This window comes from Streptococcus mitis, assembly GCF_946190275.1.
Classification (GTDB): Bacteria; Bacillota; Bacilli; order Lactobacillales; family Streptococcaceae; genus Streptococcus; species Streptococcus mitis_DC.
This window is the reverse complement of record NZ_CAMHZQ010000012.1, coordinates 1-53,277: the sequence shown is the minus strand read 5'-3', so window position 1 is coordinate 53,277 and position 53,277 is coordinate 1. Positions and strand designations below refer to the sequence as shown.

The 53,277-nt window shown below is 38.8% G+C and carries 75 protein-coding genes, 1 other RNA gene and 2 pseudogenes (1 of these 78 only partly in view); 16 read left to right on the top strand and 62 right to left on the bottom strand.

What is annotated here, in order from left to right:
- From N8M20_RS07260 to N8M20_RS07135, 27 genes are all read right to left on the bottom strand, one after another.
- Positions 1 to 708, bottom strand: the 5' portion of a protein-coding gene (locus tag N8M20_RS07260) for a phage portal protein (protein WP_261079583.1). 441 nt of this gene lie to the left of the window's left edge; 708 of the gene's 1,149 nt are visible here — the first part of the coding sequence; the start codon lies at positions 706 to 708; its stop codon lies beyond the left edge, outside the window.
- 60 nt (positions 709 to 768) lie between these two features.
- The gene (locus N8M20_RS07255; RefSeq protein WP_261079582.1) at positions 769 to 2,409 is read right to left on the bottom strand and encodes a terminase TerL endonuclease subunit; all 1,641 of its coding nucleotides are present in this window, start codon (positions 2,407 to 2,409) and stop codon (positions 769 to 771) included.
- Positions 2,406 to 2,744, bottom strand: a complete 339-nt coding sequence (locus tag N8M20_RS07250; protein WP_153223734.1) for a hypothetical protein — start codon at positions 2,742 to 2,744, stop codon at positions 2,406 to 2,408. Before N8M20_RS07250 ends, N8M20_RS07255 begins: the two co-directional genes overlap by 4 nt.
- A 119-nt stretch (positions 2,745 to 2,863) precedes the next feature.
- On the bottom strand, positions 2,864 to 3,160 hold the full coding sequence (locus N8M20_RS07245; RefSeq protein ID WP_000573817.1) for an HNH endonuclease: 297 nt from the start codon (positions 3,158 to 3,160) through the stop codon (positions 2,864 to 2,866).
- Positions 3,157 to 3,363 carry a hypothetical protein gene (locus N8M20_RS07240; protein ID WP_050266326.1) on the bottom strand — a complete coding sequence of 69 codons (207 nt, stop codon included), beginning with the start codon at positions 3,361 to 3,363 and terminating at the stop codon, positions 3,157 to 3,159. Before N8M20_RS07240 ends, N8M20_RS07245 begins: the two co-directional genes overlap by 4 nt.
- A 165-nt stretch (positions 3,364 to 3,528) precedes the next feature.
- Entirely contained in the window at positions 3,529 to 4,095 is a 567-nt protein-coding gene (locus tag N8M20_RS07235; RefSeq protein WP_006154871.1) for a tyrosine-type recombinase/integrase, read from the bottom strand.
- A gap of 85 nt (positions 4,096 to 4,180) precedes the next feature.
- Entirely contained in the window at positions 4,181 to 4,606 is a 426-nt protein-coding gene (locus tag N8M20_RS07230; protein ID WP_261079580.1) for a DUF1492 domain-containing protein, read from the bottom strand.
- Positions 4,607 to 4,646: 40 nt separating this feature from the next.
- Positions 4,647 to 5,510 (bottom strand): SPFH domain-containing protein, encoded by an 864-nt coding sequence (locus tag N8M20_RS07225; protein ID WP_261079579.1) that lies wholly within the window; start codon positions 5,508 to 5,510, stop codon positions 4,647 to 4,649.
- A 170-nt stretch (positions 5,511 to 5,680) separates the two neighbouring features.
- Positions 5,681 to 5,917: a DUF3310 domain-containing protein gene (locus tag N8M20_RS07220; RefSeq protein WP_261079578.1), complete on the bottom strand. Its 237-nt coding sequence runs from the start codon at positions 5,915 to 5,917 to the stop codon at positions 5,681 to 5,683.
- Positions 5,914 to 6,309: a YopX family protein gene (locus N8M20_RS07215; protein WP_261079577.1), complete on the bottom strand. Its 396-nt coding sequence runs from the start codon at positions 6,307 to 6,309 to the stop codon at positions 5,914 to 5,916. Before N8M20_RS07215 ends, N8M20_RS07220 begins: the two co-directional genes overlap by 4 nt.
- On the bottom strand, positions 6,306 to 6,791 hold the full coding sequence (locus N8M20_RS07210) for a MazG-like family protein (protein ID WP_261079576.1): 486 nt from the start codon (positions 6,789 to 6,791) through the stop codon (positions 6,306 to 6,308). The genes N8M20_RS07215 and N8M20_RS07210 overlap by 4 nt, the downstream gene beginning before the upstream one ends.
- A gap of 11 nt (positions 6,792 to 6,802) precedes the next feature.
- Positions 6,803 to 7,339, bottom strand: coding sequence for a restriction endonuclease subunit S (locus tag N8M20_RS07205; RefSeq protein WP_261079575.1), 537 nt, complete (start codon positions 7,337 to 7,339; stop codon positions 6,803 to 6,805).
- The gene (locus tag N8M20_RS07200) at positions 7,336 to 8,253 is read right to left on the bottom strand and encodes an N-6 DNA methylase (protein ID WP_261079574.1); all 918 of its coding nucleotides are present in this window, start codon (positions 8,251 to 8,253) and stop codon (positions 7,336 to 7,338) included. The genes N8M20_RS07205 and N8M20_RS07200 overlap by 4 nt, the downstream gene beginning before the upstream one ends.
- Positions 8,250 to 8,510: a DUF1372 family protein gene (locus N8M20_RS07195; RefSeq protein ID WP_050242943.1), complete on the bottom strand. Its 261-nt coding sequence runs from the start codon at positions 8,508 to 8,510 to the stop codon at positions 8,250 to 8,252. Before N8M20_RS07195 ends, N8M20_RS07200 begins: the two co-directional genes overlap by 4 nt.
- A complete protein-coding gene (locus N8M20_RS07190; RefSeq protein WP_261079572.1) occupies positions 8,507 to 9,103 on the bottom strand; it encodes a hypothetical protein in 597 nt (198 codons plus the stop codon). Before N8M20_RS07190 ends, N8M20_RS07195 begins: the two co-directional genes overlap by 4 nt.
- Positions 9,104 to 9,296: 193 nt before the next feature.
- Entirely contained in the window at positions 9,297 to 9,794 is a 498-nt protein-coding gene (locus N8M20_RS07185; RefSeq protein WP_261079571.1) for a DUF1642 domain-containing protein, read from the bottom strand.
- Entirely contained in the window at positions 9,787 to 9,975 is a 189-nt protein-coding gene (locus tag N8M20_RS07180; RefSeq protein WP_261079570.1) for a hypothetical protein, read from the bottom strand. Before N8M20_RS07180 ends, N8M20_RS07185 begins: the two co-directional genes overlap by 8 nt.
- Entirely contained in the window at positions 9,962 to 10,129 is a 168-nt protein-coding gene (locus tag N8M20_RS07175; RefSeq protein WP_261079569.1) for a hypothetical protein, read from the bottom strand. Before N8M20_RS07175 ends, N8M20_RS07180 begins: the two co-directional genes overlap by 14 nt.
- A gap of 15 nt (positions 10,130 to 10,144) precedes the next feature.
- On the bottom strand, positions 10,145 to 10,540 hold the full coding sequence (gene ssb / locus N8M20_RS07170) for a single-stranded DNA-binding protein (protein WP_000609557.1): 396 nt from the start codon (positions 10,538 to 10,540) through the stop codon (positions 10,145 to 10,147).
- Between the two features lie 86 nt (positions 10,541 to 10,626).
- On the bottom strand, positions 10,627 to 10,854 hold the full coding sequence (locus N8M20_RS07165) for a hypothetical protein (protein WP_050079585.1): 228 nt from the start codon (positions 10,852 to 10,854) through the stop codon (positions 10,627 to 10,629).
- A complete protein-coding gene (locus tag N8M20_RS10575; RefSeq protein WP_314726184.1) occupies positions 10,854 to 11,048 on the bottom strand; it encodes a hypothetical protein in 195 nt (64 codons plus the stop codon). Before N8M20_RS10575 ends, N8M20_RS07165 begins: the two co-directional genes overlap by 1 nt.
- Positions 11,048 to 11,923, bottom strand: coding sequence for a phage replisome organizer N-terminal domain-containing protein (locus N8M20_RS07160; RefSeq protein ID WP_261079567.1), 876 nt, complete (start codon positions 11,921 to 11,923; stop codon positions 11,048 to 11,050). Before N8M20_RS07160 ends, N8M20_RS10575 begins: the two co-directional genes overlap by 1 nt.
- On the bottom strand, positions 11,914 to 12,213 hold the full coding sequence (locus tag N8M20_RS07155) for a hypothetical protein (RefSeq protein WP_261079566.1): 300 nt from the start codon (positions 12,211 to 12,213) through the stop codon (positions 11,914 to 11,916). The genes N8M20_RS07160 and N8M20_RS07155 overlap by 10 nt, the downstream gene beginning before the upstream one ends.
- Positions 12,214 to 12,225: 12 nt before the next feature.
- A complete protein-coding gene (locus N8M20_RS07150) occupies positions 12,226 to 12,540 on the bottom strand; it encodes a hypothetical protein (RefSeq protein ID WP_261079565.1) in 315 nt (104 codons plus the stop codon).
- A gap of 13 nt (positions 12,541 to 12,553) precedes the next feature.
- A complete protein-coding gene (locus N8M20_RS07145; protein ID WP_261044731.1) occupies positions 12,554 to 12,844 on the bottom strand; it encodes a hypothetical protein in 291 nt (96 codons plus the stop codon).
- A gap of 14 nt (positions 12,845 to 12,858) precedes the next feature.
- Entirely contained in the window at positions 12,859 to 13,656 is a 798-nt protein-coding gene (locus tag N8M20_RS07140) for a ParB N-terminal domain-containing protein (RefSeq protein ID WP_261079564.1), read from the bottom strand.
- Between the two features lie 69 nt (positions 13,657 to 13,725).
- A complete protein-coding gene (locus tag N8M20_RS07135) occupies positions 13,726 to 13,869 on the bottom strand; it encodes a hypothetical protein (RefSeq protein WP_167747524.1) in 144 nt (47 codons plus the stop codon).
- A gap of 117 nt (positions 13,870 to 13,986) precedes the next feature.
- Here N8M20_RS07135 and N8M20_RS07130 point away from each other — a divergent pair, with 117 nt between their 5' ends.
- Complete coding sequence (locus tag N8M20_RS07130; protein ID WP_261079562.1) at positions 13,987 to 14,457, top strand: hypothetical protein; 471 nt, start codon at positions 13,987 to 13,989, stop codon at positions 14,455 to 14,457.
- On the opposite strand, the gene N8M20_RS07125 is transcribed toward N8M20_RS07130, so the two are convergent.
- From N8M20_RS07125 to N8M20_RS07115, 3 genes are read right to left on the bottom strand one after another with little or no spacing between them, the layout of a single operon-like run.
- Positions 14,440 to 14,610 carry a hypothetical protein gene (locus N8M20_RS07125; protein WP_261079561.1) on the bottom strand — a complete coding sequence of 57 codons (171 nt, stop codon included), beginning with the start codon at positions 14,608 to 14,610 and terminating at the stop codon, positions 14,440 to 14,442. The two genes, N8M20_RS07130 and N8M20_RS07125, sit on opposite strands and share 18 nt — an antisense overlap.
- A 5-nt stretch (positions 14,611 to 14,615) precedes the next feature.
- Positions 14,616 to 14,768 (bottom strand): hypothetical protein, encoded by a 153-nt coding sequence (locus N8M20_RS07120; RefSeq protein WP_261079560.1) that lies wholly within the window; start codon positions 14,766 to 14,768, stop codon positions 14,616 to 14,618.
- Positions 14,769 to 14,782: 14 nt separating this feature from the next.
- The gene (locus N8M20_RS07115) at positions 14,783 to 15,496 is read right to left on the bottom strand and encodes an ORF6C domain-containing protein (RefSeq protein WP_220074088.1); all 714 of its coding nucleotides are present in this window, start codon (positions 15,494 to 15,496) and stop codon (positions 14,783 to 14,785) included.
- Positions 15,497 to 15,546: 50 nt separating this feature from the next.
- Between N8M20_RS07115 and N8M20_RS07110 the strand changes: the two genes are divergently transcribed.
- Positions 15,547 to 15,927: a DUF2513 domain-containing protein gene (locus N8M20_RS07110; RefSeq protein ID WP_261079559.1), complete on the top strand. Its 381-nt coding sequence runs from the start codon at positions 15,547 to 15,549 to the stop codon at positions 15,925 to 15,927.
- Here the strand turns inward: N8M20_RS07110 and N8M20_RS07105 are convergent.
- A complete protein-coding gene (locus N8M20_RS07105) occupies positions 15,901 to 16,041 on the bottom strand; it encodes a hypothetical protein (protein ID WP_261079557.1) in 141 nt (46 codons plus the stop codon). The two genes, N8M20_RS07110 and N8M20_RS07105, sit on opposite strands and share 27 nt — an antisense overlap.
- A 13-nt stretch (positions 16,042 to 16,054) precedes the next feature.
- Positions 16,055 to 16,780, bottom strand: a complete 726-nt coding sequence (locus tag N8M20_RS07100; protein ID WP_261079556.1) for a phage antirepressor KilAC domain-containing protein — start codon at positions 16,778 to 16,780, stop codon at positions 16,055 to 16,057.
- A gap of 51 nt (positions 16,781 to 16,831) precedes the next feature.
- Between N8M20_RS07100 and N8M20_RS07095 the strand changes: the two genes are divergently transcribed.
- Positions 16,832 to 17,227 (top strand): DUF2513 domain-containing protein, encoded by a 396-nt coding sequence (locus N8M20_RS07095; RefSeq protein WP_261079555.1) that lies wholly within the window; start codon positions 16,832 to 16,834, stop codon positions 17,225 to 17,227.
- Here N8M20_RS07095 and N8M20_RS07090 read toward each other — a convergent pair.
- The 4 genes from N8M20_RS07090 to N8M20_RS07075 form a co-directional block, all read right to left on the bottom strand.
- Positions 17,216 to 17,476, bottom strand: coding sequence for a hypothetical protein (locus tag N8M20_RS07090; RefSeq protein ID WP_049543938.1), 261 nt, complete (start codon positions 17,474 to 17,476; stop codon positions 17,216 to 17,218). The genes N8M20_RS07095 and N8M20_RS07090 overlap by 12 nt on opposite strands.
- Positions 17,477 to 17,485: 9 nt before the next feature.
- Entirely contained in the window at positions 17,486 to 17,683 is a 198-nt protein-coding gene (locus tag N8M20_RS07085) for a hypothetical protein (protein WP_001865136.1), read from the bottom strand.
- A 74-nt stretch (positions 17,684 to 17,757) separates the two neighbouring features.
- Positions 17,758 to 17,946: a helix-turn-helix transcriptional regulator gene (locus N8M20_RS07080; RefSeq protein ID WP_023940067.1), complete on the bottom strand. Its 189-nt coding sequence runs from the start codon at positions 17,944 to 17,946 to the stop codon at positions 17,758 to 17,760.
- A 4-nt stretch (positions 17,947 to 17,950) separates the two neighbouring features.
- Complete coding sequence (locus N8M20_RS07075) at positions 17,951 to 18,097, bottom strand: hypothetical protein (protein WP_261079554.1); 147 nt, start codon at positions 18,095 to 18,097, stop codon at positions 17,951 to 17,953.
- A gap of 674 nt (positions 18,098 to 18,771) precedes the next feature.
- Here N8M20_RS07075 and N8M20_RS07070 point away from each other — a divergent pair.
- The 4 genes from N8M20_RS07070 (at position 18,772) to N8M20_RS07055 (ending at position 22,339) form a co-directional block, all read left to right on the top strand.
- Entirely contained in the window at positions 18,772 to 19,557 is a 786-nt protein-coding gene (locus tag N8M20_RS07070) for a helix-turn-helix domain-containing protein (protein WP_261079553.1), read from the top strand.
- A gap of 13 nt (positions 19,558 to 19,570) precedes the next feature.
- Complete coding sequence (locus tag N8M20_RS07065) at positions 19,571 to 19,750, top strand: hypothetical protein (RefSeq protein ID WP_261079552.1); 180 nt, start codon at positions 19,571 to 19,573, stop codon at positions 19,748 to 19,750.
- A 153-nt stretch (positions 19,751 to 19,903) separates the two neighbouring features.
- The gene (locus N8M20_RS07060) at positions 19,904 to 20,935 is read left to right on the top strand and encodes an Abi family protein (protein WP_261064920.1); all 1,032 of its coding nucleotides are present in this window, start codon (positions 19,904 to 19,906) and stop codon (positions 20,933 to 20,935) included.
- 321 nt (positions 20,936 to 21,256) lie between these two features.
- Positions 21,257 to 22,339 carry a tyrosine-type recombinase/integrase gene (locus N8M20_RS07055; RefSeq protein WP_261079550.1) on the top strand — a complete coding sequence of 361 codons (1,083 nt, stop codon included), beginning with the start codon at positions 21,257 to 21,259 and terminating at the stop codon, positions 22,337 to 22,339.
- A gap of 132 nt (positions 22,340 to 22,471) precedes the next feature.
- Here the strand turns inward: N8M20_RS07055 and ssrA are convergent.
- From ssrA to N8M20_RS07035, 4 genes are all read right to left on the bottom strand, one after another.
- Positions 22,472 to 22,819: a transfer-messenger RNA gene (gene ssrA / locus N8M20_RS07050) on the bottom strand.
- A gap of 61 nt (positions 22,820 to 22,880) precedes the next feature.
- Positions 22,881 to 23,516, bottom strand: a complete 636-nt coding sequence (locus tag N8M20_RS07045; RefSeq protein ID WP_261079549.1) for an SGNH/GDSL hydrolase family protein — start codon at positions 23,514 to 23,516, stop codon at positions 22,881 to 22,883.
- 1 nt (position 23,517) lies between these two features.
- Positions 23,518 to 24,345 (bottom strand): HAD family hydrolase, encoded by an 828-nt coding sequence (locus N8M20_RS07040; protein WP_261079548.1) that lies wholly within the window; start codon positions 24,343 to 24,345, stop codon positions 23,518 to 23,520.
- Between the two features lie 21 nt (positions 24,346 to 24,366).
- Entirely contained in the window at positions 24,367 to 25,686 is a 1,320-nt protein-coding gene (locus tag N8M20_RS07035) for a CapA family protein (RefSeq protein WP_314726183.1), read from the bottom strand.
- A gap of 371 nt (positions 25,687 to 26,057) precedes the next feature.
- Here N8M20_RS07035 and def point away from each other — a divergent pair, with 371 nt between their 5' ends.
- Both def and rlmB read left to right on the top strand, forming a co-directional pair.
- Positions 26,058 to 26,669 carry a peptide deformylase gene (gene def, locus N8M20_RS07030; protein WP_049500103.1) on the top strand — a complete coding sequence of 204 codons (612 nt, stop codon included), beginning with the start codon at positions 26,058 to 26,060 and terminating at the stop codon, positions 26,667 to 26,669.
- 44 nt (positions 26,670 to 26,713) lie between these two features.
- The gene (gene rlmB, locus N8M20_RS07025; protein WP_000855742.1) at positions 26,714 to 27,442 is read left to right on the top strand and encodes a 23S rRNA (guanosine(2251)-2'-O)-methyltransferase RlmB; all 729 of its coding nucleotides are present in this window, start codon (positions 26,714 to 26,716) and stop codon (positions 27,440 to 27,442) included.
- Between the two features lie 192 nt (positions 27,443 to 27,634).
- On the opposite strand, the gene trxB is transcribed toward rlmB, so the two are convergent.
- The 7 genes from trxB to N8M20_RS06990 form a co-directional block, all read right to left on the bottom strand.
- Positions 27,635 to 28,546, bottom strand: coding sequence for a thioredoxin-disulfide reductase (gene trxB, locus N8M20_RS07020; RefSeq protein WP_261079547.1), 912 nt, complete (start codon positions 28,544 to 28,546; stop codon positions 27,635 to 27,637).
- A gap of 65 nt (positions 28,547 to 28,611) precedes the next feature.
- Entirely contained in the window at positions 28,612 to 28,836 is a 225-nt protein-coding gene (locus N8M20_RS07015) for a DUF4059 family protein (protein ID WP_000926599.1), read from the bottom strand.
- A gap of 77 nt (positions 28,837 to 28,913) precedes the next feature.
- Positions 28,914 to 29,657 carry an amino acid ABC transporter ATP-binding protein gene (locus N8M20_RS07010; RefSeq protein WP_261079546.1) on the bottom strand — a complete coding sequence of 248 codons (744 nt, stop codon included), beginning with the start codon at positions 29,655 to 29,657 and terminating at the stop codon, positions 28,914 to 28,916.
- The gene (locus N8M20_RS07005) at positions 29,657 to 30,457 is read right to left on the bottom strand and encodes an amino acid ABC transporter permease (protein WP_001103449.1); all 801 of its coding nucleotides are present in this window, start codon (positions 30,455 to 30,457) and stop codon (positions 29,657 to 29,659) included. Before N8M20_RS07005 ends, N8M20_RS07010 begins: the two co-directional genes overlap by 1 nt.
- A 157-nt stretch (positions 30,458 to 30,614) precedes the next feature.
- The gene (locus tag N8M20_RS07000; protein WP_000889092.1) at positions 30,615 to 30,971 is read right to left on the bottom strand and encodes an arsenate reductase family protein; all 357 of its coding nucleotides are present in this window, start codon (positions 30,969 to 30,971) and stop codon (positions 30,615 to 30,617) included.
- A gap of 12 nt (positions 30,972 to 30,983) precedes the next feature.
- On the bottom strand, positions 30,984 to 31,493 hold the full coding sequence (locus N8M20_RS06995; RefSeq protein WP_261079545.1) for a methylated-DNA--[protein]-cysteine S-methyltransferase: 510 nt from the start codon (positions 31,491 to 31,493) through the stop codon (positions 30,984 to 30,986).
- Positions 31,493 to 31,987, bottom strand: coding sequence for a GNAT family N-acetyltransferase (locus tag N8M20_RS06990; protein WP_054393146.1), 495 nt, complete (start codon positions 31,985 to 31,987; stop codon positions 31,493 to 31,495). Before N8M20_RS06990 ends, N8M20_RS06995 begins: the two co-directional genes overlap by 1 nt.
- A 134-nt stretch (positions 31,988 to 32,121) precedes the next feature.
- On the opposite strand from N8M20_RS06990, the gene N8M20_RS06985 reads away from it, so the two are divergent.
- Both N8M20_RS06985 and trhA read left to right on the top strand, forming a co-directional pair.
- Complete coding sequence (locus N8M20_RS06985; RefSeq protein WP_261079544.1) at positions 32,122 to 32,565, top strand: DUF1836 domain-containing protein; 444 nt, start codon at positions 32,122 to 32,124, stop codon at positions 32,563 to 32,565.
- Positions 32,565 to 33,212, top strand: a complete 648-nt coding sequence (gene trhA / locus N8M20_RS06980) for a PAQR family membrane homeostasis protein TrhA (protein ID WP_049509562.1) — start codon at positions 32,565 to 32,567, stop codon at positions 33,210 to 33,212. The genes N8M20_RS06985 and trhA overlap by 1 nt, the downstream gene beginning before the upstream one ends.
- Before the next feature lie 19 nt (positions 33,213 to 33,231).
- Here the strand turns inward: trhA and pdxT are convergent, their stop codons facing one another.
- The 7 genes and pseudogenes from pdxT to N8M20_RS06945 all read right to left on the bottom strand — a co-directional run bounded on the left by pdxT (position 33,232) and on the right by N8M20_RS06945 (position 38,303).
- Entirely contained in the window at positions 33,232 to 33,813 is a 582-nt protein-coding gene (gene pdxT / locus N8M20_RS06975; protein WP_261079542.1) for a pyridoxal 5'-phosphate synthase glutaminase subunit PdxT, read from the bottom strand.
- Positions 33,814 to 34,689, bottom strand: coding sequence for a pyridoxal 5'-phosphate synthase lyase subunit PdxS (gene pdxS, locus N8M20_RS06970; RefSeq protein WP_261079541.1), 876 nt, complete (start codon positions 34,687 to 34,689; stop codon positions 33,814 to 33,816).
- 244 nt (positions 34,690 to 34,933) lie between these two features.
- Positions 34,934 to 35,448, bottom strand: a pseudogene (gene tnpA / locus N8M20_RS06965) (IS200/IS605 family transposase).
- Between the two features lie 175 nt (positions 35,449 to 35,623).
- Positions 35,624 to 36,352 (bottom strand): ABC transporter permease, encoded by a 729-nt coding sequence (locus N8M20_RS06960; RefSeq protein ID WP_203212799.1) that lies wholly within the window; start codon positions 36,350 to 36,352, stop codon positions 35,624 to 35,626.
- Positions 36,349 to 37,098: an ABC transporter permease gene (locus N8M20_RS06955; RefSeq protein WP_261079540.1), complete on the bottom strand. Its 750-nt coding sequence runs from the start codon at positions 37,096 to 37,098 to the stop codon at positions 36,349 to 36,351. The genes N8M20_RS06960 and N8M20_RS06955 overlap by 4 nt, the downstream gene beginning before the upstream one ends.
- Positions 37,099 to 37,103: 5 nt before the next feature.
- Entirely contained in the window at positions 37,104 to 38,015 is a 912-nt protein-coding gene (locus tag N8M20_RS06950; RefSeq protein ID WP_261079539.1) for an ABC transporter ATP-binding protein, read from the bottom strand.
- A 153-nt stretch (positions 38,016 to 38,168) separates the two neighbouring features.
- Positions 38,169 to 38,303: a type A2 lanthipeptide gene (locus N8M20_RS06945; RefSeq protein ID WP_261079538.1), complete on the bottom strand. Its 135-nt coding sequence runs from the start codon at positions 38,301 to 38,303 to the stop codon at positions 38,169 to 38,171.
- Between the two features lie 180 nt (positions 38,304 to 38,483).
- On the opposite strand from N8M20_RS06945, the gene N8M20_RS06940 reads away from it, so the two are divergent.
- On the top strand, positions 38,484 to 39,182 hold the full coding sequence (locus tag N8M20_RS06940) for a response regulator transcription factor (protein ID WP_049542668.1): 699 nt from the start codon (positions 38,484 to 38,486) through the stop codon (positions 39,180 to 39,182).
- Between the two features lie 2 nt (positions 39,183 to 39,184).
- Entirely contained in the window at positions 39,185 to 40,588 is a 1,404-nt protein-coding gene (locus N8M20_RS06935; protein WP_261079537.1) for a sensor histidine kinase, read from the top strand.
- 227 nt (positions 40,589 to 40,815) lie between these two features.
- On the opposite strand, the pseudogene tnpA (N8M20_RS06930) reads toward N8M20_RS06935, so the two are convergent.
- Both tnpA (N8M20_RS06930) and nox read right to left on the bottom strand, forming a co-directional pair.
- Positions 40,816 to 41,202 (bottom strand): annotated as a pseudogene (gene tnpA / locus N8M20_RS06930) (IS200/IS605 family transposase); the annotation flags it as partial.
- 198 nt (positions 41,203 to 41,400) lie between these two features.
- Entirely contained in the window at positions 41,401 to 42,780 is a 1,380-nt protein-coding gene (gene nox / locus N8M20_RS06925; protein WP_261079536.1) for a H2O-forming NADH oxidase, read from the bottom strand.
- A 306-nt stretch (positions 42,781 to 43,086) separates the two neighbouring features.
- Between nox and N8M20_RS06920 the strand changes: the two genes are divergently transcribed.
- From N8M20_RS06920 to N8M20_RS06910, 3 genes are read left to right on the top strand one after another with little or no spacing between them, the layout of a single operon-like run.
- Positions 43,087 to 44,010: an FAD:protein FMN transferase gene (locus tag N8M20_RS06920; RefSeq protein WP_261079535.1), complete on the top strand. Its 924-nt coding sequence runs from the start codon at positions 43,087 to 43,089 to the stop codon at positions 44,008 to 44,010.
- A 59-nt stretch (positions 44,011 to 44,069) separates the two neighbouring features.
- Positions 44,070 to 44,675 carry an NADPH-dependent FMN reductase gene (locus N8M20_RS06915; RefSeq protein ID WP_261079534.1) on the top strand — a complete coding sequence of 202 codons (606 nt, stop codon included), beginning with the start codon at positions 44,070 to 44,072 and terminating at the stop codon, positions 44,673 to 44,675.
- Between the two features lie 18 nt (positions 44,676 to 44,693).
- Positions 44,694 to 45,938: an NAD(P)H-dependent oxidoreductase gene (locus tag N8M20_RS06910; protein ID WP_261079533.1), complete on the top strand. Its 1,245-nt coding sequence runs from the start codon at positions 44,694 to 44,696 to the stop codon at positions 45,936 to 45,938.
- A 116-nt stretch (positions 45,939 to 46,054) separates the two neighbouring features.
- Here N8M20_RS06910 and N8M20_RS06905 read toward each other — a convergent pair whose 3' ends face one another.
- From N8M20_RS06905 to pgdA, 6 genes are all read right to left on the bottom strand, one after another.
- Entirely contained in the window at positions 46,055 to 46,312 is a 258-nt protein-coding gene (locus N8M20_RS06905; RefSeq protein ID WP_000371280.1) for a DUF896 family protein, read from the bottom strand.
- 41 nt (positions 46,313 to 46,353) lie between these two features.
- Complete coding sequence (glyS, locus tag N8M20_RS06900) at positions 46,354 to 48,390, bottom strand: glycine--tRNA ligase subunit beta (RefSeq protein ID WP_261079532.1); 2,037 nt, start codon at positions 48,388 to 48,390, stop codon at positions 46,354 to 46,356.
- A 259-nt stretch (positions 48,391 to 48,649) separates the two neighbouring features.
- Positions 48,650 to 49,567: a glycine--tRNA ligase subunit alpha gene (gene glyQ / locus N8M20_RS06895; RefSeq protein ID WP_000038733.1), complete on the bottom strand. Its 918-nt coding sequence runs from the start codon at positions 49,565 to 49,567 to the stop codon at positions 48,650 to 48,652.
- 199 nt (positions 49,568 to 49,766) lie between these two features.
- Positions 49,767 to 50,528: an elongation factor Tu gene (locus N8M20_RS06890; RefSeq protein WP_261079531.1), complete on the bottom strand. Its 762-nt coding sequence runs from the start codon at positions 50,526 to 50,528 to the stop codon at positions 49,767 to 49,769.
- A gap of 272 nt (positions 50,529 to 50,800) precedes the next feature.
- Positions 50,801 to 51,643: an aldo/keto reductase gene (locus N8M20_RS06885; RefSeq protein WP_261079530.1), complete on the bottom strand. Its 843-nt coding sequence runs from the start codon at positions 51,641 to 51,643 to the stop codon at positions 50,801 to 50,803.
- 76 nt (positions 51,644 to 51,719) lie between these two features.
- Positions 51,720 to 53,111 carry a peptidoglycan-N-acetylglucosamine deacetylase PgdA gene (gene pgdA, locus N8M20_RS06880; protein WP_261079529.1) on the bottom strand — a complete coding sequence of 464 codons (1,392 nt, stop codon included), beginning with the start codon at positions 53,109 to 53,111 and terminating at the stop codon, positions 51,720 to 51,722.
- Positions 53,112 to 53,277 lie beyond the last annotated feature (166 nt).

The window sequence follows — 53,277 nt, the reverse complement described above, 5'->3', positions numbered from 1 at the left end:
AGTTCCTACTGTATTGGTCAACTCCGAATACTCCACACCGTCCATTGTCGGTACAATCGCAACTGTCTTAGACGTAAAGGACTTAAAAAGATTGTCCGCATATCTCTGCAGTTTCTTTCTCTTGTCATCGTCAAAGGTTCCATTCGCTTTTGTAGCTAGAACCCCACGGATCTGATTATTTCTAGCTAAGGATTCCACCAGACGAGTATGCAGTTTTTCGTAATCAGAAAACAAGTCTGATATATATTCTTGCAAGCGATTGTTATTATACTGGAGAAAGATGACATCACTCATAGCAAACTTCCTCTGAAATGTATAATCCCTGACAGACACCATCTCAAAGGTGTCATCATACAGAGCATAACGCCTACGAGTAAAAGCGTCAGCTACCAGTAACTGCTTATCATCAGACAAAACAATGAGTACTTCATTTTTCGTCAATAAGCGATAAATGACCTTCTGCCAGAACTCTGAGGCCGACTCATTCTTATTGGGACGCACATTTAAAATATAATCCCAGTCTGACACCACATGATGATTTTCCACCATATACCGAAATTCCGACTTCGCAAAAATACGAGCCACAAACTCCGCCGACTTATCAATCGCTAAACTCTTCAACTGCAAGCGCCCCAATATTCGTTCCAACTCCTCAAAGTCAAAACCAACATCAGGCACCTCTCGCTTAAATAAATTCAGCAACCCCATTTTTTCCCCTCCTTCCTATCCAATTACCAACCTACCACCCCAAATTGAACTATATTTTTATCAAAACTCCCAATCCTCTAACATATCTAGGAATTCCCCAACGTTCGACTCATGTACAAGCTCACGCTTGTAGAGAGCAGCTATCAAGGCATGGAAGCCATCCGTCTTTCTTCGCACAGGTTCTTTCTTCAAGAAACGCTTATTACCATCCTTATCCTCTTTGATGTAGGTATTATCCGTATACCAAATCATGGAATTATCATTCTCAAAGACAAACCGCTCATTAGCAAATCCATCCTCAATGATTGGCGCAACCTTGGATTGAATCGCCCCAGGATTCCGCAAGAACTCATATTCAAAACCAGCCTCTTCCAAAAGTGGTTTTAACAAGTCCATTCTAAAACCATCGGCGCATACAAGCTCAATCTGATAAAACTTACTCCATTCCTCCAGCTTCGCAACCAACAACCGCGGATCAATGCTAGGACCGTCTACAATCGTAAATAGACCTTTGTCTGCCCACTCCTGAATAGGAGCCTTGATTTTAAAAGCCCTCAAAAAATCTTTCCGAGCAAATGAATGTTGTTTCCAGATAAAGTCATCACCATTTTTAAACAACAAACCGACACTTGCAAAATCTCGAATACTCGCATAGTCAAAGCCTGCGACACAAGATCTACCCAACAAGTCAAGTCCAGGCGAACGCAAACAAGCAAGTAATTTTTCGCGAGAAGTCACATCTTTCTCAAGATCCGCTTCAGGAAGGTTCATCCGTTTTGTCATAAATTCCTGACGGCCAGATGGTTCCAGCTCAAGGTCGTCATAGTCAGCCTTAGTTCGAGCAAGCAGCCTTTTAGCATAAGGAGTACTTTCATCCAACATCGGATTTGCCTTTGACCAGTTCTTCATATCATCCACTTCATCCGCACTGTCTAGCTTGCAGATGAAAGGGAATAGCCTGAAATCATCAACCTCTCCATTCAAGATTTGCATAGACTTCTCTATCAGCTTGTCGTAAAATCCCTCGCGCACATATCCATTCGTCCCGTTGTAGAATGTTCGAGCATGAGCAATCTTACCAAGACCAGACCTTTGAACCTTCACAGCCTTGTCATCTTCAAACTGATGAATCTCATCAAACTCAAGACAACCATCCCGAGCGGAGTCCATAGTCTTCGGATTGTTAGTCCGAAAAGAAAAGACCGAGTTGTTTGCTCGACCTGTGATAGACATTTTAGTTAGATAGAAATGGTCCTCAAGACCACGCCTTTGAATAGTCTCATAGACTTCCTCAAAGGAAACCTTCCCCTGTTTCTCAGAGTTAGCAGTGATGGTCACATCATAATCTCTGATTGGATAAATTGGACTGATAAAGAACGAGGATCGAGCAGACATAAAACCATTCTTACCACCCCCACGAGCGAGTGTGTACAGATACTCGTCAAAGTGTGGTTCCCCGTCCTCCTTCCGAAAAAGAAAAATGAACGGAGTCAAGAAAAGCTGATACTTGGCCAGAGGGAAAAAATTCTTTTCAGCAAACCGAATGAACTTGTCAATTAAGTCATTATCAAAATACAAATCATCACGAGGATAGATTTTCTCCTTGATGATTTTAAACAGCAACTTCCTTTCCTTGTTGACGACAATATCTCCACACTCGGCCATTTTGATGTAGTCATCAACCAGCGGATGAGAAATCATAACAGATCAGATCCAGACGTAGCTTTCTCAACAGGCGAGTTTTCCACCTCAAAATCAAACGATCGCTCAATAGCCAAAAGCTGATTACTTGTTGTGTTGATCTCCTTGATGAGAGAATTTGCTTTTTGGAATCTTTGTTGCCCATTGTGAACAGTGATGACCAATCCGTCTTCATGAAGTTTAGCTTTTAGCTCGTACAGCAATCTGACAAGATAAAGATAACGATTCACTTTTTCGTACTGGATCGCATCCTTTTTTCTAGGACTGAAATAGCCGATTTTGGAAAGTAGCTGATTTTCTAATTCTTTTATATTTTTTTCCGAGTATTCTTCCATTACCCCCCACCCCCTTTAATTTTTTGTTAAAAATTTGGACAGTCGAGTGCAGACCGCTTACCGACATCTTTGAAAATTTCCGATTTTTTTGACCGGGGGGGTGTTTAAGGTTCATTCACCTAACCCCACCATTCATCTTTTCGGAAATTTCTGTCATTCTTATCAAAACGATCATGCCTTTTATTATGACATGCCTTGCACAATGTTCGTAGGTTATCGATATCAAGCGCGAACTCTGGATAGAACTCTAGCTCCTTGATATGGTCAACTTCTAAATTAGTAGTCGTGACCTTGCCTTCATCCCTGCACCATACACATTCGTAATGATCTCGTTTAAGTGCTTGCCTTCTTATCGTTCTCCATTCACTGGAATTGTAAAATTGGTTTCGTTCTTCTCGAGTTGAAACTTCAATCATTTGATTATTGATGTTGATACTTTAAGCTCAAATTTATTTAGCTTGTCAATGCAATTGTTCAAGTGTTTGATTGCTTCACAACATTCTTGAGTTAACTCTTTTAATTCTGAGCAATTTTCGATTTCGACTCCAGCTACAATTTTTCCTAATGGTTTCTGTTTAGTCGTTCTTTTATTAAAAAGTCTTTTAATAATACCTTTCATAACTGTTCAATCTCCTTTGTTTTTACTCTCTCAATTCCTTATTTTACATATTCTAGTGAACTCGCTACATGAGTTTTAACTCAGCTTTATCAAGCGTTTATCTTGCATGCGCGAAATGAAATCATCATAACCTTAAAACAATGAATTGATGTTAAAATAAAAAAATTAAAAGCCCTGAAATTTCGTCATGGCTCTGTCTTGTGAATCTTGATTTTTGCCGATATACCGAAGTGAAATACTCTGGCTTGAGTGATTCAGTAGGTCCATTATCAGAGCGACATCCTTGGTTTGTTCGTACATGAATAAGCCAAAGGTTTTTCTCATCGAGTGAGTCGCTATATTTTCTAGACCAACTTCTTCAGCGGCTTTCTTGATGATTTTATAAGCTGTGTTAGGTTTTATGTGCTGGTGCTTTCCGTTTCGGCTTGGAAAGAGGAAGTCTTCATCTTTCTTGTCTTTGATGTACTGTCGCATAGCATTCTTGAATTTCTTTGGCATCTTTCGTTTGGTTGGCTTGTCTGTCTTTTCATCAACAATCTGGACATGCCAGCCTTTAACGTGCTTTACTTTCAGTTTAACAATATCGCCAATACGAAAACCCAGATTAACACCAGACAAAAAGAGCATGAGGTTACGTTGTCTATCTGACTCTTTGACTGCGCTATGCAATGTCAGCCATTCAATCATAAGCTGAACATCATCTCTATTTCGGATTGGTTCAACAACTACCACATATCCTCACCTCCTTTTAATGCAAAAAAAGCAGAGGTTTCCTCTCTGCTATTCTTCATGATACTAATTTACCACATTAAAATTATCATTTGCTATCATTCTTATCATACATTTTAGATAATTTTAGTAACGCTTTATGTTTTGCTCGCTGGATGGTGGCAGGGCTACAATTTAGTTTGATTTGAACTTCTTTCCAAGATAGCCCGTCAATATACAATAATCGCATCACGATGTTTTCCACTGGATCATCGAGCGACTCAATCGCTTGAACGAGTTCGTCACGTTCGTGGTACATTTGTTTGATTTCTTCATACAGCTGATCTGACTTGTCAATGATCAACACATTCAATTCTTCAGTTTGATTCTTGTTACTTTTTGATTTCGGCATACTGTCGAACTGTTGCCCTCGTAAAATACCTGATTTTAAATTGATTATTTCCTGGTGCTTTGACTTTGCTTTGATGTCAATATAAGGCAAAGCCTTCAGCCTTTTTTTGATGTCTATTGCCAAACCTTACCTCCTGATGTGTTTTTACGCAATTGATAATATTTTAATCATGATTAGTAATCACACTACCTGCGCCGTTGACAGTGACCCAGCCATGCTTCTCTCTGGCTTCTGCTTCTTTCATCCGGATAAGATTATCTGTGATTGAGTCTGACTTCGCTTTGTTGGCCTTGGCTTCACCTTCTGCTTTGATGATACCTGCGTCTGCTTCTGCTTGAGCTTGAACTTTCTTGGTATCGGCTTCAACTTTAGCTTTTTCCTGCTCCTGTTTAGCTGTATCTATTTCCTTTTGTTTGACCGATTCATTTTTGATTGCTGCTTCAATCTCATCTCCTGCATCTTGGTCTGTGATGGTAAAGGATACAAACTCCAAATCGTAAGACTCAAATTTTTCTTTGAGAGCCTTGTCAATCATTTCATAAACTTCTGTACGCTTATTACCGAGGATATCGTAAATATCGTAATTTCCTGTTACAGATTCAATAGCACGCTGAACAGCAGGAGATACTACACTATTATTCACGTTTTCTAAATCTGTGTAATTAGAGAAGACCGTCATAGCCTTTTCCTTATTGACACGATATTTCACATCAATATTGGTATTCAACCATTGACCATCTTTTGTCTGAGTCGTGATTTTCTCCATTGTTTTTGTTTGAACAGAAGTGGAGAGAGTGTAAACCTTGTCGATAAATGGCATTTTTAGATGATATCCTGTTTGCAGGGTATTTTCTTGAACACCTCCAATTGCGCTAACCTTAACTCCAACCGTATTAGCTGGGATACGCTTCACGGCCGTGAGACGAAAAATTCCAAGTGAAGTAATAGCTGCAACTGTAATGATACCGCCTTTAGCAAGTTTTGTAAGTGTCGTTTTTCCTGTTTCATGATTGTATTGTGTAAACATTGTTTTTACTCCTTTTTTAAATTATTTTCCCATCAAAAACTAGTGTTATTGTTCCTGTTCCGTTCTTGTTGTCTGAAACTAGAGCACGACAATCTTCGCCAAGCTCAACTCCCACTATAGTGATACTACATCGAGACTTGTTGACTTGAATGATTGTGCCAGTTGATGTCTCAATTCTCATGTTCCATCTCCTCGATAAGCCAGTCAAGGTTCTTGCGTGCTTTCTTCAGGTCTTCAAGACCGTTTTTCTTCGGGTGTCGTAGTATGTACTTCAAACTGTTACCCATGTAGAACCCTTTCAGTTCCTCGTCTGTCATGAAGTTCCTTAAAACATCGATAGATTCCATGCCAAATCTTCCTTGGTAGTGGCTTGGTTTGTTGATGTTGTCAATTATTTCTGGGTTCATTTCTTATCCTCCAAAAGCTCTGGGTTTTCGTAGATATTACCGATGATTTCACATTTCATGTAAGCTAAATAAAGAGGTTTCCATTCTGTGTTTCGCTTTTGTAACTCATCTACAAATCTGTAAATAAAACTTGCATAAGATCCATGCCATCTTACAAGCGCTTTTCTGCCTTTGTAATCAAGGATATCCCCCTCAAAGATTTCCTTACCGTTCTTGTCCTTGAGTCCTGTTGATTGCATAAGTGTGATTTCATCAAACTCTACTGACATTTCTGTATATCTTTCAGTATCTCCCTGCTGATAGATATCTACGAACTTGCTATCGAACGAAATATTAGTAACGTCACACATCCATTTTAACGACTTCATCCACACTCTAAATTTCGGTGTCATGCTAAATCCTCCTCTTTAACAAAACTGCCATCAATCCAACGACCTTTTCGATCTTTGATTTCTTGGTAAGCCAGTTCAAAACATTCTTCGAAGTTATATCCGAGTGCGGTGCTTAGCGATTTTAACCAGATTACTGCATGTATCAGACTTAATTTACGAAAATCTTTAGAAAATGAGTCTCGGTAAATCTGAAAATCGCTTATATTTCTACTTAAATTACTAAAACATGTCATTACATCTCTATCATTTTCTGATGTTTTAAAAATCTCCTGCACATCCTCTTTTATCAGCAACGACAAACCGACAATCACGACTGCGCAATCTCCGATACTGTCCTTGGTCAGCTTCTCATTCTTCTTAAGATAGCCTGCACATAACTCACCGAACTCTTCACTAAGTTTTAATGACTGCTTATCCAGTCGTCCACCGTTCTCAAGGTCACGGTCTATAAACCATTGTTTGACTTTTTCTATTGTGTTCATAGTAATACCTCTTATTCTCTTTCTAAAGCCGTTCCGATTTTCTCTCTATAGTAACTCAAAACCTTGCTTTGGTTTATTTTTGTTTGTGTGATATTGTCTATAAAAAATTCCAAATCTGCACTCATTTCATCTAACAACTTAACAACCTTTAACTGATATCCCATATCAGGGACGTCAATCTTTATCTTGGACAATCTAGCTAATGATAAGCCTGGTTGATTATCTCCGTCTGCACAACGTTCTATTTCTTCCCGTTTCATCAGCAACCAATGAAATAGATATCGCTTATCTATCATTTCTTTCGGCTCAACTCTGAAGCTGTCTCCATCTATCCAAAATGGATCTCGATGGAAATAAACAGCACCAACTGTACCCTTACGAGTCAAGCGGATTGTGTCGCTCTCACAATTGAATTTATCTGTCGTGCCTTTTGTATTTTTCCCAGCTCCATAAATATAATATACACCTTCGCTAACTTTACCACGCTTGCCTGGAATTAAGTCACAAACTTCTAGAAATCCGTGCGTTGTTATCTTATCTGGTTTCATTCTAATCCTACTGCGAAATTATAAGCTAGTAAATAATCGTCTAAGACCTTGTGGCATTTCGTTATGAAAGCTTTTAAATCAATATCTGCATTAAAAAACTGAATCAACATCAATTGACTAGCTAAATGTTTTTCAAGGTGGTCGATTGCCATTTTGTCTAGTTCCACATTTACTTGGTCAATGTCTATTTCTTCCTTCTCTACAGGCTTGCTTGGCGCAACCCATCTAAAATCCGAATCCAATGTATCAGATTCTTGGTATTCAATCTTTTGGGTCTTACAGTCATATATCTCTTTTGAAATCTCAGGACTATTTTTCTCTTTGTCAATGACTAAAAAAATCACGTTGATAGATGTATCTTCAAATCCATTTTGAATCTCATTCAATTCAACAAGGTTATTCCCTACCAGCTCTCTCATTTTCTTTTCAGACTGACGGTAAGCAATACCAGGGAACATGATATAAAATCCGTATCGTTTCGTGTAAGTCATCGACTTCAACAGAAAAATATCATCAACAACACCAGATTTTTTCCACGGATATAATTCTTTAATAGCCTGTTGATCTTCTTCTGGTAAATCTTTCAATTTCAGAGAATAAGGTGGATTCATTGCAATTGCATCCACTTGTATGTCTGATTGATACGTAAAGAAACTCTGATTATGTACGACAGCGTGAGGGAAGTTTGTCTTTAATGCTTCACAACTTTCCTGCTGAATTTCTACCGCATGAAAATCCGTCATACTAATAAATTGTTCCAGCTGTCCAGACCCTGCTGCACCGTCAAATACAGATATATTTTCACCGCAATACTGCTTTACTTTGTTTGCCAAGTATTCACGCAACGGCTTACCTGTCACATACTCAGCAAATTTTTTGGCTTTCTCACGGTTATTATGCTCCACGAACGTCATAACATCACCTCATCCCCAACTTTCACTTTCTCATACACGTCCTTCGTAACCACGAACACCCCGTAATCACGAATCGTAAGCGTGTATAGTTTTCCATGTCGTCCTTTCTCGACGACCTTACCGAATATCTCTGCTCCTGCATTATCTGCCTTGTAAATAACCATCGGCTTCTTTTCTTCCAAATCTCGAATCCTGTCCATCTGCCAGATGTTTAGTCCAGCAGATAGCAAAATCCATATTGCGATAAATCTTTTCAATCTGTGACCTCCTCAACAGTGAATTTAATTCGATGACTTCCAATGTTGAAGAAATTATCAACACCTATTTTATTTTCACTTGATACAATTTTCATTGCAGCTTCCATCACTTTTTTGCCAAATAAAAATTGATTTTCATAAAAGCGTTTTTGGACTTCATCTAATTTTTGGTAAGGCGATACATAGTTTTGTTCAACCGCCATTTCTTCTTCAAATCTCCTCTTTTCATCATCAGGAGAAAGGGAATGATTGTAGATTTCTGGAAAGTTAAGCTCTTTTAACTTTTCTAACCCTCTCATCATCTCTGCATAAGCATTTCTTTCTTTTGCGTGTTTCTTATAATTTACAACGCCTGGTTGTTGTTTAGCCAAAAATTTAATCTCTGCATTGGAAAGCTTGTACTTAATACACATCTGGACATCTATCCAAAAAACATCTGCGTCTCCTCTATGCCAATTAAAATCATTTCTTTCTAAATCTAATATCAAGTCAACGACTTCTTGGCCACGACTGCTTTCTATCAATTCGTTGTCAACAGGCTTAGTTGCCATAACCTCGGCAATCCAACCTAGCCAAACACTGTCTTCCATCATTCCAGCTCCTCTTCATCGTACGGTATGTCTCCATTTGATAAGTACTTAGATTCAATCATCAAGAAATCATTGACGCATTGATGACTACAGAAACAATTTTCAACATCGTTAAATAATGCTAGAATAACATGATTCTCTTGCACTACCAGAAACTCGTCTTCGATTTCTTTACAACAATTCGAACACTCATAACTCATACCTCCACCTCCTCAATCTCAATACCTGGACAATCGAATACCCAGCCGAAGCCTGCTTCTTCTAATCGCTTTCTAGTAAAGCTTTCAAGATCGCCATACACCATTTCAAAATCAAGATGATCGCCACCCTGTCTGTACACAGTTTTCAACGACTGTCCATTGCGCAATATCACTTCATACCGCTTCTCTTCATCGACCTCGTATCCATCCAGCCATGCACGGGCGAAGAGATCTCTGTTGGATTTCTTGTTGTACCATTCTGTGAATTCCTTAGTTCCGTTACCCCAAGTGTATTGAAGCGCATCTTCTAGTTCTGGACTTTCTTCTCTTGCTCGTTCAATCACATCCGCCACAAACTGCGGTACTTTAACTGGTTGCGGTTCGTCTAGCAACTTTATCAATTCCAACGTTGACCATTTATCAATCATAGGTCTAAGACCTCTGCAATTAGCTGGTAATTCCTCCACCGCTTTAATCAATTCCTGCTTATTCATCTTCCAACTCCTTTATTCTTTTCTTCCAGTTTTTCACTTTCTTTTTAAGCAAGTCTCTTTCCTCGGATCTGCTAAAAGCAAGCGGTTTAACACACGGCTCAGATAGTTCAACTATCCTTGCCTCCGTCTGCTTGATTGTGCGTTTCAGTCCGTCGATTACTACCTGTTTATCGTACTTCATCTTCTAAAAATCTTTCAATAGCTTCTCTGTAGGAGGCTTCCACCAGACCGTCTAAGTCGTTCAGAGCTTCGATATAATCTGGACGACCTCGCCCATACTGCTCTTTCAAAAATTCAACAAAGAGATGAATTTCCTGATAGGTTACTCCAACCATATTTCTTACCTCACACTAAAACGGAAAATCATCTTCTTCAAGGGCATATCCTGGCATTTGTTCCTCAATGTTCGAACGGTTAGCTGTATCATCACGCTTTTCAAGTCGCTCAAAACCATCTGCGACCACCTCAGTCAGATAAACCCTGCGCCCCTCCTGATTCTCATAGTTCCTTGTCTGGATGCGACCCGTCACACCTACCAGATTGCCCTTCTTGCACCATTCTGCGAATAGCTCCGCCTGCTTGCGCCACATCATACAGTTGATGAAGTCCGCCTCTCGCTCTCCGTTTGCTCCCTTGAAATTCCGATTGACCGCCAGAGTAAAGGTAGCAACCGCCACATTCGACGGCGTATATTTTAATTCAGGGTCTTTCGTCAAGCGCCCTACCAATGTAACGTTATTGATCATCTTTCTTCTCCTTTCTTGCTGCACGTTCTCCGATTAAGTAACCGAGAAATAGCCACAAAATAGCCATGCCAAATTCTTTAATAAGTTCAATCATTTTCTTCTCCTCCTGAAAAAGTTGCTAAATAGTAACAATCCTTAGCACCATAGTCAAACCGTGTCGTCCGCTGACCAATGTGCTTCTGAAACCTTGGGTGAGTGATAGCCGAGAAAGCCCATTGGTGGTCTTCCATCTGCTCAATGAGATCATCGACATTGTCAAACCTCCCAAGGAAAAACTTGCAGTGCCCGTTATAGACGAAGTAAAGCTCTAACATCACTCCACCTCAATTGGGTAAAAGTTCCCAAAGGAACCCCTCAATGCCTTGCCGACCTGTACGGCGGCCGCCCGAGAAACGAACCGCATGGCTTTCTTCTCCTCAGAACATGAAATGTCCAAGCCAGTCACACCGATAACTGCGGACATCAGAAAGGGCTTATCCTCTCTTGTCCCATGCTTTAAAATAAACATCAGCCACCTCCGTTCTCAAGCCTTTCAAGTAATTCACGTTTCCGTTTTTCAAGCTCTTCCTTGACCTCCTCGCTCGTGGTATTCACATAGTTAGGTTGTGACCATTCAGGAACATTTGATTTTTGATTCCCTGACTGATCCTTGATTTTACTTTCTTTGTACGCTCGCTCACGTTCAACGACTGCTGCAATCGTCAAAACTCCATCGTTTTTCCAATTCGTCAAAATTGCTTTTATATAACTAAAATTTCTTTTACCATTGTCAGCAGCAAGACCAATTGCTTTCAGGACAACTTTCGCTTCCATGCCGTCCAAGGTGATGAACTCTTTCAAGATTTCAAATTGAGTTCCATCTAACGGAGCAATACGAGATTGATATTCTTCCACGATGAGTTCGACTGGGTTTTTATCTGTATCTTTATCTTTATCTATCTCTTTATCTATATCTTTATCTATATCTATATCTCCGTTGCAAGTTGTTGCAATGGTGTTGCAATGCAACCCCCTCAACTCTCTATGTTTGCGACTTCTACGAGTGCTCGCCGTTTCACTCCCAACCATCTCAGGAACCTGTTCTAAGAAATAATCTTTGTCATTTTTTCTAGTCAGCAATCCTTTACTTTCTAAAAAAATCAAGGTAATTTTAATATCTTCAACGTTTTCATCAATAACAAGAGCAATTTCCTCGGCTAAATTATCAGCCAAATCATCGTAGTAAATATGCCCTCCGTCTTCCAAGCTAATTAACATCATTTTGAGATAAATGATGGTATGTGTATCTCCACCAGCAATTTTGCGAAGTAGTTTCATTTCCTTTGACTTGAAGAAGTCCTGAGCAAGCTGGATCCAGAAATACCGCTTGTTTTTTAACGCCATAATCTCACACCCCACTTCCTACGGTTCGCACGGTACTTCATCCGCATATCTTCATAGATGTGCATACCCTCTAGTGCCATTTTCTCAACCTTTAACAGCTTATTTTCAGAGACCACATCACGATAGTCCTTGGCTAGTTTTTCATAGTCGGCTAGGTATTCTTTGATAAGTGAAATTTTCCTGTTCTCGTCCTCTAAATATAGTTCAAAATCAGACTTTTCTTCATCAGACGATAATATTTCTTTATTCACTCGCTCATGCCATAATAGCCATTCAATCAATTCTTCCATTCCCTGACCTCCTCACTTCAAGACGTGCATTTTAGGCTCTGGCAATGCTAAAGGCTCAGGACGCAAGCCTACAGGCGGTTCGTTGTCATAGGTGAAGCCAGGAAATGGACGACGGATATTCTTGCAAATCTCTTGCCATTTGTCCTCTCTACCACGTTCGAATGCATGATTGTAACCTTGAATAATCATAGACGCAAATTCTTGCTCTTCTCGTCTCTCTTCTTCCTCTCGTTGTTCCTGCAATTTGATGTAACGGCAAGCCCCTGCAAATCCAAGCAGCAAGGCTCCAACCCCCATCAGCTGGTCTAAAATCGGTGGTTCAAACATTTTTCTATCTCCTTTATTTTGCTAACTGACTTTGAAAGCGAAGTACATCGTTCATGTCATATAAATATTTACCGCCTTTAGCATTTTGCTGGTAGCGAAATTTCCCTGCGTCTCTGAAATCTTCAATTTTCTTACGACCCCAACCTGTCTCTGCCTGAACCTCTTTGATAGGCGCCCAGTGAGTTCTCCTTGAACTTCGTCTCTCTGCTTCTTGTATAGATTGAAGAACAAGTTCAATAATTCTTTCTGAAGCTTTTTCAACTGCTGCTTCAACCAATTCATTCAAATCGACTGCCATTGGCATTTTCCTCTCTTTTTTTAATTATCTTCATCCTGTTTAGGCAAACTAGGAATTGTTAACGACCCTTTTCTGTTGATGAAGTATTGAATTAAAGAAGGGTGATCATCACTCCATCTTCCGTTATACGTTTCTAAAAAAGTTAATAACAATTTTTTCTTTGAAAATCCTTCAATAGTTTCTGACATCAAATCCGACTTTTTCAATTGCGTCAACATTCTATTTTCATCAAAAACAGATGTCGTATACAAAGTCCATAAAACAGATTGTAGAAATGGTTTGTTAGGAAGTTTTGTTTCGTTTAAAACTCGTTCGTAGAACTTACAAAACTCTCTTAACTGTTTTTCGTTTGAAAATACATAATTGCCTTGTTTTAATTTTTTGATGATTGGTGTAGCTGTACCATCCCGTCTTCCTGAACCAGCTATGATTACCATCCTGTCACTAAGCAATTCGTTCTCGTCTAAAAATTTAGCTAATTTAATAAACTCAGGGTCTCCTTCTAAAGAGAAAGAATACACATAATCTTGTAATGCCCAATTGACGGCCGATGTATTCATCGAAATTACCGTCTTAAAATTAGCCGTAGGGTCAACTATGAATCGCACTGGTTTTCTATGCTTTCTCAAGTAATACAGACGATGTTGCCCGTCAATAACTTCCATCTTCCCATTTACTAAAATTGGTTGACGTTGACCTTCTGATAAAAGTTCTTCTTCAAGTTTAGGATTTTCAGTGATTTTTCTATTGCTGATTTTTCTAAACATATCGTAATCTGTGGTTGTTAAAATTTTATTTGAATTTGAAGTAGTGTTCATGTTATAATCCTCTTGTAAATATTTTTTAATATGCGCCTGATTTCCGTCAGGTGCTTTTTTGCGTTGTTGTCAAACTGTCTTACTTTCCATAGCCCTGAGTTCAATCTCATGGCTGACTTGTCTAAATAGCTTCTCACATGCTATTTTAGCTTCTCTGTACGTTGTAGATTCGCTGATGAAGTAATCAGCAAGTTCAATGATTTTATCTTCCATCAATACTTCCTATATCAGTCTCAAGACTGATGTGATTCCTTTCCAAATTGCTATAATATTCTTAACTAGGACCTCTCGCGTTTTAGTCAAAAATTCAATAGAAATGAGGAGAAGAGAATGAATCTCAATCAAATTCGTATTTTAGAAGCTTGTCATAAATTTTTAATTGGTCTTACGGAATTTAAGGATGAATTACAAAATGATTCCCTCGTCTACCGATTCCAAGATAAAAATATTACCTTTGTAACCTATCAAGAATACAGGAATTTATCATTTATCGATTTCAAATTAAAACATGATTATCTAGATGATTCTATAACCTATTTAGATGATAGAGAAGAATTGATAAGTGTATTCCCAAGTGAGCACGAACTAAGAGCTTTGAACAGAATGTCCGATTTAGAACAAGCTCGTATTCAGATTTTTAAACTACTATCACAAGCTAATCTTGAAATACTAACTGAAAAAAATTCAAATGCAAAAAAAGATTATTTTGGTTACCAGTTCCGTAATCTCGAAACAAAAGAATCATATCCAATTTATTTGTTTCCAGAAAATGCTAATTTTGAACTAGTTGCCATCATTTGATAGGATATCTGCTTCAAAACGAAACCAATTCAGCTTATGAGCAAGTTCTTCAAGCTCATGAGCTTTTTCATTAAACATTTTGACAAGATCGTTAAATTGATCCATATTCGTAACATTTACTTTCACTTCAAGGTTCATTGAATTTTTAGCCATTCTTCTTACCTACTTTCTTTATCTAAAATTTTTCCAAATATATTTTTCGCTTGTATATTTCCAGTATTAATCTTATTGATATTCAATACCAACTCAGGGTCTGCCTTTACAAAGGTGGACTCTTTTTTCCCACTATACGGATATCGTCTTGGTCTCATTTTCCTACTCCTCCCTACGCTTGACTAAAAGCGTTCAGTTCCATAATCTTCATCTTGGTATTTGTGCTTGGCTCCCACGTCATCCAATAAGCAAGAGCAGCTTCTGCAAACTTCTTCGGTAGCAAGTCATAGCGACTGATATTGAAATGATCCTTGAAATCAATCTCAGCTTGTCTAAATACTGACTGAGCGAAAGTCTTGTCCGCATAAGCTGGACTATCAATACCTCCCAAGCAAGCCACAACCCTAGCCTTGCGCTTCTTCAGGAGCGATTGAGCATAGCTTGGATGAATCGGTTGCTCACTCTTCAAATAGTCAATATCTTCCAGCATGGTAGCCTGTTGCTCACGCAATTTCTTTTGACCAGTAAACAGAGCGATGAAGGCATCCTCGTCCAAATCCTCACGGATAAATCCGCCCTGCTTACGAATAGCTGGCAAGACTTCTGATGTCACCCAGCGCTTGAACTCTTTGGCTTGAGGCAACTTGCTGGATAAGATAAGAGAGTAGAGACCAGATTCGTTGATGATGATAGTGTTTTGTGTTCTACCTAAATTGTCGGTGAGTCCGTATTTCACGGAGTCATCTTCATCAACGTGCCGAGAAATTGCGTCCAGTGGTTTAGCATATCCTAAGATATCTGCAACATCCTTCCCAACGAACCAAGGCTCGTCATCAATTGTCAAAGTACGGACTTCCTGCCCGTGAAAGTTAAAAATTTCGTTCATAAAGTTCCTTTCTAAATTTGGTATAATAAAAATAAAACGAGGTAATTCTGATGAAATTAAATCCTGATTGTATTCGTGATATCCTTTTTGTTGTTGAAGAGTATTCAACATACTCCAATGATGTCTCAGAGGATAAACTATATGAAAAACTTATTCCAAAATATTCACAAGAAGAAATCCTCTACCATGTCAGACAATGCGAATATAGTGGCTTATTTCTCAATGTACAACATTATTTTGGTGGTTTCTCAATTCAAGATTTATCTCCTTATGGTCATCAGTTCATAAATGACATTCGTCAAGATACCAATTGGAATCGAACAAAGGATATAGCAAAGAATGTTGGTTCTTTTTCACTGGATGTCCTTAAAGATATTTCATCACAAGTTATTACCAACCTCATTTCAAATCAGCTTGACAACAAGTTTTAAGAAGATAGTAGCATGGTTGCTTTCAACCGTGCTTTTTGTTTTGATTGCTTGCACACCTTCTAATTTCTGGTTATTCAAATAAATACCATCTTCTCTTATTTTGAATTCATTCATTCCATACTCCTTTCTAACCTGTTAGACATTTCTGATTAAGGAACTTGTTGATAAAGTACTGTTGTCCTTTGCCTGTGACCTTAGTTGTTGTGTTGACAGTGGTGTGACCGTCAGCATGGTTGATATTTGTCTTTTTCAACTCAAACAGACCTAACTGCATGCTTTTCTGTGTTGGTTGGTTCCAATACTCTCCACGGCGACTAATTAGGTAGCCGTTAGAGCGTAACCACTGGAAGAGCTTGTTTTGACCAATGTCAATCCCATTCTGTTTCAGAATTTTAGCTAGTTCACCGATTAGACAAGATGACTTACTAGCGCTCACTGCATCTGCAAATAGCACCTTAGGACGGTCAGCCTCAATCTGAGCCTCTAGCTTGTGGACTTTCTGATCAGCCATGAGTAAAGCTCTTGCCATGATTTTCTCAGGGCTGTTAAAGTCTTTCTCTACTTGTATAAAGTATTGTCGGATCTCTGCTCCTCTAATCGTCCTAGACATCATCGCCAACTGCTTAGCCATATCCAAAGTTAGAGCATAATCTTGTAGAGGTTTGATAGCTCCGTTATTTACAACCGTACCCGTTTGGACACTTGTAAAATCTTCATTCTCTATAAATAATTTAGAGTTTGCCTCAAACCAAGCGCTAAATCTTTTCTTGACCTCTAGCGTCTGATGTAATTGCCTAGCTGATACAATCGGCTCGTGATTGTCATTAAGTGTAACGTTGATAAGTTCGTTCATAATGTTCCTTTCTAAATTTGATATAATATAAATAAAACTCGGAGGTGTAACATGAAATTTGAACCAGAACTAGTAAGAGATATTTTGCTAGATATTGAAGAATTACATCAATATCCAGAACCGTTTATTTTCTCTAGTAACTCGAAGTTTAAAAGAGCTAACAAGTATGAGACAAATACTATTGTTTATCACTGTAAGTTACTATCAGAAGCTGGTTTTATAAATTGGTCTCCGACCTTTGACGGTTCAAATTCTTTGTATATTGCTTTTGTTCATGGCATGACTTACCAAGGACATCAGTTTCTTGATTCAGTGAGGAGTCCTAAAGTTTGGAGAGAAACCAAGAGTGTCGCTGAAAAAGTAGGTGTGTTTTCTCTAAATTTCCTATCTCAAACCGCCTCACAAATCATTACTAATCTTGTAACAAACCCAGAGCTATTTAAGTAAAGTATTTTGAAATGATTGCTTAACAGTTGCTTCGTGTAGCTGTTCACGAGCATCTATATAGTCAATTTGGATGAGAGATTCTGGGATTTCCCCTCCCTTAGTCCCCCAAATGATTTTGATAGATTTAAGGCCGATACCCTCAGCTCGGAAATCAATTCCATTCAAAATAACGTGTGGAACACTAGAATCACTACTAATCTTGATTTCTAAATCTTGGATTGGTAATGATTTTTTTGATAAATTGCTCATCTTCCCCTCCTACTCCAGCACCTTACTGCCGACTACCAATCGTTTAACGACAACGTCCATCTCCTTAAATTCGGCATTCTCTGCACAGTAGCGGACGCTCTCGCTAATGATGTGACAAATAGATACACCGTACTCGTTCGCTAACTCCGTAGCAATATCCCAGGCATCTTTGTCAATCCGTGTTACTTTTTGCGCTGCGTTGTTCATACTATTTCCTCCTCGCTTATTTTCAATCATTCTTTTTTAATCCAAAACTTTGTTTAATTTGTTAAACATTCACTTTAAAAAAAATCTTTCACTTGTTTATTAAAAACTAATGCTAATTTTTGAAGTGTTCGAATTTTTACTGTTGACGACTGACCTGATTCAATCAAGTGTATTGTTGTTCGAGAAACATTTGACTTCTCTGCAAGTTCCTCTTGAGACATTTTCTCTTTTTCACGCCATTTTCTTAAACGTTCTCCTTGCACGTACTCACCCCCTTGTCTTACTTTCCATAGCCCTGAGTTCAATCTCATGGCTGACTTGTTTCAATAGCTTCTCACACGCTATCTTAGCTTCTCTGTACGTTGTGTTTTCACTGATAAAGTAATCAGCAAGTTCGATGATTTTATCTTCCATGATTTTCTCCAAAAATCGGTCTTAAGACCGATGTACCTCCTTCAAAAACAGTATATATTTATATTATCCTTAACAAGAAAGGAGCTGATGCAAATTGGCAAAATTTTTGAAGGGGACTGTGTCTCAGTAAACTTCTGGATTCATTTGTAGGTTTACCTTTTGCCTACCGCACCTGGCTAGCAGGGTTCAATAGGGAGAGTTAGCCTTCCCGAAACGTCTTGGCTAGACACTAAAAGCCGTGGAAGGCTAGACTCTAAAATCGAGAATCAGAGTTTATTTCAACTACAGTGCTGGGGACGATACCAGCGAAGTGTTGTTGACTACTGCTATTAGTTTGAGCAGAACAATTTCCGTAGCGTACTTCAGATAGCAGCTGGAGTACGTTTTTTGATATATGCATTTTATTTTAGTCTCACATTATTTCTCCTTCCTACTCCTTACTTTTTTATCACATCGGTACTTCACTATCTGACGAATAGTGAAAGATACAATCACAAATCCTGCTAGGATTATCAAACCAACATTTTCATCCATTGCCTTACCTCCTTTTCTTTAAGCTCGATTATAGTTTAACACGTTAAACATAAAATGTCGAGCGTGTTAAACAAAAAATATTTACTTTTTTTATTTAAAGATGTATAATAGATTAAACAATATATAGAAAGGGGTTTTAAATGAAGTTAGGAGAATTACTCAAATCATATAGAACAGAGCATAAATTATCGATGGATGCTTTTTGTGAATTATCTGATTTAACAAAAGGATATATTTCTATGCTTGAAAAAAATGAACATCCGAAATCAAAAAAACCCATTGTCCCATCTTATGACACAATAGAAAAAATCGCTAAAGGGATGCAAATTTCTACAGATGATTTAATTAATATGCTAGATGATGAACAAGAAATTCAAATCAACGCTACTCCAGCTGTTCTTTCAAAATCCCAAATCCAATCCATCTACGACCAACTTGAACCTAATGGACAAAGAAAAGTTATCACATACGCTGAAAAATTACGAGATGAGCAAGAGAAGCGAAGAAAAGCGAAGATAAACGAAGTGTCGGAGAAAGTTGTTCAACTCTATGGTTACGACTACTACGACCACGCTGCTTCTGTAGGTACTGGGCAATATTTGAATGATGTACGAGTGGAGCGGATTGAGTTGCCAGTAGATATCGATGCTGACTTTGTTATTCCAATCAAGGGGGACTCCATGGAGCCTGACTATCAAGATGGAGACCTGGTATTCATTCAGACCAGCGTGGACTTGAATGACGGAGTAATCGGAGTTTTCAACTACAATGGAGAGGCGTATATCAAGCAGCTTGTCATTGACAAAGAACAGGCATACCTACATAGCCTAAACCCAGCTTACAAAGATATGCCAATCACACCAGAGACCGACTTCCGAATTATCGGTGAAGTCGTGGATTTGTATAGAGAGGGACAATATGAGTAGTGAAAGCAGACCAATGGAAGTGATTAAACACAACCTAGATTGTCAATGTCATAGACGAAGAGAGTGGATTAGAGTCAATGATAAGTGGCATGCTATCGAGTTTTCGGTAGACGATCCAAACGAACCTCCTATGACTGAAGAAGAAAAAGCCAACGTAGCCTTAATTATTCAACAACACTTATCGAAAGAATAAAACCAACTATTTCCATTTTGGAAATAGTTGCTTGACAAAAATAACAAAAGACTCTATAATGTATTTATACGAATTGGTCCGGATGCCCGATGCATCCTACCGAAAGAGTCTCAATACATTATTGAGGCTCTTTCGTGCTTTATAGGAGAAAAAATGAAACCTTTTTCCGATTTTAATAAACAAATTAAAATATTAGAAAATAGAAACTTAACTATTTTAGATAGAAAAGCAGCTAACTTTGCTCTCAGAAACTACGGTTATTACGAAATAGTAAATGGATACAAGATTTTTTTACTTGATTCATCCAAAAAAGTTGAAACATTTTTAGAAAAGGAAACATTTGAACACCTTGTTTCACTTTATAATCTTGACAAACAAATCAGAAGTTTGGTCATGCAAGCGACTTTGGAAGTAGAGTTATCTCTAAGAACAGCCCTAGCTTATACTCTAGCAGAAGATTTTGGTATTTTAGAATCAGATTATCTGGATAGAAAAAATTACAATAAAGGGAAATTTCAACGTAAACACAAAAAATATCAAAGAGATTTTCTTCTGGATATGCTTAAAGACATCGCAGCCAATAGACCTGTAGAGCCTTTAAACTCTTATCGAATCAAACATAAGCACATACCTCCGTGGATACTTTTTAAAGAAACAACACTAGGAAATATCACCAATTTTATTAAAATCCTAAAAGGTCCACAAAAAGACAAGATTATTTCTCTTTGTACAGGTCTTTCTAGCTCTCAACTAACACCAGCAGATAAAACTTTATTTATAGAAATACTAGATTTAATATTAGCATTCAGAAATCGTGCTGCTCATGGCGGACGCATGTTTAATTATAAAGCAAGTACGAGTCTAAGTTACCACAAAAAGTTTCATAACCAAATAAAGATAACACCGGCTGATTACCGAAATGGTAAAGGGCAAAGAGATTTATATACTTTCTTCCATTCTTTAGCTTTATTTGATAACAAAGAAGGCTTTAACTTATTAGAACTATGTCTCTATTCTATAAAGGAGCATGACGCATCATACCCCTCAGATTGGCTAGTTTTAGCCAGCGAAATGGGATATCCAAAAGATGTTCTAAAAACAGATTTACAAAGGCATCGTAATTTCCACAAAAATTACCGTTGGAGATACCTGTGGCATGCTATAAAAAATATATTTAAAAAATAGAAAATAAAAAAATCCCCACAATCTCCAACGGCAAACTTTCAGTGTGAGGATTCAACTTTCCATTTTTGACAAAATGATATATATTTGATAATATATAGTTACTAACCTAGGAGAAATCCTAGTGCAAATAATCTGGTTGGCACAAGCTGCCACGCAGAAACGGTAACTATAATTTAGTTACCGTTTTTTGTTGAATTTAAACAAAAAAATCCCCACACTCTCCATCGCCAAACTTTGAGTGTGAGGATATCCAGTATAGTAAAAGGCATTAAAAAGCCCTTTTTACTATACCCATTTTATCAAGAAATGAGGTAAAAATCAATGGAAATAAAGTCTTATAAAAAGAAAAACGGAGAGACAGCTTATGGTTTCATAGTCTATCTTGGAAAAGAAAATGGAAAAAGTAAGTACGCTCGCAAAAAAGGGTTTGCTACAAAAGCAAAAGCAAGGGCAGCACTACTCCAACTTCAAGAAGATATAGAGAATGGAGAACAGAGCAGGAAAGAAATCACGGTTGAAGAGATTGCTAAAAAATGGCTTAAAGATTATTCTGAAACAGTACAAGAAAGTACCTACATCAAGACTTCTAGGAATTTCAAGAATCACATCTATCCAGTTTTAGGCAATAGGAAAATAGCTAGTATCACTCCTCTTCAAATGCAAGAGCAGGCCAATGAATGGTCTAGAAAATTAGTCTATGGTCGTAAGTTAAAAGGATTGATGAATAATGTTTTTAAGTACGCAATCAGGCATGGCTACATTGAAACCAATCCAGTTGATAGCGTGATTACCTCGACAAGAAAGAAATCAGATGGCAAAAGCGACTTTTACAACAAAGATGAACTTCAAAAGTTCTTGAAACTTGTCTCCAAAACAAAGGATCTAGAGAAGATAACTCTATTCCGTCTTCTGGCCTTTACAGGGGCACGAAAAGGGGAGATTTTAGCCCTTGAATGGAAAGACTGGACAGATAACACTCTGGACATAAATAAGGCCATTACAAGAGGTTTTGCAGGCGAAGAAATAGGTAATACTAAAACGGTCAGCAGTAAGCGACTGATTAGTTTGGACAAGAAAACAAAAAGCATTTTGAAAAAATGGAAAAAGCAAAATCCAAACACTAAATACATTTTTGAAAATGAATTTAAAAAGCCAATTCCAAGCACTCTTCCCAGAAAGTGGCTTATCAAAATTGTGGAAGGTAGCGACCTACGTCCAATTAAAATTCATGGATTCAGACATACACATGCCAGCCTTTGTTTTGACGCTGGTATGACTTTGAAGCAAGTCCAACATCGGTTAGGACATTCCGACTTGAAGACGACCATGAACGTTTATACTCACATAACTAAGCAAGCAAAGGACGACATCGGAGAACGCTTTGCGAAGTACATAGATTTCTAGGATACGACAAAAATGTTGTATCCTTTGTTGTATCCTTTTTCCGCAAAAGAATACCAAGGAATACCAAAGACAAAAATAAAAAACGTTGATTTAACAACGTTTTACCAAGGAATGCGAAAGAATGCAAAGGAATAATGGAGCCGGTGGGAGTCGAACCCACGTCCAAACACCTGCCAACATATTTGTCTACAACCATAGGTTATGTATTATTTTGACAGTCCCTCGACACATAACTCAAGCCTAGAAACTGCGAGTCTATCAATCTCTTATCAAGCCGCTAGACAAGACTTAATCGTATCTCGCTAATAATAAGACCTGTCATTGAACACGAGCAATCCAAATCGGGTCACGCCTGCTGGTTTTTAGGCAGCTAGAGCGTAAGAAGTGTTATTTTTTGCAGTTATATTTAACTGAGCGTTTACGTCGCCACACGAGTCGCAAAATATGCCTCATAATGCCTGTCGAATCCGTAACGACCCCAAAAGACAGTAAAACCATTATACCCTATCTAACACAAAAATGCAAAAAGGAAATCAACTAACTACAAAAGATAGTCTTTCAAAGCTTTGGTCAAAACCTGATAACCAGTAACACTAAGGTGCAACCCATCAGTTGTATAATCTTTTTTGAGTTGGCCTGCCTGGTCTGTCAAACTATCAAAAACTGGCACAAATTCTACCTGCATATAGGCAGAAGCAAGATCTTGATAGGCTTGATTCCACTCCTGAATTTTTTCATTCGTGCGGATATAGACTGTCTGCTTGTACTCCTCTCCCTCATTGACTGGCAAAATGGAAAGCAATTTCATCTCTGTCAATGGATAATTGCGAGCAATGGATTGTATGATAGCTTCGAGATTATTGAGAGTCTCATTCACAGGCACATCTTTTCCGATATCATTTGTCCCAATCAATAGGACAATTTTATCTACTGCTCCACCGTACAGATGCGCATCTAGATTCTCTAGTAACAGTCCTGTCTGATAGCCACGAATTCCTCGATTGACAATTGTCTTTGAAGTCCCAAATAATTCCTGTAGAGGATAATATTCGACAATGGAATCCCCAATAAAAAGAATGTCTGGCTCTACAACAGAAACCTGATTTAAGTGACGATACTTGGTTTGGATTTTTTCTTGTTCCTTTAGTAACCAATTTTCTAATAACTGTACTGCCACTTCATTCTCCTTTTTCTAACCAGTTTTCCAAGACTTGATAAACTCCGCCTTGGCTGTTGGCTGGCGCTAGAGCAGTCGCCACAGCTTTGGCTTTATCATCAGCATTTTCCATCGCATAGGCAATCCCAGCCATTTCAAGCATTTCAACATCATTTTCACTATCGCCAAAAGCCATGATTTGTTGGGCTTTCAAGTCCCAGCGCTTGAGTAATTCTTCCAAGCCCCATGCTTTATGAATTCCAGCTTGGAGGATATCAATGCAACCATAGCCACTCGATACAGCCCGAACTCGGCCATCAAAGAGGTCATTGATTTCTTCCAAGACCGAACTCAAACGTTCCTCACCAACAACCATACTCATCTTGAGCACACCACCAAAGAGGTCAGAGGTTAATTCATCCACAAACTGCATCCGTTGGTAGAATTTTTCAATCATTTCTGGAGTCATAAAACTTTCAAGGTCTGTAAAAATCGTACCTTCTTTGACGAAACCACCCTTCATAGCCGTCACAACAAACTGATCCTGACACGCTCGACCCTTGAAATGAGCCAAAGCCTTATCGACAATGGCATCATCCCAAGTCTGAGCCTGAATCAGTTCATTATTTTCAAAAATACGAGCACCATTGGCAACAACCAGAACCACTCGATCGACCAAGTGCTCCAGTAGTTGCCTCATGCGGTGAATTTCATTGCCCGTCGCGATGACAAAACGAATGCCCCTTTGATCCAACTGATCTAAAATCTTTTCCAAACGTGGGAGATCCAGCTGGCCTCTAGCATCCAGCAAGGTTCCATCCATATCTGTCGCAATTACCTTAATCGTCATTTACTTCCCTCTGGATTCAAACTAATCCCACTTCAATCCCACATGTTCGTTCATTTCTTTGTAGGCTGTATCAATTCGTTCCTTAGTCGCTTCATCTAATTGGTCACGATGACTGCCACCCTCTATAAAATCTTCCAAGATATAGGTTTGATAATGATATAAAGGATAGCCTTCTGGTGAAAAGGTTCCCTTTGGTGTTCGATTGACCCAAGTAGGATGAGCTTTAGCTGTTCCGATAGTTGTTTTTCCATCCTTCTTCTTAATGGTCACGTCCATGAGAACGCCACGTTCAGTCCACTTAGCATTTTCTTCATCTCCCATAGATTCAATCCGTTGATTGGAAATGAAGTTCCCCATTGAATAAATAATGAGTTTCTTATCCCCATCTTTTTCAACCGTTTCAGATGGTTCCACAACGTGAGGATGCCCTCCAAAGATGATATCCGCCCCCCAATCAATCATCTTGTGATAAAGAGCTTTTTGTTCTTCAGTTGGTTCCAATCGATACTCAACACCCATCTGAGGCATGATAATGGTGATATCTGCTTCCTTTTCCGCCCGTTCAATTTCAGCCTTCATCTTATCTTCGTTTAAATCTGAAAGATAACGATTATAGTCTTCCTGAGAAATATACTGCTCAATGCCATTGAATCCATAGGAATAGGCTAACAGTGCAACCTTGATACCATTCACTTCCTTAATGACCAGCGGAGCCTGATCACGTGGCTCGTGCGTATAAACTCCGATTGGAGTGATTCCAGCTTTCTCAATAATATCGGCTGTTGAAATAACTCCCTCAATTTGCGAATCCAAAATATGATTATGAGCTAAATCCAGCACATGATAACCTGCATCCTTAATGGCATCCATAACTTCAGCAGGAGCATTAAAGAGAGGATAACCTGCTAAATAATGATCCTTATTAATGGTTCCTTCAAAGTCACCAATAGCTAAGTCTGCTTGCTTAAGCCAAGGAGTCACATACTCAAAATTCTCATGAAAGTCATAGGTACCGTCTTCTTTTTTAGCTGAAAAGAAAAGTCCATCGTGGTAGAGCAAATCCCCGTGGGCCATAATTCTGGCAGTTTTTTCCTCTTCCTGCTCCTGAGACTTTTGCTTAGTCCCCTCTTTAGAAATAGTATCTCGTTTTTGACTGGTTAAAGGGATTCCTTGGAAACTTTCAAACAACAAGACCAAGCCCATTGATAAAGCAACTGCTAGCAAGAGTATCGCCACAAATCCTTTATTGCTCCACCTGCGATAACTCCTAAAAAAGTTTACAAAACCCCTCATAAAACGAAAAACTGGTCCACGTTTATGTCTATCTTGTCTTCTTTGCATCTTCATTCTCCCTACTTTCTTATGCAAGCCTTTTCTTTTTATTATATCACAGATAAGTATTTCTTTCACAATTGATACTCTTCGAAAATCAAATTTAAACCACGTCAGCGTCGCCTTACCGTGTATATGTAACTGACTTCGTCAGTTCTATCCACAACCTCAAAACAGTGTTTTGAGCTGACTTCGTCAGTTCTATCTACAACCTCAAAGCAGTGCTTTGAGCAACCTGCGACTAGCTTCCTAGTTTGCTCTTTGATTTTCATTGAGTATGAATTGAACTTCCTATCTATTTTCTATAAATCCTAAAGACTGTAATACTTTCAATCCTTGTCATTTTGTGTTATCATGTAGAGGTAATGAAAGGAGAGAAAATGTCTGCTATAGAACGTATTACAAAAGCTGCTCACTTAATTGATATGAAAGATATTATCCGCGAGGGGAATCCGACTCTACGTGCGGTTGCTGAGGAAGTCACTTTCCCCTTATCTGATCAGGAAATCATCCTTGGTGAAAAGATGATGCAATTCCTCAAACATTCCCAAGATCCTGTCATGGCTGAAAAGATGGGACTCCGTGGTGGGGTTGGACTTGCTGCCCCTCAATTAGATATCTCAAAACGCATTATCGCTGTTTTGGTACCAAATATTGTTGAAGAAGGTGAAACTCCGCAGGAAGCCTACGATTTGCAAGCTATTATGTACAATCCAAAAATCGTCTCTCACTCTGTTCAAGACGCTGCTCTTGGCGAAGGAGAAGGTTGCCTGTCTGTTGACCGCAACGTGCCTGGCTATGTTGTTCGTCATGCCCGCGTTACTGTTGACTACTTTGACAAAGATGGAGAAAAACACCGCATCAAACTCAAAGGCTACAACTCAATTGTTGTTCAGCATGAAATTGACCACATCAACGGAATCATGTTTTACGATCGTATCAATGAAAAAGACCCATTTGCAGTTAAAGATGGTTTACTAATTCTTGAATAAAGAAAATCCCGTTGCAAGACGGGGTTTTGTGTTATAATAGAGGCATGAAAACAAATGATATTGTCTATGGCGTCCACGCCGTTACCGAAGCCCTCCTTGCAAACACAGGGAACAAACTTTACCTCCAAGAAGATCTCCGAGGTAAGAATGTTGAAAAAGTCAAGGAACTGGCTACAGAAAAGAAGGTGTCCATTTCTTGGACCTCAAAAAAATCCCTCTCTGAGATGACTGAAGGTGCTGTCCACCAAGGTTTTGTTCTACGAGTGTCTGAATTTGCCTATAGCGAGTTAGATCACATCCTTGCAAAAACGCGTCAAGAAGAAAATCCACTTCTGTTGATTCTGGATGGCCTAACTGACCCTCACAACTTAGGCTCCATCTTAAGAACCGCTGATGCGACCAACGTTTCAGGTGTCATTATTCCCAAACACCGTGCTGTCGGAGTTACTCCTGTCGTTGCTAAAACGGCCACAGGTGCTATTGAGCATGTTCCAATCGCTCGAGTGACCAATCTAAGTCAAACTCTAGACAAACTCAAGGATGAAGGCTTCTGGACCTTTGGAACGGATATGAACGGTACTCCTTGCCATAAGTGGAATACAAAAGGGAAAATTGCCCTCATCATCGGAAATGAAGGAAAAGGCATCTCTAGCAACATCAAAAAACAGGTTGATGAAATGATTACCATTCCTATGAATGGACATGTTCAAAGTCTCAATGCCAGTGTTGCTGCAGCTATTCTCATGTACGAAGTTTTTCGAAATAGACTATAAAAAAGTTTCCAGTCATCTGATTAGAAACTTTTTTATGATTATACTCAATGAAAATCAAAGAGCAAACTAAGAAGCTAGCTGTAGACAGCTCAAAGCACTGCTTTGAGGTTGTAGATAAGACTGACGAAGTCAATAACCATATATCTACGGAAAAGCGAAGCTGACGTGGTTTGAAGAGATTTTCGAAGTGTATTAACTATGTTCTGTGACAAATTTATAGGCTTCTTGACCAGCGATAGCGCCATCTCCAACTGCTGTTGTTACTTGGCGAAGGTCTTTCAAACGAACATCTCCAACTGCAAAGATACCGTCAACTGCAGTTTTCATGTGATTATCTGTCACAACCCAGCCTGCTTGGTCTTGAATATTCAATTCTTTAACAAAATCGCTAACAGGGTCCAAACCAACATAGATAAAGACGCCACCGAAGGCTTGCTCTGTCACTTGACCTGTTTTCACATTTTCAAATACGACAGATTCTACTCTGTTTTCACCCTTGATTTCCTTGACTACAGAATCCCAGATAAAGCTGATTTTCTCATTCGCAAAGGCGCGGTCTTGTAAAACTTTTTGAGCACGAAGTTGGTCACGACGGTGAACAATGGTAACAGTCTTAGCAAAACGAGTCAAGAAGAGGGCTTCTTCAACAGCTGAATCTCCACCACCAACTACCAACAAATCTTGGTCACGGAAGAAAGCACCATCACACACGGCACAGTAAGAAACACCACGACTGTTCAGTTCTTCTTCTCCAGGTACTCCCAAAGGACGGTGTTTAGAGCCAGTCGCTACGATAACGGTACGAGTTTCATATGTTTGGTCATCAGTCATCACTTTCTTAAAATCACCATGGTCTTCGACATTTTCAACATAACCATAAATGTGCTCAACACCAAGATTTTCAAGTGGTTCAAACATCTTTTCAGCCAATTCTGGCCCACTAATATTAGCATATCCTGGGTAATTTTCAATATCAGATGTATTATTCATCTGACCACCTGGCAGACCGCCTTCAATCAAGGCTACTTTCAAATTGCTTCGAGCAGCATACAAGGCCGCAGTCATCCCTGCAGGTCCAGCACCGATAATAATAGTATCGTACATATAGTTTCCTTCTTTCTTGTTGTAACTATCTTTATTCTAACTCTTTCTTGTCAATCATGCAAGGATTATGCCTTGAAAACAAGAATTAAACTCATAACCGCAAAGGATAATACTGGAACAACCAAGACACCAATCATAATCATATCATAGAGATGGGCTTGGCGAGCCTTGGCTGTCTTATCAACTCCCGACATGGCTCTCAGTCCAATCCAAATCCCTAAAAAAATCAGGACGAGGATGGTGGTCAAGATCAAACTCTCGAAATATAAAGAAAATAGTTGCAGTAGCATGATTTCTCTCATTTCTATCTTTTTTAAAGAGTAAACTCAGTTAGTCCAGCTAACTGAGTTTTCCTTTAACTATTATATCAAATATAAGTCCGTTTGTAACTAGCAAAGAATTCTTTTGTCCGCTCTTCTTTAGGATGGTGGATAATCTCATCCGGTGTTCCAGACTCAATGATTTTCCCCTTATCTAAGAAGAGAATCTTATCAGCTACTTGGGCTACAAAGGACATGTCATGACTGACCAAAATCATGGTTTGACCTGACTTAGCAGCATCTGCAATAGACTTTTCTACTTCACCGACCAATTCTGGGTCAAGAGCTGAAGTTGGTTCGTCTAAGAGCAAGACATCTGGTTTCATAGCAAGCGCACGAGCTAGGGCAACCCGTTGCTTTTGTCCACCTGATAAATGGCGAGGGTAATGATTTTCACGTTCAGAAAGCCCAACCTTAGCCAACTCTTCCTTGGCAATCTTAGTCGCTTCTTGGTCAGATAATTTCTTGACAACAACCAAGCCTTCTTTTACATTATCAAGTGCTGTTCGGCGTTCAAACAAATTAAACTGCTGAAAAACCATAGACAACTTACGACGAAGGGCAAGGATTTCTTCTTGAGTGATTTTAGAAAAATCAACTGAGAAATCATCAATCTGAATAGAGCCACTGTCAGGTGTTTCAAGATAATTGAGACTACGAAGAAAGGTTGATTTTCCAGCTCCTGAAGAACCAATCAAGGCTACGACTTCTCCTTTTTGGATATCCAAGTCCAGATGATCCAAGACAGTCTGTCCTGAAAAGGATTTGCTTAAATTCGAAATCTTAATCATTAACGAAGGTCTCCTTTCACATCTGTTTGCACTGTATCAGGTGCAGAAATAGCCATTTTTCTCTCGATGAAACGACCAAGACTTTCAATACCGATATTTACTACCCAATAAACAAGGGCAACGGAAATAAAGCGTTCAAAATAGCGGTAATCGGCACCACCCAAAATCTGAGCTTGGGCAAAGACTTCCACAACACCCGCACTGAAGGCTAGAGAAGTTCCTTTGGTCAAGCCGATGAGGGAATTGATTAAGGTTGGAGTCGCCACAACTGCTGCATTTGGAATAATCACTCGTCGATAAACTTGTGCTCGGGTCATACCTAAACTGCGTGCCGCCTCAATCTCACCAGGATTGACTGAGAGAATAGCTGCACGAATGGTTTCACTGGCATAAGCCGCTTCATTAAAAGCAAAGGCAACAATCGCAAAAGCAGCGGCTGGAATGGCATTGATATTGAGACCAGTACCCCATTGCTGATTGAGGGCTTTCAAAGCCAAAGGAATTCCGTAATAGGTTAGCATGAGTTGCACCAAAATCGGTGTCCCCTTTAAGAAACTAACAAAGAAAGCCTGCAAGGGATATAAAATTTTGACACGATTGATTTTCACAATAGCAAAAAGAAGGGCCAAAACCAAGCCAAAAAGAGCACCACCAATTGTCAACATAATCGTTGTTGGAAGTTGTTGGACAATTCTCGGAATTCCATCAAAGACCGAACGTAGGCTAAACAGCTTGCCATCCGGAATCAATTGCATCAAGTTTTGGTACCAATCTGATGCTAAAATCGTTGTAACATTCATAAAAACATCCTCTCCTGATAATGATTCATTCTACCATACTTCTGCCGTCAATGAAATTATTTGCTACGGTCAGATACAGACTTTATCTACCTACTAGTTTATCATACTTTGAAACAGGGAGGTTATATATTTTATCTATCAAAGAGATAGATAAAAACTATTTCAATCCCAATTCTTCATAAGGTTTTCGATAACCGATTTGCTTAACAGTTCCATTTTCTACTAAAATGGGTCGTTTTAACAACATTCCGTCGCTTGCTAGCAACTCAGCTGCTTCTTGGTTTGACAGACTTCCTACCTTATCTTTCAGCCCCAATTCACGGTATTTGATTCCACTGGTGTTAAAAAATTGCTTCAACTCGAAACCTGAGGTTTCTAGCCAGTTTAAAATGACTTCTTGGCTAGGTGTTTCTTCGACGATATGAACGGCTTTATAGTCCACACCGAGTTGGTTTAATTCTTGTTTTGCTTTTTTACAAGTTGAACATTTTGGATATTCGATAAATTCTAACATGTCTTTCACTTTCTATTTTATATCTTTAAAATCTGCGCCTTCATGCTCCAAGAGCCAAGCTTTCTTTTCCACTCCTGCAGCATACCCTGTCAGACGCTTGCCTGCACCTAGCACACGATGACAAGGTACTAGGATAGACCAAGGATTGCGCCCCACTGCTCCACCAATTGCTTGAGCAGAAGCCACTTGCAGGTCTTGGGCTATTTGTCCATAGGTCACTGTCTGACCATAAGGAATTTCCTGTAAATAGGACCAAACTCTCTTTTCAAAATCTGTTCCGATTGGAGCCAAGGGCAAGTTGGATAAATCCTGAGGCTTGCCTTTAAAGTAAGCATCTAAGCAAGCAATAACTGGGTCTAAAATGGGATGACTAACAACTTCTTCTATTGTTTCATCTCCTAGTTCCCTCTCAAAATGCTTCTGCTCCTGCACCCAAATTCCATACAAATATTGCTCGTCGGCAACCAAAGACAAGGTTCCTATTGGCGAAAAGTAGAGCATTTTTACGTACATCTTTTGCATTATTTCTTCAATTTTTGATAGGCCAAGCGTTCGCCATCAACTGGAACCTTACCAACCTGTTTAAATCCGAGTTTTTCAAAAATATGTTGCATAGCCTTGTTTTCAGCATGCGTATCTGAGCGAAAATCTAGGTAGTCAAAACCTTCAATTAAGCCCTCTAGGAAAGTCTGAGCAACCCCCTGTCCCTGGACATCTGCTGCCACAGCAATACGGTGAAAGACTAGGTACTCTGACTCTCCAGCTTGCCAGTTGCCTTCATAAATGGCTTCATAGGCTGCCTCTGGACTCTTGGTCACAGCAGCATAGGCTAATAGTTCTCCCTCTTCCAAGGCTACATAGGCTTGACCTGAGATAATATCCTCAATAATAATATCAGCATTTGGATAACCATTTTGCCACTGGTCACTACCAGCATCCGCTAAACATTTTTTAGCATCTTCCATCACCTGCATGATGGCATCTACTTCATTTGGAAAAGCTAAACGAATCTCCATCTTTTCTCCTCATTTCTGACTAGTTTCTCCCATCATAGCATAATTTAAGTCTTTCTACAAGCAGTTAAAACTTGACTTTCTGTTTTTATTATTTTATAATCTAGTTATTAAAACTATATAAAAAGGAGTTGGAAATGAAAACTACCTTTTCCTACCCAAAATGGGCAGAAATTCCAAACATTGACCTCTATCTGGACCAGGTTTTGCTCTATGTCAATCAGGTCTGCGCCCCTATCTCTCCTGTTAAAGACAAGGGCCTGACAGCATCTATGGTCAACAATTATGTCAAACATGGTTACCTGACAAAACCTGATAAGAAAAAATACCAACGCCAACAAATTGCCCGTTTGATTGCTATCACAACCCTCAAGTCTGTATTTTCTATTCAAGAAATAGCTCAGACACTTAATACTCTACAAACTCAAGCAAGTTCTGACCAACTCTACGATGCTTTTGTGGACTACATGAACCAAGGAATTGATCCAACTAACCCCATTATCCAAACCAGCTGCCAAACCGTTAAACTCTATCATCAAACTCTAGCCTTAATCCATCATACTCAAGAGGAGGAAATCTAATGAATACAAGCCTAAAGCTCAGCAAACAACTCAGTTTTGGAGAGGAGATTGCTAATAGCGTGACCCATGCTGTGGGTGCCGTCATCATGCTCATCTTACTCCCCATTTCATCCACCTATAGTTATGAGGCACACGGATTTTTATCATCTATCGGCGTTTCCATTTTCGTTATTAGTCTCTTTCTCATGTTTCTATCATCCACCATTTATCACTCTATGGCCTATGGTTCAACCCACAAATATGTCTTGAGAATTATTGACCATTCTATGATTTATGTTGCCATTGCTGGCTCTTATACACCTGTCGTACTGACTTTGATGAATAACTGGTTTGGCTATCTGATTATTGCTATCCAATGGGGAACGACCATCTTTGGTATTCTCTATAAAATCTTTGCTAAAAAAGTCAATGAGAAATTTAGCCTTGCCCTTTACCTGATTATGGGCTGGTTGGTTCTAGCTATCATTCCTGCCATTATCAGTCAAACGACGCCAATTTTCTGGAGTCTCATGGTAACTGGTGGACTCTCTTATACAGTTGGGGCTGGATTTTATGCCAAGAAAAAACCTTATTTCCACATGATTTGGCATCTCTTTATCCTAGCTGCGTCCGCACTCCAATACATCGCCATTGTTTATTACATGTAAAAAGTTGAGAAATTCAATCTCAACTTTTTTCTTTACACATATTGATAAAGTACTGGTGCAAGCTTACATCATCAGTCAATTCAGGATGAAAAGAAGTTACCAACATATTTTTTTCTTGGGCTGCAACGATTTGATTATCAACTCTTGCTAGAATTTCTACATCCTCTCCAACACTACTGATAATTGGACCACGGATAAAGGTCATTGGAATCTGACCAACTCCCTTACATTCTGCTTCCGTGTAGAAACTTCCTAATTGGCGCCCATAGGCATTTCGCTCGACCACCATATCCATAGTTCCTAGATGATGCTCGTCCTGAGAAGTAATTTCCTTAGCCAGCAAAATTAAACCCGCGCAAGTTCCAAAGGCTGGCAAACCAGATAGAATGGCTTCTCGAATAGGAAGCAGCATATTTTGGTCTCGTAAGAGCTTGCCCATGGTTGTAGACTCCCCACCCGGCAAAATCAAACCCGACAAATCACTCTGATGTTGCTGAAAATCATCTAGATTTCTGATTTCAACACTCTCGACACCTAATTGATCTAGCACTTTTGCATGTTCTGCAAAGGCACCTTGCAAGGCCAATATTCCAATTTTCATCTATTTTCCTCGCTCAGCCATGAGAATTTGAATTTCATTTTCATTGATACCAACCATGGCTTCTCCTAAATCTTCAGAAATTTGAGCTAGAATTTGAGGATTACGGAAGTTAGTCACAGCCTTAACAATAGCACTCGCTCGTTTAACAGGATCTCCTGACTTAAAAATACCTGAACCGACAAAGACTCCCTCTGCCCCTAATTGCATCATCAGCGCAGCATCTGCTGGTGTTGCAACGCCTCCAGCCGCGAAGTTTACAACAGGCAATTTCCCATGTTCATGAACATATTGAACCAATTCTACAGGGACTTGCAAGTCCTTGGCAGCAACATAGAGCTCGTCTTCACGTAGGTTTTGAATACGGCGAATTTCCTGATTCATCATGCGCATATGACGAACGGCTTGGACGATATCTCCTGTACCTGGTTCTCCTTTTGTACGAATCATGGAAGCACCTTCAGCGATACGACGTAAGGCTTCACCCAAGTCCTTGGCACCACAAACAAAAGGAACTTGAAATTCTTTCTTGTCCACATGGAAACGGTCGTCAGCTGGCGATAGAACTTCACTCTCATCGATATAGTCAATCTCAATAGCCTCTAAAATCTGAGCCTCAACAAAATGCCCGATTCTGACCTTGGCCATTACTGGAATACTAACTGCTTCTTGGATTTCCTTAATCATCTTTGGATCGCTCATGCGGGAAACACCACCAGCCGCACGAATATCAGCTGGAATCCGCTCCAAGGCCATAACAGCTGCCGCACCAGCAGCCTCTGCAATACGGGCTTGTTTAGGGTTCTGAACGTCCATGATAACCCCACCTTTGAGCATCTGTGCCAAGTTTTTATTTAATTCATAACGATTTTCAGTCATTTCTTTTTCCTCATCATTTATATTGGTAGCTACCATTTCATTTTAAGTTAGATTAGAATGAATCACAAGATAAAAAAAAGATAATTGTATGGGTACAAAGCAATCATGACCACCCGTTTGACGGGTGGTTTGTCCCAGGGCTATAAGCCCAAATTACCAGCCAGCGCCTAAAGACGCTGGCTTTCACGTTGTTCAAGCCTTATTGCTCTTGACTCGTCACTTGCCTCTCAAATAGGCTTTAGTATTACTTACCACTATCCCTAAAGGGATCCTCATATTCTTTTACACTCAATTTACCTAGTGCTATATCATGCTTTACTCGTTCTCAAATTTTCATACTCGTGAAGAAATCATCCACTGGATAATTTCTTTAATCTTGGATATATTTCTTAATCGTGGCTTCATTAAGCCCTACTGTACTTACATAATAACCTTTCTCCCAGAAATGCCGATTTCCAAACTTGTACTTGAGATTGGCGTGTTTGTCAAACATCATGCGTGCACTTTTTCCTTTTAAATAACCCATGAAACTCGAAACACTTATCCTGGGTGGAATACTTACTAACATGTGTACATGGTCTGGCATTAAGTGACCCTCGATAATTTCAACTCCTTTATAACTACACAAACGATGAAATATTTCGCCTAAACTACTTCGATATTGATTATAGATGACTTTTCGTCTATACTTAGGGGTGAACACAATGTGATAGAACAGTGCCACTTTGTGTGCGATAAACTATGAGCCTTTTGTGCCATATTTTTCTCCTTTCGCTTTACAATTGGCTTGAACACCTTTATTGTATCGCGTTTGGAGTTTTTTTGTATAACCTTCGACGCGCACCCGCATAGCGGGTGGTTTTTTTGTCTCGCACCTAACGGAGCGAGACGGACTGAAAGTCACATAATAAAAAGACTCCGAAGAGTCTTCGCATTACTTATGCAATTCTTTATTACTCAATGTATGAAAAATCCCCCACAGAAGAATATTTACAATGATAAACAGCACTATTTCCACTAAATTAAAGTCTATCAAATTCCGTGACCGCATTGCCACCATAGCTTGGGAGTAGGGATAGATTAAAGATAATTTATCTGATACAAAAATCATCATAAATCCTACGAAAGTACCAATAGCACCAATTCCCACAGATTTACTGAAAACACGAGTTTTAGCTGTCACAAAAAACTGTACTGCCATCATACTAATTGTTCCAAAAATCCCCAATAAATCCCACTTGAGGTAGGTGAACAAATTAGAAATTTCTAAATGAGCTAGGTGAGCACTGACATAAAAAATACCAAACAAGAACAACTGTAAAACAGCAATAAACAAGATAATTACTATTTCTTTTGCCAACAATAATTTCCCAAGACTGACATTATTAGCTCTGAGAAATTCAATATTTTTTCTGTCAAACTCTTTTCCTAACATCATGGCTACATAAAGGCTAACCAAAATCGGAAAGAAAAGCTGGCTATAATAGAAGGTCAATTGTCCCCATAAAACAGGCACTTTTTCAATTTCTGCAACCATAGAATAAGCTGAACCAAAGTAAATCCCAAGACCAATCAGGCTACAAAAAGCTAAGAAGCAAATACCAATCATCAACATGGAAAATTTTTTGGTTTTCCGCCATTCTACTGATAGATAAGACATCATAGCTTGCCTCCTTTCTTTTCAACCAGATAGAGAGATAAGAAGAGATAGATTAGGGCTATTGGCAAATATGTAAAGAGTTTAAATCCTAGGTTTGTCGCCAAAACATAACTCACTTGACTGGCAACTTGCTGGTAATCCACCAGAGACATATATCCTATACCACCAAAAGGGAAAATTAGCTGTAGAAAAGCTGGTGCATGACCAAATCCAACACCAAGAAATCCTCCGAAAATCCCTAATGCCAGTATCAATGCCTGCTTCTTCAGTAAAAACTGCAAAGTCAAAAACAGACAGGTTAAGACAAAAGAGGCTAGCAAGAAAATGACGATTTGCCAGAGGATTAGGCTAACAGGCATTTCTAGACCTGATAAGATTGCAATTAACTGGGCTACTACTCCCTCCAAAAAAGCGAGGAAGGTCAAAATGAACATGGTCAGGCCAAGCTTACTCAGAAAGATATGCCGTACATTTTCACCATTTGCCAAAAGCAGTTTGAAAGTGTTGCCCTCCTTCTCGTTCTTGACAATCCGCGATACAAAGAGAGAAATCACAATAGGGAGAATCAAGCCATTTACTTCTTTTATCATATAGAAAATTAGGCTAATCTGGTGCATGTCTGGATTACTTAGGTAGCGTGTAGCGGCTGTAATTGCCCAAGCAAATCCGACTCCCATAACTAGTATGCTAATGAGGAAGGATTTGGTTCGTTTTGCCTTGAGCAATTCAATAGACAAATTATTCAACATAAGACTCACTCCTTGGTTAAGTTGAGGAAGATAGATTCCAAGGTTTCTTGTTCTTGCTTCACTTCATAAATTGGAACTTTCTCGACTATTAAATCTCGTAACAAACTAGAAATCTGCTGATCGGCAAGGTTAGTCAGCTTGAGTTTATCCTCTTGTATATCCAACATCTTGCACGGATAACCAAATAACACTTGGCTAATGACTTCACGTCGACCTCTAAAATCCCCACGCACTTCCAGCCATTTATTGGACTGAATTTTACGAATTTCTCCCTCGTAAACCAGTTGACCATGATTGATAATCCCCACACGGTCAGCGATATGCTCTACTTCTGAAAGGATATGGGTAGAGATGAAGACAGTAATGCCCTGTTCTTTTGCCAACTTGATAATCAGTTCCCGAATTTCATGAATCCCTGCTGGATCTAGCCCGTTTGTTGGCTCATCCAGTATCAACAAACGCGGTTTCTTGACTAAGGCAAAGGCTAAAGCCAAGCGCTGTTTCATACCCAAAGAATAATCTTTAACCAATTTTTTCTTGTTTTTAGGTTGATCTAACCCCACAATTTTCAAGGTTTCCTGAATATTTTTCTTATCAAATCCAAGGATTTTTTGGAAGACTAAGAGATTTTCATAGCCTGTCAAATTAGGATAATAAGACGGTTCTTCAATCATAGAGCCAATCTGATTAAGATACTGCTTGTCCGTACCTATAGATTGACCGAACACTTCAATCTCCCCAGCTGTACGAGAAATCAAAGACAAAATCATCTTCATGGTGGTTGTTTTACCAGCTCCATTTGGACCTAGAAAACCATAAATCTCACCTTGTTGAACTGATAAGGAACTAAGGTTAACTACCTGAGTGTCCTTAAATGCCTTTTGTAAGTTTTTTATCTGTAAAACATTACTAATCATTATGAACTTCCTCCTTTAAGCCAAATAATTTTCTATAATTTTGATTTCTATAAATCAAATTATCATGAGTATCTTTGATAACGTCTCCACTACTCTTATCAACAAAAATGATAGAATCAACATAATTCACAATATCTAATTGGTGACTCACTATTACCATTGTTTTGTCTGAATAAAATGAATTATTCCACTACCAGCACCAAGAACGTTATCAAGTTCTTCAAGAGTTAATTCTTGAATAGAATTCATTACTTCAATCTCAACGAGATTCATTTGTTGTTTAGCCATTTGGAAATACCTCACTGATTAAAATTTATTTGAGAAGTATCTCTATCTAGGTTATGTCTTTATTATAGACATGCTAGATTAATTTTAAACTAAGCTAACCTTAATTTTACATTAAGATTAAAGTATTTTACCTTTTTTCACTCTTTTAAATGGTATAATATAGATAAGCGAGGTAAGATTATGAATTTCGAACAACAACTCCTGAATAAGCACATCCTTATTATTGATGACGATAAAATTTTAAACTCTTCCATAAGAGATATTCTCACTGCATACGGATTTTCCAATCTAACATCAGCCTATGATATAGAATCTAGTTTAGACATGATTGAAACAGAGCAGTTCGACCTTTTCCTTTTGGACATTATGCTCCCCGATGGTGATGGCTACACATTAGCAAAACATATCCGAAAAAAAGGCGATACTCCTATCCTCTTTCTGACTGCCAAAAATAATCCTGAAGATGAGGTAGCTGGTTTCAATGCTGGTGGTGATGATTATGTCATGAAACCCTTCATTCCAAAAAATCTTATCTATCGTATTATGGCTCTGCTCCGGAGAAGCTATAAATCAGAACAGGAAGCAATACAGATTGGACAGACTTTGGTGAGTTTTCGGAATGCAACAGTACAAAAAAATGGAGCAGAAATTTCTATTACACCAATTGAAATTCAGATTTTGAAAAAACTTTACGATAATAAAAATTACATCGTTTCAACTGAATCTCTCTGTGATACGATTTGGGGAGTGGATAGCTTTGGTTATGAAAACTCTTTGACTGTACATATTCGGAAAATTCGAGAAAAAATAGAAGAAAATCCTTCAAAACCTCAATATTTAAAGACAGCTAAAGGGCTGGGATATAAATTGTTATCATGATTATGAACCAAACCAAAATTTTAAGGTATTCACTAAAGAAATTTATCTTTTTTTCCATCATTATCTTTATTACCAATATTATTTTAATTGCCAGTTTTGTTTTTTACATTAGGGAAAAGCAAACTGCTACTGAGACTGTGAAAATAATTTCTGAACACATTACCATCACAAAAAATAACGTCCACATACCTAAAAATGATATCTCTAGTCTAAAAGAACAAAAGTTATGGCTCATGGTATTGGATAAGCAGACTGGAAAACAAGTGTACGAACAGTATAAACCTACAGAAGTTCCTTCGCAATTTGACTATGGGGACATTTTACAGTTTTCTCGCTATTATCTTTCAGATTATCCTGTTTTTAGTCAGATAAAAGGTGGCTACATCATTGTTGTTGGTTTTCCAAAAGATAAAATTGCTCGTTATAGTTATAATTACTTAGATATAGATAGTATTCGCCTGATTCCACTAGTAGCATTTGGAGTATTGCTTTTCAACTGCCTTTATTTCGCTTTTCTTTACTACTATGGTGTGACGCATATCAATCGTAAAATTGCGCCTCTTATAACTGCTATTCAGAATCTCCCAGATGGTTTGAAAAATCCAATAAATTCTATATCAGAACTAGAATATCTTACAACTGCAATTAATCAAACCGATACTCTACTCAAAGAGAATGAAGTCTTTAAAGAGCAATGGATTTCAGGAATTGCACACGATATCAAAACACCTCTTTCTGTCATCATTTCTAACGCGTCCTTGTTAAATGATTCTGAACTAGATACACAGTCTAAAAAACATATTCGCCCAATATTGACAGAATCCTATTACATCCAAAATATTTTAAATGACTTAAATATAGTAGCTCGCCTTTCATCCGGTCATCTTCAATTAAATCAGACTGAAACAAAAATTATCCCCTTCTTCAAAGACATTCTCATCCATATTTTAAATCAAGAAATCTGGAATGATTTTGAATTTGAATTTGATTACGATTATTCACTTGTTAATCAATCTATCATGATTGAGCAGTTTTTAATCACAAGAGTTATCCATAATATCATCTACAACTCTGTTTTACATAACGAAAAGGGTTGCACAATAAGAATCAACTTATTCAAAAAAGATACAAATGTAATTGTCGAAATCAAAGATAATGGACAGGGAGCCTCACCAGAAAAAATTGCTGAACTTAATGAATTATCTTTTAAAAACATTGATATTTCTAAAATTAGAACGACTGGAATTGGGCTAAAAATTTCAAAACAAATTGTTGATTTGCATCAGGGCTCTATTTCGTTTGCTAGTGTCCAAAATGAATTCTTTGAAAGTATCATTTCACTTCCGATCTTCAACATTACCAATCATGACCACCCGTCAAACGGGTGGTTTGTCCCAGGGCTATAAGCCCAAATTACCAGCCAGCGCCTAAAGACGCTGGCTTTCACGTTGTTCAAGCCTTATTGCTCTTGACTCGTCACTTGCCTCTCAAATAGGCTTTAGTATTACTTACCACTATCCCTAAAGGGATCCTCATATTCTTTTACACTCAATTTACCTAGTGCTATATCATGCTTTACTCGTTCTCAAATTTTCATACTCGTGAAGAAATCATCCACTGGATAATTTCTTTAATCTTGGATATATTTCTTAATCGTGGCTTCATTAAGCCCTACTGTACTTACATAATAACCTTTCTCCCAGAAATGCCGATTTCCAAACTTGTACTTGAGATTGGCGTGTTTGTCAAACATCATGAGTGCACTTTTTCCTTTTAAATAACCTATGAAACTCGAGACACTTATCCTTGGTGGAATACTTACTAACATGTGTACATGGCCTGGCATTAAGTGACCCTCGATAATTTCAACTCCTTTATAACTACACAAACGATGAAATATTTCTCCTAAACTACTTCGATATTGATTATAAATGACTTTTCGTCTATACTTAGGGGTGAACACAATGTGATATTTACACATCCACTTTGTGTGTGATAAACTATGTGCCTTTTGTGCCATATTTTTCTCCTTTCGCTTTACAATTGGCTTGAACACCTTTATTGTATCGCGTTTGGAGTTTTTGGGGTATAACCTTCGACGCGCACCCGCATAGCGGGTGGTTTTTTTGTCTCGCACCTAACGGAGCGAGACGGACTAATAGTCACATAATAAAAAAACTATCTGACCTTAACCTAAGGCCAGATAGTTCATTCATTTTTATTTTTCAGCTGTAAGGGCAGCCATTGTAATGTAGTTGTATGGTTTGTTGAAGTGTGGCAAGAAGAATAGGTCAGTCAAAGCCAATTTTTCAATTGTTACATGTTCTTGAATAGCAAGTGAGAACATGTGAATTCCCATACTGATCGCAGGGTCATGTGAAACCATTTGTGCACCAAGAATTTCACGACTATCTTTGTCAAAGACAATCTTGATGGCTACTTCATGGTTGTCATGTTTCATGAATTCTGGTTTTTGAAGATCGTTAAAGCCTGTTTCAGTTGCATTGTAACCAGCAGCTTTCGCTTTTTCAAGAGTCAAACCAGTTGAAACCATGTTAAGACCGTAGATAGAGATACCGTTTGAACCTTGCACACCGATTCCTTCCAATTCATGGCCACAAGCATTGTAGGCACCAACGATACCAGTACGAACTGCGTTTGAAGCAAGGGCGATGTAGCTTGTGTCTTTACGAGCGTTGTCATAAACAGTCGCACAGTCACCAACGGCAAATACACCAGGAAGTGAAGTTTCTTGTTTCTTGTCTACAAGGAAGGCTCCGTTGCGGAAGAGTTCAATCTTACCATCAGCAAGGGCTGTATTTGGACGGAAACCAACTGCAAGGATAACCATATCCACATCGAAAGTTTCTTTATCAGTAATCAAGCGTTCAACTTTACCGTCACCTTCGATTGCTTTAACAGTTTGACCAAGCGCCAAGCGGATGTTGTGGTCTTCCAAGTTCTTCGCCATCATTTGTGTGAAGTCTTTGTCATAGTAACCGTTCAAGACAGTATCAACGATATCAACAAGGACAACTTCTTTTCCAAGACGTTCAAAGGCTTCAGCAAGTTCAACACCGATATAACCACCACCAACAACGGCGATACGGTCAAGGTGTTGACTCTTATCAGACAATTTGTGAATCACTTCTTCAGCGTTTTGGTACAATTTAACGAATTGTACATTTTCAAGAGTTGCTTTAAATTCGCGGTTCCCTTTAACAATTTCAACACCTTCGATTGGTGGCAAGATTGGTGTAGAACCTGTAGCGAAAATCAATTTTTCGTATGATTCTTTGTGCTCTTTCCCTTCAACTTCTGCTGTAACTACTTTGTTATCATAGTCGATTGAAAGAACTGGTGAGTTCATGTAAACCTTAGCACCTTTAGCTTCCAATTTTTCTTTATCAGAATAGAACAAGCCTTCAGCACCGTCAATTTGTTCACCAATCCAAAGAGCCATTCCACAACCTAGGAAAGAGATGTTAGAGTTTTGGTCAAATACAACGATTTCGTTCTCATTTCCAAAATTATCCAACATAGTATTAATACATGCTGTACCAGCGTGGTTAGCACCGACTACAACGATCTTACTCATAAAAAATTTCCTACCTTCATTCTAAATTTACCCTACTAGTATAACATTTACTGTTAGCGTTTACAAGAGTTTGGCTGATTTTTCCTATTTTTTTGTAAAAAATTGTAAATAATCTGTATCTTAACACGGATTCTTGCAATTTTTCTTCATTTCCTGAGCATATTTCTTGACATCTTTACAAATTTTATTTGTGAAAACGCTGACTTTATGGTATGCTAGTATCATGGAAAGAAAATGTAAGGGGTTCATTTTTCATAAATTTACTATATTTCAACCTTCTTTTCATAAGAGAAAGGAGTTGGTAGCTTGCCTCTTAGTTCACATTCTGAACGCCTAATGGGAACCACTATCACGATTTCATTAGTGGATGAGCGAGCCGATAGCTTGCTCCAAAAATCCTTTGATTTACTCAAAGAGCTCGAATACCGCTTCAATGCCAATAGTCAAGAATCTGAGTTGATGGAAATCAATCATCAAGCTGGAATAACTTCAGTTAAGGTTCATCCTGACCTGTTCGAACTGATTTCACTTGGTTTAGAGCATAGCCTAGCGCCCTCTAGCCATCTCAACATCAGTATTGGTCCCCTAATTCAGACCTGGCGTATCGGTTTTTCAGATGCCAAAGTTGCCCAACCTCAGGAAATTGAAGAGGTTCTCCCTTTAATCAATCCTCATTATATCGAGTTAGATTCTTCCACTTCTACTGTGTTTCTAAAACAGAAAGGAATGAAGATAGACCTAGGTTGCTTAGCCAAGGGTTATAGTGCGGATAAGGTTGCCCAATTTCTGAAAGAAGAGGGAGTGACTTCTGCCTTGATCAATCTGGGAGGGAATATCCTGACCATTGGAAAAAATCAGGCAAGAGATAATCAACCTTGGCAAATCGGGATTCAAGACCCAGCCAATCCTCGGGGAAATCACTTAATGACCATCCCTGTTGTCAATCAATCTGTCGTGACTTCAGGCATTTATGAACGTCACCTGACAGTAGATGGAAAAGATTACCATCACATTTTTGACAGTCAGACAGGATATCCTGTTGAAACAGAACTCGCTAGTCTCACAATCATCTCTGATAAGTCAGTTGATGGTGAAATCTGGACAACTCGACTCTTTGGAGAAAGACCTGCTTCTATCCTCTGGCAAGTCGAAAGTTTGGAGGGAATCGAAGCGATTCTGATTGATAAGGAAGGTCACCTAAGCTGTTCTTCAGGAATCCCTACTCTATAGAGACAACTGTTTCAATGGAGTTTTAAAATCGTATTATGTAAAAAGAGAAAGGAAATCTCATGTTAAAACTTATTGCTATTGTTGGAACAAATTCAAAACGTTCTACAAACCGTCAATTGCTTCAATACATGCAAAAACACTTTGCTGACAAAGCTGAAATTGAACTTGTTGAAATCAAGGATATCCCTGTCTTTAACAAGCCAGCTGACAAGCAAGTACCTGCTGAAATTTTGGAAATTGCTGCTAAAATCGAAGAGGCTGATGGCGTTATTATCGGTACTCCTGAGTATGACCACTCTATCCCAGCTGTTTTGATGAGCGCTCTTGCTTGGTTGTCTTATGGTATCTATCCACTTTTGAACAAATCAATCATGATTACAGGTGCTTCTTACGGTACACTTGGTTCATCACGCGCCCAATTACAACTTCGCCAAATCTTAAACGCACCAGAAATCAAAGCAAGTGTCCTTCCAGATGAATTCTTGCTTTCACACTCTCTTCAAGCCTTTAACCCAAGTGGCGACTTGGTTGACCTTGATGTTATTAAAAAATTGGATGCCACTTTTGACGACTTCCGTATCTTTGTAAAAATTACAGAAAAATTGCGCAACGCACAAGAACTACTTCGCAAAGATGCTGAAGACTTTGACTGGGAAAATTTGTAAGATAGGAGACCAAAAAGAATGAAATTTGTTGGACTTGTAGGATCAAACTACGATCAATCATATAACCGTAAACTCTTGGAATTTATCCGCCGTCACTTCAAACTCAAATTTGAATTAGAAGTTCTTGAAATTGACGAAGTTCCAATGTTTAACCAAGACGAAAAATGGGACGAAAGTTTCCAATTGCGTCTCTTGTATAACAGAATTACACGTGCTGATGGTGTCATTATCGCTACCCCTGAGCACAACCACACAATCTCAGCTTCTCTTAAATCTGTTCTTGAATGGCTTTCATATGAAGTTCATCCATTTGAAAACAAACCAGTCATGATTGTGGGTGCTTCTTACTACGACCAAGGTACTTCTCGTGCCCAAGTTCACCTTCGTAAGATTCTTGACGCTCCAGGTGTCAATGCCTATACACTTCCTGGAAACGAATTCCTTCTTGGTAAAGCTAAGGAAGCCTTTGATGTTGATGGGAATATTACAAATGACGGAACAGTTAAATTCCTCGAAACTTGCTTGGATAATTTTGTAAAATATGTAGGAGTTGTTTCAAAATTGAAAAAACCAAAACCAATTGAACCAGAAGATTTGGATTGTGGCAGACCAATTGCTACCACAATCACAGAAGTTGATCCCGATGATCCAGAATGGGTTGAAAAAGTTGCTGAAATTACTGGTGCGGTTTCAGGTGATACCTATGTCAAACTAGATCATGGTATCTTAACTGTTAACCAAATCGATATGTTCTTGAAAGCAATGCCATTTGAGTTGACCTATGCAGATGATAACAACCAATTCTTATACTACAATAATGTTCACCAAGATCCAAACACCATGTTTGCTAAACGTGTACCATCTCAATCTGGTAACCGTCTCTCAACTGTCCATAACTCACTTCCCGGTGGACGTATGAAAAATGTTGAGTGGGTTGTCGGTGTACTACGTAATGGTGATCAAGAATATGTTCGTACAATTGTTCCTGGATCTCCTGCAGGGGTTATCAATACTCACAACTATCAAGCTATGTACTATCCTGATGGATCATACGCTGGTATCAACGAAATAGTCTTCAACTTCCAACCATGGCTTGATTGGTACCTCAATTCTACTGGTCAACGTCTAGTTGGTGGAAATGCTGCAGCTTCTGCTGGCGGACATGGTCACGGCGATGCAGATGCTACATCTGGAGCTTCAGATTCAGGTGATGCTGGAGGCCACGGTGGTGGCGCAGACGCTACATCTGGCGCAAGTAACTAATAACAGTTTTAGGAACCATTAACGGTTCCTTTTTTAGTTAAAAAAGACTAGCAGACACAAACTGCTAGTCTTTTGATTATTATTTCACCTATCTTTGTTAAAAGAAAGAATACTTATTATGAATTTGGATCATCGAGACTACGACCGTGTAAACCTTTTTCACGTTGTACTTGGCGTAGTTTTTCTGGTGTAACATCATTTCCTTCTTCATCCACAATTTTGATTCCTTCAATGTGGTGACGAACAGCGCGACGATAACCTTCGATATACTCCTCACGTAGTTTAGCTTGTTCCACTTTTTCTTCTGGGGTCAAGCCTTCTGCTTTTTTCTTTTTAGCAAGCTCGTTGATACGAGCAATTTTTTTCGGATCCATTTCTTCTCCTTTGTGATAAGATAAAGTCCGTTTATCAAATTTTATTTAGTATTAATTTGGTTAAAACGAGCAAGCTTAGATGCTTTTTGAGTTAAATGAGACAAGATAGCCAAACGATTTTGACGGACTGCCTCGTCTTCAGCCATAACCATGGTATTCTCAAAGAAGGCATCGATGACTGGGCTAAGAGCAAAGAGTTGTTTCAATTGTTGACTTACAGTCCCTGACAAAACGAGTGATTCTTCAGCTTCTGCCAAAGCTTTTTCTTGGTCATTCTCAAATAGTGCTGAATCAACTGCAGCAACTCCTTCTGCCTTCTCAGCCAAGTTGAAGGCACGAGAAAGTGATTCGACAGATGGTTTGAAGTCTTCTTCTTTGCTTGCTTCTACAAGAGCACTTGCTGCTTCCAACATTTCCGCCACAACAAAGTTTGATCCTGCAAGAACTGCTTCCTTGATATCTTTTGGAGTTGAACCCATCATTTTATCAACACGAGCCTTGATAAAGTCCATAACCTCTGCCTTATTTTCATAAGTCAAGCTGTCAAATGTTAAAGCATAAAGGCTATCAATCAACTCATCCATAGCAATGTGCCAACCAAAGGCATCTAAGATACGAACCACACCTTGGGTCGCGCGACGAAGAGCATAAGGGTCATTAGAACCTGATGGAATCAAGCCTACTGAGAAGAAACTCAAAATCGTATCCAATTTATCTGCAATGGCTAGAACTGCGCCGACCTTGCTCTCTGGAAGTTCCCCTTCAGCTGATGTAGGCATGTAGTGTTCACGAATAGCAGCTGCCACTGCTGGAGTTTCACCAGCAAGAAGGGCATATTTCTCCCCCATAATTCCTTGGAGCTCGTCAAATTCACCAACCATACCTGTCAACAAGTCAAACTTGTAAATGGCTGCTGCACGGGCTAGGTCAACTGTTTCATCAGCTGACAAGCCTGCTTTTTCTGCCAAGAGAATAGCAATCTGACCAGTACGAATCATGTGTTCACGAAGGGAACCAATTTTCTCATGGAAAGTCACATTGTTTAATTTTTCAACAAGATCTGAAATGACCAATTTTTGATCTTCACGCCAGAAGAATTCACCGTCTTCCAAGCGGGCTACCAAAACTTTTTCATTTCCTTTGATGACATTTTCCAAATGCTCTGCATTTCCATTACGAACAGAAATGAAGTTTGGCAAGAGTTTTCCATCTTGATCACGAACAACAAAGTAACGTTGGTGCTCTTTCATTGAAGTCACCAAAACTTCTTCTGGAACGTCAAGGTATTTGGCATCAAAACTTCCCATGAAGGCAGTTGGGTATTCAACCAAGTTCAAGACTTCATTCAGCAAATCAGCATCAATTTCGATATGTACACCATGCTCAGTTTCGATTGCTTTGATTTGGTCAACAATCATTTGCTCACGTTCACGTGGATCTGCGATTACAAACTGACGACGAAGGTCTTCTTCATAGCTCAAAGCTGACTGAATCTTGGTTTCTTGTCCTAAGAAACGATGGCCACGGCTCACACGACCTCCCTTGATATCAAGGAAATCCAAATCAAACTCTTCTTCATCTAAAAGAACAGTTAAAGTGTGAACAGGGCGGATGTATTCAAAGCTATTGCCAGCCCAGTGCATGCTGACAGGGAAAGTCAATGACTTCAAAACATCTACAACACCAGGAACAATGGCTTCAACTGCTTGACCAATTTCTTCCTTAGTGACATAGACATATTCTTCACCCTTGATTTCACGGAATTCGATGTCTTCAACAGTCAATCCTTTTCCACGAACAAATCCTTGAGCTGCTTTGGTGAAGTTTCCATCACTATCCAATGCAATTTTCTTTGCTGGCCCCTTAAAATCTTCTGTCAAATCAGATTGTTTGTCTGCAAGACCAGTCACACGAACAGCCAAACGACGTGGTGTTGAGAAGGTTTGAATAGCTTCAAAAGACAGGCGGTTTTCCTTGAGGAAGGTTGCCATTTTTTCGCCTAGTTGTTTTTCACTTGGTGTGACAACATAGGCTGGTAATTCTTCAAGACCGAGTTCTACTAATAAGTTTTTTGTCATGTTTTTTCCTTTACATTTTCTTCAATCTTTTTTGATATGCACCTTAGGTACTGGGGACGTCGCTAACTAACTTTGTGAGTCTGTATGGAAATCTAATGCAAAATTGATCAAGATTTCCAACAGTCTCATCAAAGTGGATTTAGCTGACTGATTTTTGAACCTAAGGTTTCAAAAATCCCCACATAACAGTACGGCGGTACATATCCCTCTAGCAAGTCTTCGACTTGCCTCTAACGATTTTAGAGCACAGTATTACTCACTATTCTGCGTCTTCTGCTAAGAGTTTAGCTCGTGTTGCTTCATCTAAAAGTGGGTAACCTAGGCGTTTGCGTTCTGCGACAAAGGTTTTAGCTACGACACGGGCCAAGTTACGGATACGAGCGATATAGCCAGCGCGTTCAGTTACAGATACGGCACCGCGCGCGTCAAGCAGGTTAAAGGTGTGTGAACATTTGAGAACATAGTCATAGGCAGGGTGAACCAAGCCTTCTTCCAAAGCACGACCAGCTTCTTTTTCAAACTTATCAAAGTTTTCCAGCAACATCTCTTGGTCCGAAATTTCAAATGAATATTTTGAATGCTCGTACTCAGGCTGGATAAAAATTTCTCCGTATTTTACACCATCAGCCCACTCGATATCATAGACAGAGTCTACTTCTTGAATGTAAGAAGCCAAACGCTCCAAACCATAGGTAACTTCCGCAGTCACAGGACCAGTTGCCAATCCACCGACTTGTTGGAAATAAGTGAACTGAGTGATTTCCATCCCATCAAGCCAAACTTCCCAACCAAGACCAGCTGAACCAGTAGATGGATTTTCCCAGTTGTCTTCAACGAAACGAATATCGTGTTCCAATGGATTGATACCCAATTTTTCCAGAGACTCAAGGTACAGTTCTTGAATATTTGATGGAGAAGGCTTCATAACCACTTGAAATTGATGGTGTTGGTAAAGGCGGTTAGGATTTTCCCCGTAACGACCGTCAGCAGGACGACGTGATGGCTCTACATAAGCCGCATTCCATGGCTCAGGTCCAATAGCACGAAGGAAAGTGTAAGGACTCATTGTCCCCGCACCTTTTTCATTATCATAAGCCTGCATAAGCATACAACCTTGGTCATTCCAAAATTGTTGCAAAGTAAGGATGATTTCCTGGAAAGTCAATTTTTTAGACATTATTTACTCCTTTTTCTATTTTCTATAAATTACTTGCGACACGAGTCTGCCTCGTCGATCATACGAGGCAAGACGAGTTAGTACTGCGTCTAGCTCAGGCACTCTAGTGCTGAGCGTGAGGCAATCCGACTGTAAGGAGGTCTCTGCCACTGACGCAGTGAAAAGTCAATTTCTTAGACATTGTTTACTCCTTTAGTTTTTATATTTCTTTTTCAATTAATTTCTGCTGAACAAACCAATTTAACAAGGGAAGAGTTTTATCTGTATTTGCCCATAAATGATAAGAATCGAAGACCGCTTGTACACTACCTAGATTTTCTACCAACTTATCTATTGTCAAAAAACTACGCCAGTATTCGTAAAAAATACTTGCATAGTTCTTATCATAAGTCGAAGAACCAAAATCATTCAATGAATGCCAACCATACTTCTTCTGAAAAAGTTCTACGAGAGATTGATTACAAATTTTTTCCTCTTGAAATTCCTCTTCTGTCAAGAAATACTTTCGACTAATATATTCAACCATCCCCTCTTCGAACCAGATATAAGAGTCATAACCATCAAAATCATCTAAAAAATGCTCCGACCAATGAGCTAACTCATGTCCTACAATCTGTAAGAGGAAATTTTCAGATAAAGAATGATAGTGACTTTCTATTGCTTGAGTTTGCTGAGAACACTCGTAGTCCATCAACTGATACAAATACAACTCTTTCCAAACAGCTAAATCAGGCGTCATAACCATTCGTCTATTATTTGTATAGGCTGGAACAGCACTTTCCCTAATAATCTGTGTAGCAGCATTAAAACTTGACCAAATAACGGCTTGCGGTAAATCACAGACTGCAAGTTCATTCTTTAAAAAAGATTGATAATCTTTCAACTTTTCAGTATTTCTTACTACAAACTCACGAAATGCAGCTAGTTGACTATCGTCTTTTACAAGATAAAGGTTTTCCACGTCTCTCCTTTCTTTCACACAATAGACTGAATAAGCAAAAGAACCGCGTCCGACAATCCTAGGTTGATTTAACCTAGGGGCGTCAGAAACGCGGTTCCACCCTAATTTATTACTTCATTGTTTTTGAAAATACTACAGAAAGCGCCAGTTCTTTATTTTGCCCTACTTGGCTCCCACTATCCCAAGCTCGCTTGAAGAACGCCATAAGACTTTCTTTCCTGCTGACTATTATATCAAAAATTAGAACAATGTACAATTCTTTTTATGATTTTCTAGAAATCCATATCATCAACTCGTGGAGCACCAGACTGAACAGCTATCGTTTTTAAGGTTTTTCGCTCCTCGTGACTCAGCTCAATTCCAAAGCAATCAAGATTAGCCTGAATACGAGAAGCTGTGACAGATTTTGGAAGTGGTAAAAATCCTTCTGCCAAGCTCCAGACCAAGGCTATTTGAGCAACAGACTTTCCGTGATTTGCTGCGATTTCTTGGACTTGCTTGCTATCAAACAATTCTCCCTGACCAAAAGGTCCCCAAGCTTCCAATAAAATTCCTTTTTCTCTACAGTAAGCTACGACTTCCTCTTGATACACACCTGGCGCCAAGCGGATTTGATTGACCGCTGGAAGAATTTTTGCCGTTTCAAACAAGGCATCCAAATGATGGGGAAGGAAATTACTAACCCCAATAGCACGGATTTTACCTTCTTGATAAAGCTCCTCCATCGCTCTCCAAACTTTCGCATTTCGGATTTTCCATTGGTCATTTTCTCTAAGCGGTTTTGGGTTCGGCCAATGAATCAAATACAGATCCAAATAATCCAAGCCCAACTTCGCTAAAGACTCTTCAAAAGCTTGACGAGCTTGCTCATAGTTGTGATTTGTATTCCACAATTTACTGGTTACAAAAATTTCCTCCCTCGGAATACCACTATCTTGAATGGCACGACCAACGCTTTCTTCATTTTTATAAATCGCTGCCGTATCGATATGGCGATAGCCTGCCTTTAAAGCCTCTAGGACAGCTTGATAGGCAATCTCTCCATTTTCAGCTTTCCAGGTTCCAAATCCTAGAACTGGAATTGGAACACCATTATTTAAAGTGTAAGATTTCATTATTTTTCCTTTCTATGAGAAGAAAATCCAAAGAGGCAAATTTTCAAGGAAAACTTTTCTCTTTAGATTTTGTGTATTATTGATTGCGGTCGTAATAGAGTTGGTGAGGTTTAAGACGAGTATCTAACAAATCTGGAATTGTTACAAAGTCATAACCTTGCCCTTTCAAATAGTCAATAACCTTCGGTAGAGCATTTACTGTCTCAGCGTGGATATCATGCATGAGAATAATAGAACCATTCTTGACTTCACGCTGAATTTCTGTCAAAATAGCTGCTTCATTTTTACTTTTCCAGTCCAGACTATCTACATCCCACATAATAAAGCTCAAATCTAAGCTTTTGCGAATGTCGTCTGTAATGGCTCCATAAGGCGGACGCATGAGTTTTGAACTAGAACCCAGCACCTTAGTCAACGCATCCTCAGTATCAGTAATTTGTTTTTTAGCTTCATCAAGCGAAAGTTTTGAAAGAACGGGATGGCTCCAACTATGGTTTCCAATGACATGACCATCTGTTTTCATGCGTTTCAAAATCTCTTCATTGCCAGAAACATTCTTACCTAAAACAAAGAAAGTCGCCTTGATACCATACTTAGAAAGAGTATCTAATGCTTGATTTGTCGTTGCAGGATTTGGTCCATCATCAAAAGTCAAGGCTACTACTTTACGATTTTTCTTTTCATAATAAGCCTTATATAGCTCTGCATCCTTATCTAATAAATAAGAGGACTGAATAAGTTCAAAGAAACTAGATACTGGCAAGGCAATCTCATCCAGATTTTCAACAGGCTGACTCGGATAAATAAGAATTTGGCTATCCTTATAATCAAAATTCCATGCAGACAAGTCTTGGTCAGAGAAGCCTTTAACAACTTGATCAATCTTTTCTTGCTCCAATTTCTTATCCTGTAAGAAAGAGGTGATTTCTTTTAACAACTGCTCTTTGGCTTTACTTGGATCTGAAAATAATTGATCAAGGGTAAAAGGTTTACCATCTTCTGTTAAATGTACTTTTGCCAGACTAGTTTTTTCAGTCTCTTCAACTTTTGACGAAGTTAAATCATAGACTTGTTTCATCACACTTCGGTTGACAATCCCTTTTAAAGTCGAATCCTGTTTCTCCGTATAATAAAAAACCAGATTTTCCTTATCCTCTAGATTGTCTTTAATATCCTGTGTCATAATTCCCTTTATAGACGAAATCACTTGCTCCCCTTGGAGAGGATAATAGGCAATTACTTCTGCTTGTCCTTTACGAAAATGATCCTTCTGATTTCCCTCACTCAATTGATCATCTTTCTCTTTTTTGAGCGATTCAATCTTTTGTTCAAAACTTTGTTTTGTGTATATTTTATATCCAATTATTGAACCAAGGACACAAATACTTACTGAGAAGATAGCTACTAGGGCTATTAGACTCATTCTTATCTTATCGTGATTCTCACGCTTTGCTCTACTTTTATCCATAAGACCATCATATCAAATTCAAACTATAATTTCAATTATTTTAGAGGAAATAGTATATTAAAAAAGAGAGGAAGTCCCCCTCTTTAGATTGGCTCTATAATATTTGTAGTGGGTAAATCCCCTATGGATCTTATGGAGCCTATTTTTGTGTAGAAAAAAAGTCCCA

Bases quoted from the DNA above. Each gene is read 5' to 3' on its own strand.
- nox (WP_261079536.1), bottom strand. From the start codon at position 42,780: ATGAGTAAGATCGTTGTAGTCGGTGCTAACCACGCTGGTACAGCATGT.
- N8M20_RS07100 (WP_261079556.1), bottom strand. From the start codon at position 16,780: ATGAACGAACTTATCAACGTTACACTTAATGACAATCACGAGCCGATT.
- N8M20_RS06960 (WP_203212799.1), bottom strand. From the start codon at position 36,352: ATGATGTCTTATCTATCAGTAGAATGGCGGAAAACCAAAAAATTTTCC.
- N8M20_RS07075 (WP_261079554.1), bottom strand. From the start codon at position 18,097: ATGGAAGATAAAATCATCGAACTTGCTGATTACTTTATCAGTGAAAAC.
- N8M20_RS07155 (WP_261079566.1), bottom strand. From the start codon at position 12,213: ATGGAAGAATTGATTGAATGGCTATTATGGCATGAGCGAGTGAATAAA.
- N8M20_RS07240 (WP_050266326.1), bottom strand. From the start codon at position 3,363: ATGAAAGGTATTATTAAAAGACTTTTTAATAAAAGAACGACTAAACAG.
- N8M20_RS07250 (WP_153223734.1), bottom strand. From the start codon at position 2,744: ATGGAAGAATACTCGGAAAAAAATATAAAAGAATTAGAAAATCAGCTA.
- N8M20_RS06945 (WP_261079538.1), bottom strand. From the start codon at position 38,303: ATGGCTAAACAACAAATGAATCTCGTTGAGATTGAAGTAATGAATTCT.
- N8M20_RS06955 (WP_261079540.1), bottom strand. From the start codon at position 37,098: ATGTTGAATAATTTGTCTATTGAATTGCTCAAGGCAAAACGAACCAAA.
- pgdA (WP_261079529.1), bottom strand. From the start codon at position 53,111: ATGGATAAAAGTAGAGCAAAGCGTGAGAATCACGATAAGATAAGAATG.
- N8M20_RS07215 (WP_261079577.1), bottom strand. From the start codon at position 6,309: ATGACACCGAAATTTAGAGTGTGGATGAAGTCGTTAAAATGGATGTGT.
- N8M20_RS06990 (WP_054393146.1), bottom strand. From the start codon at position 31,987: ATGGAGATTCGTTTAGCTTTTCCAAATGAAGTAGATGCCATCATGCAG.
- glyS (WP_261079532.1), bottom strand. From the start codon at position 48,390: ATGACAAAAAACTTATTAGTAGAACTCGGTCTTGAAGAATTACCAGCC.
- N8M20_RS07205 (WP_261079575.1), bottom strand. From the start codon at position 7,339: ATGAAACCAGATAAGATAACAACGCACGGATTTCTAGAAGTTTGTGAC.
- N8M20_RS07135 (WP_167747524.1), bottom strand. From the start codon at position 13,869: ATGGAAGATAAAATCATTGAACTTGCTGATTACTTCATCAGCGAATCT.
- N8M20_RS06935 (WP_261079537.1), top strand. From the start codon at position 39,185: ATGAACCAAACCAAAATTTTAAGGTATTCACTAAAGAAATTTATCTTT.
- N8M20_RS07200 (WP_261079574.1), bottom strand. From the start codon at position 8,253: ATGACGTTCGTGGAGCATAATAACCGTGAGAAAGCCAAAAAATTTGCT.
- N8M20_RS07005 (WP_001103449.1), bottom strand. From the start codon at position 30,457: ATGAATGTTACAACGATTTTAGCATCAGATTGGTACCAAAACTTGATG.
- N8M20_RS07255 (WP_261079582.1), bottom strand. From the start codon at position 2,409: ATGATTTCTCATCCGCTGGTTGATGACTACATCAAAATGGCCGAGTGT.
- N8M20_RS06910 (WP_261079533.1), top strand. From the start codon at position 44,694: ATGAAATTTGTTGGACTTGTAGGATCAAACTACGATCAATCATATAAC.
- N8M20_RS07085 (WP_001865136.1), bottom strand. From the start codon at position 17,683: ATGAACAACGCAGCGCAAAAAGTAACACGGATTGACAAAGATGCCTGG.
- N8M20_RS07010 (WP_261079546.1), bottom strand. From the start codon at position 29,657: ATGATTAAGATTTCGAATTTAAGCAAATCCTTTTCAGGACAGACTGTC.
- N8M20_RS07115 (WP_220074088.1), bottom strand. From the start codon at position 15,496: ATGAACGAAATTTTTAACTTTCACGGGCAGGAAGTCCGTACTTTGACA.
- N8M20_RS07185 (WP_261079571.1), bottom strand. From the start codon at position 9,794: ATGAATAAGCAGGAATTGATTAAAGCGGTGGAGGAATTACCAGCTAAT.
- pdxT (WP_261079542.1), bottom strand. From the start codon at position 33,813: ATGAAAATTGGAATATTGGCCTTGCAAGGTGCCTTTGCAGAACATGCA.
- N8M20_RS07055 (WP_261079550.1), top strand. From the start codon at position 21,257: ATGGAAATAAAGTCTTATAAAAAGAAAAACGGAGAGACAGCTTATGGT.
- pdxS (WP_261079541.1), bottom strand. From the start codon at position 34,689: ATGACTGAAAATCGTTATGAATTAAATAAAAACTTGGCACAGATGCTC.
- N8M20_RS10575 (WP_314726184.1), bottom strand. From the start codon at position 11,048: ATGTTTATTTTAAAGCATGGGACAAGAGAGGATAAGCCCTTTCTGATG.
- N8M20_RS06905 (WP_000371280.1), bottom strand. From the start codon at position 46,312: ATGGATCCGAAAAAAATTGCTCGTATCAACGAGCTTGCTAAAAAGAAA.
- N8M20_RS07035 (WP_314726183.1), bottom strand. From the start codon at position 25,686: ATGCAAAGAAGACAAGATAGACATAAACGTGGACCAGTTTTTCGTTTT.
- N8M20_RS07225 (WP_261079579.1), bottom strand. From the start codon at position 5,510: ATGTTTACACAATACAATCATGAAACAGGAAAAACGACACTTACAAAA.
- N8M20_RS06940 (WP_049542668.1), top strand. From the start codon at position 38,484: ATGAATTTCGAACAACAACTCCTGAATAAGCACATCCTTATTATTGAT.
- N8M20_RS07065 (WP_261079552.1), top strand. From the start codon at position 19,571: ATGGAAGTGATTAAACACAACCTAGATTGTCAATGTCATAGACGAAGA.
- N8M20_RS06995 (WP_261079545.1), bottom strand. From the start codon at position 31,493: ATGCAAAAGATGTACGTAAAAATGCTCTACTTTTCGCCAATAGGAACC.
- N8M20_RS07190 (WP_261079572.1), bottom strand. From the start codon at position 9,103: ATGATGGAAGACAGTGTTTGGCTAGGTTGGATTGCCGAGGTTATGGCA.
- N8M20_RS07145 (WP_261044731.1), bottom strand. From the start codon at position 12,844: ATGCCAATGGCAGTCGATTTGAATGAATTGGTTGAAGCAGCAGTTGAA.
- N8M20_RS06950 (WP_261079539.1), bottom strand. From the start codon at position 38,015: ATGATTAGTAATGTTTTACAGATAAAAAACTTACAAAAGGCATTTAAG.
- N8M20_RS07140 (WP_261079564.1), bottom strand. From the start codon at position 13,656: ATGAACACTACTTCAAATTCAAATAAAATTTTAACAACCACAGATTAC.
- N8M20_RS07015 (WP_000926599.1), bottom strand. From the start codon at position 28,836: ATGCTACTGCAACTATTTTCTTTATATTTCGAGAGTTTGATCTTGACC.
- N8M20_RS07120 (WP_261079560.1), bottom strand. From the start codon at position 14,768: ATGAGACCAAGACGATATCCGTATAGTGGGAAAAAAGAGTCCACCTTT.
- trxB (WP_261079547.1), bottom strand. From the start codon at position 28,546: ATGTACGATACTATTATTATCGGTGCTGGACCTGCAGGGATGACTGCG.
- rlmB (WP_000855742.1), top strand. From the start codon at position 26,714: ATGAAAACAAATGATATTGTCTATGGCGTCCACGCCGTTACCGAAGCC.
- N8M20_RS07095 (WP_261079555.1), top strand. From the start codon at position 16,832: ATGAAATTTGAACCAGAACTAGTAAGAGATATTTTGCTAGATATTGAA.
- N8M20_RS06985 (WP_261079544.1), top strand. From the start codon at position 32,122: ATGAAAACTACCTTTTCCTACCCAAAATGGGCAGAAATTCCAAACATT.
- N8M20_RS07125 (WP_261079561.1), bottom strand. From the start codon at position 14,610: ATGGCTAAAAATTCAATGAACCTTGAAGTGAAAGTAAATGTTACGAAT.
- N8M20_RS07130 (WP_261079562.1), top strand. From the start codon at position 13,987: ATGAATCTCAATCAAATTCGTATTTTAGAAGCTTGTCATAAATTTTTA.
- N8M20_RS07090 (WP_049543938.1), bottom strand. From the start codon at position 17,476: ATGAGCAATTTATCAAAAAAATCATTACCAATCCAAGATTTAGAAATC.
- N8M20_RS07220 (WP_261079578.1), bottom strand. From the start codon at position 5,917: ATGAACCCAGAAATAATTGACAACATCAACAAACCAAGCCACTACCAA.
- N8M20_RS07160 (WP_261079567.1), bottom strand. From the start codon at position 11,923: ATGGCGTTAAAAAACAAGCGGTATTTCTGGATCCAGCTTGCTCAGGAC.
- N8M20_RS07070 (WP_261079553.1), top strand. From the start codon at position 18,772: ATGAAGTTAGGAGAATTACTCAAATCATATAGAACAGAGCATAAATTA.
- glyQ (WP_000038733.1), bottom strand. From the start codon at position 49,567: ATGTCTAAAAAATTGACTTTCCAGGAAATCATCCTTACTTTGCAACAA.
- trhA (WP_049509562.1), top strand. From the start codon at position 32,565: ATGAATACAAGCCTAAAGCTCAGCAAACAACTCAGTTTTGGAGAGGAG.
- N8M20_RS07165 (WP_050079585.1), bottom strand. From the start codon at position 10,854: ATGTTAGAGCTTTACTTCGTCTATAACGGGCACTGCAAGTTTTTCCTT.
- N8M20_RS07210 (WP_261079576.1), bottom strand. From the start codon at position 6,791: ATGAACACAATAGAAAAAGTCAAACAATGGTTTATAGACCGTGACCTT.
- N8M20_RS07040 (WP_261079548.1), bottom strand. From the start codon at position 24,345: ATGACGATTAAGGTAATTGCGACAGATATGGATGGAACCTTGCTGGAT.
- def (WP_049500103.1), top strand. From the start codon at position 26,058: ATGTCTGCTATAGAACGTATTACAAAAGCTGCTCACTTAATTGATATG.
- N8M20_RS06885 (WP_261079530.1), bottom strand. From the start codon at position 51,643: ATGAAATCTTACACTTTAAATAATGGTGTTCCAATTCCAGTTCTAGGA.
- N8M20_RS07245 (WP_000573817.1), bottom strand. From the start codon at position 3,160: ATGATTGAAGTTTCAACTCGAGAAGAACGAAACCAATTTTACAATTCC.
- N8M20_RS07180 (WP_261079570.1), bottom strand. From the start codon at position 9,975: ATGAAGTACGATAAACAGGTAGTAATCGACGGACTGAAACGCACAATC.
- N8M20_RS07060 (WP_261064920.1), top strand. From the start codon at position 19,904: ATGAAACCTTTTTCCGATTTTAATAAACAAATTAAAATATTAGAAAAT.
- N8M20_RS06915 (WP_261079534.1), top strand. From the start codon at position 44,070: ATGTTAAAACTTATTGCTATTGTTGGAACAAATTCAAAACGTTCTACA.
- N8M20_RS07110 (WP_261079559.1), top strand. From the start codon at position 15,547: ATGAAATTAAATCCTGATTGTATTCGTGATATCCTTTTTGTTGTTGAA.
- N8M20_RS07150 (WP_261079565.1), bottom strand. From the start codon at position 12,540: ATGTTTGAACCACCGATTTTAGACCAGCTGATGGGGGTTGGAGCCTTG.
- N8M20_RS07000 (WP_000889092.1), bottom strand. From the start codon at position 30,971: ATGTTAGAATTTATCGAATATCCAAAATGTTCAACTTGTAAAAAAGCA.
- N8M20_RS07105 (WP_261079557.1), bottom strand. From the start codon at position 16,041: ATGAATGAATTCAAAATAAGAGAAGATGGTATTTATTTGAATAACCAG.
- N8M20_RS07175 (WP_261079569.1), bottom strand. From the start codon at position 10,129: ATGGTTGGAGTAACCTATCAGGAAATTCATCTCTTTGTTGAATTTTTG.
- ssb (WP_000609557.1), bottom strand. From the start codon at position 10,540: ATGATCAATAACGTTACATTGGTAGGGCGCTTGACGAAAGACCCTGAA.